55 protein-coding genes and 5 tRNA genes (2 of these 60 cut by a window edge) are annotated in these 56,174 nt (G+C 59.3%); 47 read left to right on the top strand and 13 right to left on the bottom strand.

Going from position 1 to position 56,174, the window contains the following annotated elements; translation table 11 throughout:
• From asd to BVK86_RS07850, 18 genes are all read left to right on the top strand, one after another.
• Positions 1–166 carry the 3' portion of an aspartate-semialdehyde dehydrogenase gene (gene asd, locus BVK86_RS07935; RefSeq protein ID WP_057715575.1) on the top strand. It extends 947 nt beyond the left edge of the window, so the window shows 166 of its 1,113 coding nt (coding positions 948–1,113); its start codon lies off the left edge, out of view; it ends in the stop codon at positions 164–166.
• Positions 167–411: 245 nt separating this feature from the next.
• Positions 412–1,422 (top strand): aspartate-semialdehyde dehydrogenase, encoded by a 1,011-nt coding sequence (locus BVK86_RS07930; protein ID WP_075945896.1) that lies wholly within the window; start codon positions 412–414, stop codon positions 1,420–1,422.
• A 205-nt stretch (positions 1,423–1,627) separates the two neighbouring features.
• The gene (locus BVK86_RS07925) at positions 1,628–4,348 is read left to right on the top strand and encodes a motility hub landmark protein FimV (RefSeq protein ID WP_075945895.1); all 2,721 of its coding nucleotides are present in this window, start codon (positions 1,628–1,630) and stop codon (positions 4,346–4,348) included.
• A 279-nt stretch (positions 4,349–4,627) separates the two neighbouring features.
• The gene (gene truA, locus BVK86_RS07920; protein ID WP_075945894.1) at positions 4,628–5,452 is read left to right on the top strand and encodes a tRNA pseudouridine(38-40) synthase TruA; all 825 of its coding nucleotides are present in this window, start codon (positions 4,628–4,630) and stop codon (positions 5,450–5,452) included.
• Between the two features lie 62 nt (positions 5,453–5,514).
• Complete coding sequence (locus BVK86_RS07915; RefSeq protein ID WP_075945893.1) at positions 5,515–6,129, top strand: phosphoribosylanthranilate isomerase; 615 nt, start codon at positions 5,515–5,517, stop codon at positions 6,127–6,129.
• Between the two features lie 198 nt (positions 6,130–6,327).
• Positions 6,328–7,248, top strand: a complete 921-nt coding sequence (gene accD / locus BVK86_RS07910) for an acetyl-CoA carboxylase, carboxyltransferase subunit beta (RefSeq protein WP_075945892.1) — start codon at positions 6,328–6,330, stop codon at positions 7,246–7,248.
• Positions 7,245–8,552: a bifunctional tetrahydrofolate synthase/dihydrofolate synthase gene (gene folC / locus BVK86_RS07905; RefSeq protein ID WP_075945891.1), complete on the top strand. Its 1,308-nt coding sequence runs from the start codon at positions 7,245–7,247 to the stop codon at positions 8,550–8,552. Before accD ends, folC begins: the two co-directional genes overlap by 4 nt.
• Positions 8,536–9,201, top strand: a complete 666-nt coding sequence (locus BVK86_RS07900) for an SPOR domain-containing protein (protein WP_075945890.1) — start codon at positions 8,536–8,538, stop codon at positions 9,199–9,201. The genes folC and BVK86_RS07900 overlap by 17 nt, the downstream gene beginning before the upstream one ends.
• Before the next feature lie 98 nt (positions 9,202–9,299).
• Positions 9,300–9,860 carry a CvpA family protein gene (locus BVK86_RS07895; protein ID WP_075945889.1) on the top strand — a complete coding sequence of 187 codons (561 nt, stop codon included), beginning with the start codon at positions 9,300–9,302 and terminating at the stop codon, positions 9,858–9,860.
• A 41-nt stretch (positions 9,861–9,901) separates the two neighbouring features.
• A complete protein-coding gene (gene purF, locus BVK86_RS07890) occupies positions 9,902–11,407 on the top strand; it encodes an amidophosphoribosyltransferase (RefSeq protein ID WP_075945888.1) in 1,506 nt (501 codons plus the stop codon).
• Between the two features lie 78 nt (positions 11,408–11,485).
• A complete protein-coding gene (locus BVK86_RS07885) occupies positions 11,486–12,697 on the top strand; it encodes an O-succinylhomoserine sulfhydrylase (RefSeq protein WP_075945887.1) in 1,212 nt (403 codons plus the stop codon).
• Complete coding sequence (locus tag BVK86_RS07880; RefSeq protein WP_075945886.1) at positions 12,694–13,467, top strand: SDR family oxidoreductase; 774 nt, start codon at positions 12,694–12,696, stop codon at positions 13,465–13,467. Before BVK86_RS07885 ends, BVK86_RS07880 begins: the two co-directional genes overlap by 4 nt.
• Positions 13,468–13,699: 232 nt before the next feature.
• Positions 13,700–13,775, top strand: a tRNA-Val gene (locus BVK86_RS07875).
• Positions 13,776–13,828: 53 nt separating this feature from the next.
• Positions 13,829–13,905 (top strand) — tRNA-Asp (locus BVK86_RS07870).
• A 94-nt stretch (positions 13,906–13,999) separates the two neighbouring features.
• Positions 14,000–14,076, top strand: a tRNA-Asp gene (locus tag BVK86_RS07865).
• 246 nt (positions 14,077–14,322) lie between these two features.
• Positions 14,323–14,832: a sigma-70 family RNA polymerase sigma factor gene (locus BVK86_RS07860; RefSeq protein WP_075945885.1), complete on the top strand. Its 510-nt coding sequence runs from the start codon at positions 14,323–14,325 to the stop codon at positions 14,830–14,832.
• Positions 14,829–15,773, top strand: a complete 945-nt coding sequence (locus BVK86_RS07855; RefSeq protein WP_075945884.1) for a FecR domain-containing protein — start codon at positions 14,829–14,831, stop codon at positions 15,771–15,773. The genes BVK86_RS07860 and BVK86_RS07855 overlap by 4 nt, the downstream gene beginning before the upstream one ends.
• A 66-nt stretch (positions 15,774–15,839) precedes the next feature.
• Positions 15,840–18,263, top strand: a complete 2,424-nt coding sequence (locus BVK86_RS07850; RefSeq protein WP_075945883.1) for a TonB-dependent receptor — start codon at positions 15,840–15,842, stop codon at positions 18,261–18,263.
• Positions 18,264–18,377: 114 nt separating this feature from the next.
• On the opposite strand, the gene aldA is transcribed toward BVK86_RS07850, so the two are convergent.
• From aldA to BVK86_RS07830, 4 genes are read right to left on the bottom strand one after another with little or no spacing between them, the layout of a single operon-like run.
• Entirely contained in the window at positions 18,378–19,811 is a 1,434-nt protein-coding gene (gene aldA / locus BVK86_RS07845) for an aldehyde dehydrogenase (protein WP_075945882.1), read from the bottom strand.
• 19 nt (positions 19,812–19,830) lie between these two features.
• Positions 19,831–20,631 carry an aldolase/citrate lyase family protein gene (locus tag BVK86_RS07840; protein ID WP_075945881.1) on the bottom strand — a complete coding sequence of 267 codons (801 nt, stop codon included), beginning with the start codon at positions 20,629–20,631 and terminating at the stop codon, positions 19,831–19,833.
• A 14-nt stretch (positions 20,632–20,645) separates the two neighbouring features.
• Positions 20,646–21,830 (bottom strand): L-rhamnonate dehydratase, encoded by a 1,185-nt coding sequence (gene rhmD / locus BVK86_RS07835; protein WP_075945880.1) that lies wholly within the window; start codon positions 21,828–21,830, stop codon positions 20,646–20,648.
• A 32-nt stretch (positions 21,831–21,862) separates the two neighbouring features.
• Positions 21,863–23,158: an MFS transporter gene (locus BVK86_RS07830; protein ID WP_075945879.1), complete on the bottom strand. Its 1,296-nt coding sequence runs from the start codon at positions 23,156–23,158 to the stop codon at positions 21,863–21,865.
• 125 nt (positions 23,159–23,283) lie between these two features.
• Between BVK86_RS07830 and BVK86_RS07825 the strand changes: the two genes are divergently transcribed.
• The 5 genes from BVK86_RS07825 to BVK86_RS07805 all read left to right on the top strand — a co-directional run bounded on the left by BVK86_RS07825 (position 23,284) and on the right by BVK86_RS07805 (position 29,977).
• Positions 23,284–24,225 (top strand): LysR family transcriptional regulator, encoded by a 942-nt coding sequence (locus BVK86_RS07825; protein WP_075945878.1) that lies wholly within the window; start codon positions 23,284–23,286, stop codon positions 24,223–24,225.
• Between the two features lie 174 nt (positions 24,226–24,399).
• A complete protein-coding gene (locus BVK86_RS07820) occupies positions 24,400–27,231 on the top strand; it encodes a xanthine dehydrogenase family protein molybdopterin-binding subunit (protein WP_075945877.1) in 2,832 nt (943 codons plus the stop codon).
• On the top strand, positions 27,224–27,763 hold the full coding sequence (locus BVK86_RS07815) for a (2Fe-2S)-binding protein (RefSeq protein ID WP_007982256.1): 540 nt from the start codon (positions 27,224–27,226) through the stop codon (positions 27,761–27,763). Before BVK86_RS07820 ends, BVK86_RS07815 begins: the two co-directional genes overlap by 8 nt.
• Before the next feature lie 2 nt (positions 27,764–27,765).
• Positions 27,766–29,004, top strand: coding sequence for a c-type cytochrome (locus BVK86_RS07810; RefSeq protein ID WP_075945876.1), 1,239 nt, complete (start codon positions 27,766–27,768; stop codon positions 29,002–29,004).
• A gap of 1 nt (position 29,005) precedes the next feature.
• On the top strand, positions 29,006–29,977 hold the full coding sequence (locus tag BVK86_RS07805; RefSeq protein ID WP_075945875.1) for an XdhC family protein: 972 nt from the start codon (positions 29,006–29,008) through the stop codon (positions 29,975–29,977).
• Between the two features lie 102 nt (positions 29,978–30,079).
• On the opposite strand, the gene BVK86_RS07800 is transcribed toward BVK86_RS07805, so the two are convergent.
• Positions 30,080–31,363 (bottom strand): NAD(P)/FAD-dependent oxidoreductase, encoded by a 1,284-nt coding sequence (locus BVK86_RS07800; protein WP_075945874.1) that lies wholly within the window; start codon positions 31,361–31,363, stop codon positions 30,080–30,082.
• Positions 31,364–31,546: 183 nt separating this feature from the next.
• On the opposite strand from BVK86_RS07800, the gene BVK86_RS07795 reads away from it, so the two are divergent.
• The 3 genes from BVK86_RS07795 to BVK86_RS07785 all read left to right on the top strand — a co-directional run bounded on the left by BVK86_RS07795 (position 31,547) and on the right by BVK86_RS07785 (position 32,839).
• Positions 31,547–31,623, top strand: a tRNA-Val gene (locus BVK86_RS07795).
• 435 nt (positions 31,624–32,058) lie between these two features.
• A complete protein-coding gene (locus BVK86_RS07790; protein WP_075945873.1) occupies positions 32,059–32,253 on the top strand; it encodes a hypothetical protein in 195 nt (64 codons plus the stop codon).
• 130 nt (positions 32,254–32,383) lie between these two features.
• Positions 32,384–32,839 (top strand): DUF2214 family protein, encoded by a 456-nt coding sequence (locus BVK86_RS07785; RefSeq protein ID WP_075945872.1) that lies wholly within the window; start codon positions 32,384–32,386, stop codon positions 32,837–32,839.
• A gap of 123 nt (positions 32,840–32,962) precedes the next feature.
• Here BVK86_RS07785 and csrA read toward each other — a convergent pair whose 3' ends face one another.
• On the bottom strand, positions 32,963–33,157 hold the full coding sequence (gene csrA / locus BVK86_RS07780) for a carbon storage regulator CsrA (RefSeq protein WP_007938114.1): 195 nt from the start codon (positions 33,155–33,157) through the stop codon (positions 32,963–32,965).
• Between the two features lie 250 nt (positions 33,158–33,407).
• Here csrA and BVK86_RS07775 point away from each other — a divergent pair, with 250 nt between their 5' ends.
• Complete coding sequence (locus BVK86_RS07775) at positions 33,408–33,773, top strand: penicillin-binding protein activator LpoB (protein WP_075945871.1); 366 nt, start codon at positions 33,408–33,410, stop codon at positions 33,771–33,773.
• Positions 33,774–33,855: 82 nt separating this feature from the next.
• Here the strand turns inward: BVK86_RS07775 and BVK86_RS07770 are convergent, their stop codons facing one another.
• The 3 genes from BVK86_RS07770 to BVK86_RS07760 all read right to left on the bottom strand — a co-directional run bounded on the left by BVK86_RS07770 (position 33,856) and on the right by BVK86_RS07760 (position 36,054).
• Positions 33,856–34,545 carry an endonuclease gene (locus BVK86_RS07770; RefSeq protein ID WP_075945870.1) on the bottom strand — a complete coding sequence of 230 codons (690 nt, stop codon included), beginning with the start codon at positions 34,543–34,545 and terminating at the stop codon, positions 33,856–33,858.
• Between the two features lie 4 nt (positions 34,546–34,549).
• Positions 34,550–34,840: a DUF1654 domain-containing protein gene (locus BVK86_RS07765; RefSeq protein WP_075945869.1), complete on the bottom strand. Its 291-nt coding sequence runs from the start codon at positions 34,838–34,840 to the stop codon at positions 34,550–34,552.
• Between the two features lie 125 nt (positions 34,841–34,965).
• On the bottom strand, positions 34,966–36,054 hold the full coding sequence (locus tag BVK86_RS07760; protein ID WP_075945868.1) for an asparaginase: 1,089 nt from the start codon (positions 36,052–36,054) through the stop codon (positions 34,966–34,968).
• Between the two features lie 316 nt (positions 36,055–36,370).
• Here BVK86_RS07760 and BVK86_RS07755 point away from each other — a divergent pair, with 316 nt between their 5' ends.
• The 8 genes from BVK86_RS07755 (at position 36,371) to BVK86_RS07720 (ending at position 43,978) form a co-directional block, all read left to right on the top strand.
• The gene (locus BVK86_RS07755) at positions 36,371–36,808 is read left to right on the top strand and encodes a hypothetical protein (RefSeq protein ID WP_075945867.1); all 438 of its coding nucleotides are present in this window, start codon (positions 36,371–36,373) and stop codon (positions 36,806–36,808) included.
• A gap of 175 nt (positions 36,809–36,983) precedes the next feature.
• Positions 36,984–37,943 (top strand): sugar ABC transporter substrate-binding protein, encoded by a 960-nt coding sequence (locus BVK86_RS07750; RefSeq protein WP_075945866.1) that lies wholly within the window; start codon positions 36,984–36,986, stop codon positions 37,941–37,943.
• Between the two features lie 55 nt (positions 37,944–37,998).
• Complete coding sequence (locus tag BVK86_RS07745) at positions 37,999–39,552, top strand: sugar ABC transporter ATP-binding protein (protein WP_075945865.1); 1,554 nt, start codon at positions 37,999–38,001, stop codon at positions 39,550–39,552.
• On the top strand, positions 39,549–40,526 hold the full coding sequence (locus BVK86_RS07740; RefSeq protein ID WP_075945864.1) for an ABC transporter permease: 978 nt from the start codon (positions 39,549–39,551) through the stop codon (positions 40,524–40,526). The genes BVK86_RS07745 and BVK86_RS07740 overlap by 4 nt, the downstream gene beginning before the upstream one ends.
• A gap of 3 nt (positions 40,527–40,529) precedes the next feature.
• Complete coding sequence (locus BVK86_RS07735; protein ID WP_075945863.1) at positions 40,530–41,540, top strand: LacI family DNA-binding transcriptional regulator; 1,011 nt, start codon at positions 40,530–40,532, stop codon at positions 41,538–41,540.
• A 47-nt stretch (positions 41,541–41,587) separates the two neighbouring features.
• Positions 41,588–42,505, top strand: a complete 918-nt coding sequence (gene rbsK / locus BVK86_RS07730; protein WP_075945862.1) for a ribokinase — start codon at positions 41,588–41,590, stop codon at positions 42,503–42,505.
• Positions 42,502–42,906 carry a D-ribose pyranase gene (gene rbsD, locus BVK86_RS07725; protein ID WP_075945861.1) on the top strand — a complete coding sequence of 135 codons (405 nt, stop codon included), beginning with the start codon at positions 42,502–42,504 and terminating at the stop codon, positions 42,904–42,906. The genes rbsK and rbsD overlap by 4 nt, the downstream gene beginning before the upstream one ends.
• Before the next feature lie 43 nt (positions 42,907–42,949).
• Positions 42,950–43,978, top strand: a complete 1,029-nt coding sequence (locus BVK86_RS07720) for a nucleoside hydrolase (RefSeq protein ID WP_075945860.1) — start codon at positions 42,950–42,952, stop codon at positions 43,976–43,978.
• A 33-nt stretch (positions 43,979–44,011) separates the two neighbouring features.
• On the opposite strand, the gene BVK86_RS07715 is transcribed toward BVK86_RS07720, so the two are convergent.
• The gene (locus BVK86_RS07715; protein ID WP_075945859.1) at positions 44,012–44,209 is read right to left on the bottom strand and encodes a hypothetical protein; all 198 of its coding nucleotides are present in this window, start codon (positions 44,207–44,209) and stop codon (positions 44,012–44,014) included.
• Between the two features lie 132 nt (positions 44,210–44,341).
• On the opposite strand from BVK86_RS07715, the gene BVK86_RS07710 reads away from it, so the two are divergent.
• Entirely contained in the window at positions 44,342–44,647 is a 306-nt protein-coding gene (locus BVK86_RS07710) for a hypothetical protein (protein WP_075945858.1), read from the top strand.
• Positions 44,648–44,813: 166 nt separating this feature from the next.
• On the top strand, positions 44,814–45,134 hold the full coding sequence (locus tag BVK86_RS07705) for an I78 family peptidase inhibitor (RefSeq protein WP_075945857.1): 321 nt from the start codon (positions 44,814–44,816) through the stop codon (positions 45,132–45,134).
• Positions 45,135–45,205: 71 nt separating this feature from the next.
• Here BVK86_RS07705 and BVK86_RS07700 read toward each other — a convergent pair whose 3' ends face one another.
• A complete protein-coding gene (locus BVK86_RS07700; protein WP_003179963.1) occupies positions 45,206–45,418 on the bottom strand; it encodes a cold-shock protein in 213 nt (70 codons plus the stop codon).
• Between the two features lie 293 nt (positions 45,419–45,711).
• Complete coding sequence (locus BVK86_RS07695; RefSeq protein WP_075945856.1) at positions 45,712–46,014, bottom strand: hypothetical protein; 303 nt, start codon at positions 46,012–46,014, stop codon at positions 45,712–45,714.
• Between the two features lie 373 nt (positions 46,015–46,387).
• On the opposite strand from BVK86_RS07695, the gene thrS reads away from it, so the two are divergent.
• The 10 genes from thrS to BVK86_RS29785 all read left to right on the top strand — a co-directional run bounded on the left by thrS (position 46,388) and on the right by BVK86_RS29785 (position 55,013).
• Complete coding sequence (thrS, locus tag BVK86_RS07690) at positions 46,388–48,310, top strand: threonine--tRNA ligase (protein ID WP_075945855.1); 1,923 nt, start codon at positions 46,388–46,390, stop codon at positions 48,308–48,310.
• A complete protein-coding gene (gene infC, locus BVK86_RS07685) occupies positions 48,310–48,861 on the top strand; it encodes a translation initiation factor IF-3 (RefSeq protein ID WP_169843736.1) in 552 nt (183 codons plus the stop codon). Before thrS ends, infC begins: the two co-directional genes overlap by 1 nt.
• A 60-nt stretch (positions 48,862–48,921) precedes the next feature.
• Positions 48,922–49,116, top strand: a complete 195-nt coding sequence (rpmI, locus tag BVK86_RS07680) for a 50S ribosomal protein L35 (RefSeq protein WP_002553160.1) — start codon at positions 48,922–48,924, stop codon at positions 49,114–49,116.
• Between the two features lie 28 nt (positions 49,117–49,144).
• Positions 49,145–49,501 carry a 50S ribosomal protein L20 gene (gene rplT / locus BVK86_RS07675; protein ID WP_007905879.1) on the top strand — a complete coding sequence of 119 codons (357 nt, stop codon included), beginning with the start codon at positions 49,145–49,147 and terminating at the stop codon, positions 49,499–49,501.
• Positions 49,502–49,610: 109 nt separating this feature from the next.
• The gene (gene pheS / locus BVK86_RS07670; protein WP_075945854.1) at positions 49,611–50,627 is read left to right on the top strand and encodes a phenylalanine--tRNA ligase subunit alpha; all 1,017 of its coding nucleotides are present in this window, start codon (positions 49,611–49,613) and stop codon (positions 50,625–50,627) included.
• A 26-nt stretch (positions 50,628–50,653) separates the two neighbouring features.
• Positions 50,654–53,035 carry a phenylalanine--tRNA ligase subunit beta gene (gene pheT / locus BVK86_RS07665; protein WP_075945853.1) on the top strand — a complete coding sequence of 794 codons (2,382 nt, stop codon included), beginning with the start codon at positions 50,654–50,656 and terminating at the stop codon, positions 53,033–53,035.
• A 3-nt stretch (positions 53,036–53,038) separates the two neighbouring features.
• Positions 53,039–53,341, top strand: a complete 303-nt coding sequence (ihfA, locus tag BVK86_RS07660; protein WP_002553164.1) for an integration host factor subunit alpha — start codon at positions 53,039–53,041, stop codon at positions 53,339–53,341.
• The gene (locus BVK86_RS07655; RefSeq protein WP_003179985.1) at positions 53,322–53,678 is read left to right on the top strand and encodes a MerR family transcriptional regulator; all 357 of its coding nucleotides are present in this window, start codon (positions 53,322–53,324) and stop codon (positions 53,676–53,678) included. Before ihfA ends, BVK86_RS07655 begins: the two co-directional genes overlap by 20 nt.
• 90 nt (positions 53,679–53,768) lie before the next feature.
• A tRNA-Pro gene (locus BVK86_RS07650) sits at positions 53,769–53,845 on the top strand.
• A 1,009-nt stretch (positions 53,846–54,854) separates the two neighbouring features.
• Entirely contained in the window at positions 54,855–55,013 is a 159-nt protein-coding gene (locus BVK86_RS29785) for a hypothetical protein (protein ID WP_167371500.1), read from the top strand.
• Positions 55,014–55,406: 393 nt separating this feature from the next.
• Here BVK86_RS29785 and BVK86_RS07645 read toward each other — a convergent pair whose 3' ends face one another.
• Positions 55,407–56,174, bottom strand: partial view of an alpha/beta fold hydrolase gene (locus tag BVK86_RS07645; protein ID WP_075945852.1) — the 3' portion only. 3 nt of this gene lie beyond the right edge of the window; the window shows 768 of its 771 coding nt (coding positions 4–771); its start codon lies off the right edge, out of view — the gene reads right to left on this strand; the stop codon is at positions 55,407–55,409.

The following is a 56,174-nucleotide window of genomic DNA, read 5'->3' as shown; positions in this document are numbered from 1 at the left end:
GCTGAGCCCGAACAAGGTCACCGGCACCCTGAACATTCCGGTTGGCCGTTTGCGCAAGCTGAACATGGGCTCGCAGTTCGTCGGTGCTTTCACCGTCGGCGACCAACTGCTGTGGGGCGCGGCCGAACCGCTGCGTCGCATGCTGCGGATCCTGCTTGAGCGTTGATCGACTGACGCAATGAAACAACCCGCGCCTTGGAAGGGGTGCGGGTTTTTTTATCCTTGAGGTTTCTCGGCTATCGAGTCTGGCCTCATCGCTGACAAACCAGCTCCTACCATTCACGCGTACCCTGTGGAAGCTGGCTTGCCAGCGAAGAGGCCGGTGCAGTCGCTACATATCTCCCTGCCGAATTGCCTGCACCCCAACCACCCGGTAAAGTGCCGCTCCCCCGTTTCGCCAGAGGAAACCCCATGAGCCAGTCCATTGATATTGCCGTGATCGGCGCCACCGGTACTGTCGGCGAAACGCTGGTACAGATCCTTGAAGAACGTGACTTCCCGGTCGGCAATCTGCACCTGCTGGCCAGTAGCGAATCCGCCGGCAGTTCGGTGCCTTTTCGTGGAAAAAACGTGCGTGTGCGCGAAGTCGATGAGTTCGATTTCAGCAAAGCACAGCTGGTGTTCTTCGCCGCAGGCCCGGCAGCCACCTTGAGTTTCGCTTCCCGCGCCACGGCTGCCGGTTGCTCGATTGTGGACCTGTCCGGCGCCTTGCCGGCTGATCAGTCACCGCAAGTGGTGCCGGAAGCCAATGTCCACGTGCTGTCCGGTTTGAAAAAACCATTCCAGGTCAGCAGTCCGAGCCCGTCGGCCACCAGCTTGTCGGTGGTGCTTGCGCCGTTGCTGGGTTTGCTCGACTTGCAGCGCATCAACCTGACCGCCAGCCTCGCAGTGTCTGCCCAAGGCCGTGAAGCGGTGAGCGAGTTGGCGCGGCAGACCGCCGAACTGCTCAACGTGCGTCCGCTGGAACCAAAATTCTTTGATCGGCAGATGGCTTTCAACTTGCTGGCGCAGGTCGGCAAACCCGACGAACAGGGCCATACGCTGCTGGAAAAGCGCCTGGTCCGCGAACTGCGTCAGGTGGTGGCGCTGCCTTCGCTGAAAATATCTGTCACTTGCATTCAAGCCCCGGTGTTTTTTGGCGATAGCTTTAACGTAACCCTGCAGACCGCAGGCGACATCGACCTGGCGAAAGTCAATGCCGCGCTGGAAGACGCACCCGGCATCGAATTGGTCGAGGCGGGCGATTACCCGACACCGGTCGGTGACGCGGTAGGGCAGGATGTGGTCTACGTTGGTCGGGTTCGCCACGGTATTGACGACCTGTCGGAACTTAATTTGTGGCTGACGTCAGATAACGTACGCAAAGGGGCCGCGCTCAATGCTGTGCAGCTGGCCGAATTGTTGATAAAACACCTGCTGTAAAAGATACTTGGCAACAATTTTCGAATGATTCCGGGTGAGCGCTATGCTTGCCGGAATGCTGAAGGTCAGCCACCCTGCGGGGCTTTCCGGGGCATGCACGAAACAATCGCGCGCGACGACCCTTCGCCGCCGCGCGCAATGCCTTACGGCAGCGACTATCAACACCTTCTCGCTGGCCGAGGAATGTTCAAACTAAGGATGAGCTATGGTTCAAGTTCGCAAACTGGTGTTAGCAATAGCGGCCGCCTCGGCGCTGTCCTCCGGTATGGCGCATGCCCTCGGTCTCGGGGAGCTGACCCTGAAATCGACGCTGAACCAGCCGTTGGTGGCGGAAATCGAGTTGCTGGACGTCAAGGAGCTCACCGCTGCCGAAGTGGTGCCGAGCCTGGCTTCACCTGAAGATTTCGCCAAGGCCGGTGTCGACCGCCAGGCGTTCCTCAACGACCTGACGTTTACTCCGGTGCTGAACGCCAGCGGCAAAAGCATCCTGCGTGTGACTTCCAGCAAGCCACTCTCCGAACCGATGGTGAAATTCCTGGTTCAGGTCATGTGGCCCAACGGTCGCCTTCTACGTGATTACAGCGTGCTGCTCGATCCGTCCAAGTTCTCACCGCAAACCGCTGAAGCGGCTGCGCAACCGGCGCCGACGGGCACCACGCCGGTCACTGCGGCGACCAAACCGTCCCAATACACCACCACCTCGCGCGATACCCTGTGGGAAATCGCTGCGAAGGCGCGTAATGGCGGTTCGATTCAACAAACCATGCTGGCCATCCAGGCGTTGAACCCGGACGCCTTTATCGACGGCAACATCAACCGCCTCAAAACCGGCCAGGTGTTGCGTCTGCCGGATCAGGCGCAGAGCACCAGCGTGGCGCAACCCAAGGCCATTGCCGAAGTGGCTGCGCAGAACGCCGCCTGGCGCCAGGGTCGGCGCTATGTCGCGAAGCCGGCAACCGGGCAGCAGCAACTCGATGCCACCAATCGCGGTCGCGGTGACGCGCCTGCCACGCAAAGCGCTCAAGACAAGTTGAGCCTGGTTTCGGCGGAGTCCGGCAAAGCCGGTGGCAAAGGTCCGGCAGGTGATGCCAAGGCCTTGGGCAACAAATTGGCCGTTACCCAGGAAAGCCTCGACACGACCCGCCGTGACAACGCCGAACTGAAAAGCCGCGTGGCCGATCTGCAAAGCCAGATGGACAAGCTGCAACGTCTGATCGAATTGAAGAACAACCAACTGGCCAAGTTGCAAGCCGAGGGCGCCGCGGGTGCGCCGGCTGTAGCAGCGGCACCTGCCATTTCGGCTGAACTGGCGGCAGATCCGGCAGCCATGCCTGCCGAGACAGCTCCAGCACCAGCCCCTGCGGCGGCTGCCCCCGAGGTTGTACCGGCTCCGACCGAGCAACCGGTTGAGCCGGCACCTGTGGCGTCCGATGAGCAGAAATTCAACGAGTTGCTGACCAATCCATGGTTGCTGGGCCTGGCCGGCGGCGGGGCAGTGATTGTCTTGCTCCTGTTGCTGTTGCTGGCCCGTCGCCGCAAGGCTCAGCAGGAAGCCGAGAAGCATCTGCGCATGGCTCGCGCCTTGTCTGAGGAGCAGGAGTTCTCCGCTGATCTCGACCTGCCGGAAAGCAGCTTCGAAGGTCTGGAGGTTCCACCGCCAAGCGTGAAGCTGGCGAATGCCCCGGCACCCGCGCCAACCCCGGCTCCGGTTATTGCTCCAGTGGTGGTCACGCCGCCGATTGCTGCGCCTCTGGTCGCACCGGCCGCCGAGCGCTCCGATGATGTGTTGGGTCAGGCCCGGTCGCATATCGCTGCGGGTCGTCTCAATCAGGCTGCTGCGTTGCTCGAAGACGGCGTCAAGCAAGAGCCTCAGCGCAGTGATCTGCGCCTCAAACTGATGGAAGTCTACGGTCTGCAGGGCGATCGCGACGCGTTCGTGGTTCAGGAGCGTCAATTGGTGGCCAACGGGGACAACTTCGCCCAGGTCGAAAACCTGAAAAGCCGTTTCCCGGCCATGGCGCTGGTTGCCGCAGGCGGTATCGCCGCAGCCGCGGCCGCTGCCGAGCTGGACGCCCAGTACGTCAAGGACCTGCTGCTGGACGAGCCGCAAGCACCTGAACCAACGCCAGTTGACGACGACTTCGACAGCGCATTCGATCTCAGTCTCGACGATCTGGAAAACGTGACGCCGGTCGCCGAAGCACCTGCTCCAGCGCCGGTCGACGACAGTCTCGACAGTGCGTTCGACCTGAGTCTCGATGACTTCGATAACGTTACCCCGCCAGCCGCTGCTCCAACGCCTGTGGCAGAGCCGGAGCCGATCGCGACCCTGGACGAGCTGGAAGACTTCCCGCCGGACGAGGACTTGAGCTTCGAGTCGGTACTGCAGCAGCAGACGGCAATGAAAGAGAACCTTGATGACCTGTCGGATTTCGACCTGGACATGGATCTCGGAGGCGATCCGTCCCCGGCCCTTCTGGCGGAAGACGATTTCCTGCTGGATCTGGACGACGCCGTGAAGGACCTGCCGGCGACCGAAGCGCCGACAGTGGCCGAAGCGCCGCTGGACGACCTGGAGCTGCCGGCCGATTTCGACCTGTCGCTGGCCGATGAGATGGACGCTCCGACCGCTCCGGATGCATTCGCCGCCGAACTGGACGACGTCAACGCCGAACTGGATCGCCTGTCCCAGAGTATCAGCGAGCCGACGTTCACCGTGGACGATGCGCTGGCCACCGTGGATGACGAGCCGGACTTCGATTTCCTGTCCGGTACCGATGAAGTCGCGACCAAGCTCGACCTGGCCCAGGCCTACATCGACATGGGCGACAACGACGGCGCCCGGGACATCCTCAATGAGGTGGTGACCGAAGGTGATGACGGTCAGAAGAGCGAAGCCAAGGAGATGCTGTCGCGGCTGGCATGAATCAAGCGTTGTAAATGAAACGGCAGCCCGATGAGGCTGCCGTTTTTGTTTGTGGCTGCAGTCGAGGATGACTGAAGGGGTGGGACATTGCTGGCAGCCGGCTCTCATAATGATTTATGTCGCCAGGTGAGCCTGTGGGAGCTGGCTTGCCAGCGATGGGGTCGTAACAGTCATTGGATATCTCACTGGCATCCCCGCCCGAGCGCCTTATAATGCCTGCTTTTGCGTACTTCAGCAGGCTGTCCCTCCTTGGCAAATATAGATAACCCGGCTGCTGAAATGGCGGCCGACGGCTTTTTCCGGATCGCACTGGGCGTTGAATACAAAGGCTCGCGTTATCGCGGCTGGCAGCGCCAGGCCTCCGGTGTGCTCACCGTGCAGGAAACCCTCGAAAACGCCTTGTCCAAAGTCGCCGACTCGCCGGTTTCACTGCTGTGCGCCGGACGTACCGATGCCGGTGTGCATGCCTGCGGGCAGGTGGTGCACTTTGATACCCAGGTCGAGCGTTCGATGAAGGCCTGGGTCATGGGCGCCAACATCAACTTGCCGCATGACGTCAGCGTCAGTTGGGCCAAGGTCATGCCGGCGCACTTTCATGCACGGTTCAAAGCCATCGCCCGTCGTTATCGCTACGTGATCTACAACGACCAGATCCGTCCGGCGCACCTCAATGAGGAGATCACCTGGAACCACCGTCCGCTGGACGTCGAGCGCATGGCCGAGGCGGCTCAGTATCTGGTGGGCACTCACGATTTCAGCGCCTTCCGCGCCGGTCAGTGTCAGGCCAAGTCGCCGATCAAGGAGCTGCATCACCTGCGCGTGACGCGCCACGGCAAGATGATCGTGCTGGATATCCGCGCCAGCGCCTTCCTGCACCACATGGTGCGCAACATTGCCGGTGTGCTGATGACCATCGGTGCCGGCGAACGTCCGGTGGAATGGATGAAGGAAGTACTGGAGAGCCGCATTCGTCGTACGGGTGGGGTGACGGCGCATCCATTTGGCCTGTATCTGGTGCAAGTCGAGTACCGTGATGAGTTCGAATTGCCCGAGCGTTACATTGGGCCGCATTTCCTTACCGGGTTCGCCGAACTTGACGGCTGACGCCTTCGAACGCTTTTGTTACCATCCGGGACTTTCCCGATTTGCCGTGGGGTTTTAACGACATGTCAGCCGTTCGCAGCAAGATTTGCGGGATTACCCGCATAGAAGATGCGTTGGCGGCGGTCGATGCCGGGGCCGACGCCATAGGGTTTGTGTTTTACGCGAAGAGTCCGCGGGCTGTGACATTTCAGCAGGCGCGCTCGATCATCAAAGCGTTGCCGCCGTTTGTTACAACAGTTGGCTTGTTCGTCAACGCCAGTCGTACCGAACTGACTGAAATCCTCGATGCGGTGCCATTGGACCTGTTGCAGTTTCATGGTGATGAATCAGCGGCGGAATGCGAAACCTGGCAGCGTCCGTACATCAAGGCGTTGCGGGTCAAGGCTGGCGACGACATTGCGGCGGCGTGCGACGCCTATCCAGGTGCAAGCGGCATTTTGCTTGACGCCTATGTCGAAGGCATTCCCGGGGGAACCGGCGAAGCCTTTGACTGGTCATTGATACCGCAAGGCTTGAGCAAACCGATTGTTTTGGCGGGTGGGCTGACCCCGGAAAACGTCGCCGAAGCCGTGGCACGGGTCCGGCCCTATGCCGTGGACGTCAGCGGCGGGGTAGAGGCGAGCAAGGGCATCAAGGATCACGCAAAGATTCACGCGTTCATCCAGGCATTACGTTGATGTGACGGGTGGCAGTCTGCCGCCGTCCACTGGACTGCGCTGTACAAAACGGCTGAGGGTCATGGGGTGGTACGCAGGTCACGTTTCGCTGATCCGGCCATTCACTGAATCATCGCTGCACAACATGAATTTAGCTCAAGGGCATACGCGGGGCTGCGAACCAGAGCGTTCGGGCCGCCGGTACTGGAGAAAGAAAGCATGAGCAACTGGTTAGTAGACAAACTGATCCCTTCGATCATGCGTTCCGAGGTCAAGAAGAGCTCGGTGCCTGAAGGTCTTTGGCACAAGTGCCCGTCTTGCGAGGCTGTGCTATATCGTCCGGAGCTGGAAAAGACCCTGGACGTTTGCCCCAAGTGCAACCATCACATGCGTATCGGCGCTCGCGCCCGTATCGACATCTTCCTCGACGTTGAAGGTCGTACCGAACTGGGGGCAGACCTGGAGCCGGTTGACCGTCTGAAATTCCGCGACGGCAAGAAGTACAAGGATCGCCTGACCGCTGCGCAAAAGCAGACCGGCGAAAAAGACGCACTGATCTCCATGAGCGGTACGCTGCTGGGCATGCCGGTTGTTGTATCAGCCTTTGAATTCTCCTTCATGGGTGGTTCGATGGGCGCCATCGTTGGTGAACGCTTCGTGCGCGCCGCCAACTACGCGCTGGAAAAACGCTGCCCGATGATCTGCTTCTCCGCCTCCGGTGGTGCGCGGATGCAGGAAGCGCTGATTTCCCTGATGCAGATGGCCAAAACCTCCGCGGTGCTGGCGCGTCTGCGTGAAGAAGGCATTCCGTTTATCTCCGTACTGACCGACCCGGTCTACGGTGGTGTTTCCGCCAGTCTGGCGATGCTCGGCGACGTGATTGTCGGTGAACCGAAAGCCCTGATCGGCTTTGCCGGTCCGCGTGTCATCGAACAGACCGTGCGCGAAAAACTGCCGGAAGGCTTCCAGCGCAGCGAGTTCCTGCTGGAGCACGGTGCGATCGACATGATCATTCACCGTCAGGAGCTGCGTCCGCGTCTGGGCAACCTGCTGGCGCAAATGATGGGCCTGCCGACGCCGAAATTCGTCGCTGCGCCAATCGAGCCGATCGTTGTTCCACCGGTACCTGCCAACCTATGACCGAACGTACCCTTGGCGAGTGGCTCGCCTACCTTGAGCAGTTGCATCCTTCGGCCATCGACATGGGCCTTGAGCGCTCGCAACAGGTAGCGTCCCGCATGGGGCTGGGCAAGCCGGCGCCTCGGGTGATTACGGTCACCGGCACCAACGGCAAAGGCTCCACCTGTGCGTTCGTGGCTTCATTGCTGCGCGCCCAGGGCCTGAAAGTCGGTGTCTACAATTCACCGCACCTGCTGCGTTATAACGAGCGGGTGCAGGTCAATGGCGTCGAAGCCACTGACGCCGAGCTGTGCCAGGCCTTCGCGGCAGTGGAGGCGGGGCGGGGTGACACTTCCCTGACCTACTTCGAAATGGGCACCCTGGCGGCGTTCTGGCTGTTTCAACAGTCCGGGCTCGATGCCGTGGTGCTGGAAGTCGGTCTGGGCGGGCGCCTGGACACGGTCAACGTGGTCGACGCCGACATTGCGCTGGTCACCAGTATCGGCGTCGATCATGCGGATTACCTGGGTGATACCCGCGAATCCGTGGCCTTCGAGAAGGCCGGCATTTTTCGCCAGGGTGCGCCTGCGCTCTGTGGCGATCTCAATCCCCCGCAACCCCTGCTGGATAAAGCGCGCGAGCTGAACTGTCCGTTTTTCCTGCGTGGGCGCGATTTCGACCTGGGGGTCACCGATCACAACTGGCAATGGCGCGGCGTTGACGCCCAGGGACGTGTGATCGAGCTGCGCGACTTGCCACTGCTCGATCTGCCCATGGAAAACGCCGCTCTGGCCTTGCAGGCTTATCTGCTGCTTGGTTTGCCTTGGGTCGATGCGCAGATTAGCCAGGCGCTGCAGGCGACGCGGGTGGTCGGTCGTCTCGATCGCCGGCAGTTCGACTGGCAGGGCAAGCGTCTTAATCTGTTGCTGGATGTGGGGCATAACCCCCATGCGGCGGAGTATCTGGCCCGGCGTCTGGCCAGTCGTCCACCGCTCGGCAAGCGTCTGGCGGTATTCGGATTGCTGGCCGACAAGGATCTGGATGGTGTTATTGGCGAATTGAATGCTAGTGTCGAGCACTGGGCTGTCGCTCCGCTGGATTCGCCACGGACGCGGCCGGTGGCCGATCTGCAAGAGGCGTTGCACAAGCGTGGCGCTTCGGTAGCATCCTATGACAGCGTGGCCGCCGCCCTGGAAGGGCAGTGCGCGCTGGCAACGAGCGACGATGAAATACTGTTGTTCGGATCATTTTATTGTGTCGCCGAGGCCCTTGAATGGCTGGCTCGGCGCTCCACGGAGGAAGCGGCAAATGGCATTGCTGGATAAGGCCTACAAACAGCGCATGGTTGGTGCGCTCGTACTCGTCGCGCTGGCCGTGATTTTCCTGCCGATGCTGTTCTCGCGTCAGGACGAGCAACGCCAGGTAACGGTCGAAGCCCCGGCTGCCCCTCAAGCGCCGGCGTTGCCACAAGTTCAGGTGGAGCCGGTGGTGGTGCCTGAGCCGCAAGCCTTGCCGCAAGAGCCTGTGCCGAGCGACGACGAAATTGCCCAGCAGGAAGCCCCGGCTGCTCCGGCTGCATCGGTCGCTCCCGCGCCAACGGCGAAACCGGTCACACCGCCTGCTCCGGCACCGGTTCCGGCATTGGCAGCAAAACCGGCGACTGCGCCGTCCCAGCCGATCAGTGCCGCACCGGGCAAGCCAGACACCACTCAAAGCCGCGTCGATGCCAATGGCCTCTCGGTGAGCTGGTCGGTGCAACTGGCCAGCCTGGCCAACCGTGAAAGTGCGGAAAAACTGCAGAAAACCCTGCGCAGCCAGGGTTACAACGCCTACATCCGCACCGCCGATGGCAAGAATCGCGTGTTTGTCGGGCCGCTGATCGAGCGTGCCGAAGCCGATCGTCTGCGCGACTTGCTCAATCGCCAGCAGAATCTCAAGGGGTTCGTGGTGCGCTTTCAGCCGGAACGCGGCTAAATCTATCGCACCGATTTGAAATGCACTGACAATCGCAGCTTACCGATAAGCATGGGCTCTGCTAAAATGCGCCGCCTTATCCGTCTGTAGGCTGCACTGTGCCATTTACCTGGGTTGACTGGGCGATCGTTGCAATCGTCGCCATCTCTGCATTGATCAGTCTGAGCCGCGGCTTCGTCAAAGAAGCACTGTCGCTGGTGACCTGGATCATCGCAGGAGCTGTTGCCTGGATGTTTGGTGGCTCACTGTCCGAGTACCTCGCCGGATATATCCAGACTCCATCGGCCCGCGTGATCGCGGGCTGCACCATCATGTTTGTCGCCACGTTGATCGTAGGCGCAATGATCAATTATCTGATCGGCGAGTTGGTACGCGTCACCGGGTTGTCCGGGACCGATCGATTCCTCGGCATGGCCTTCGGCGCCGCGCGTGGCGTGTTGCTGGTGGTCGTGGCGGTCGGGCTGTTGAGCCTGGGGCCGGTACAGCAGGACGAGTGGTGGCAGCAGTCGCAACTCGTGCCAAAGTTTCTATTGGTCGCCGACTGGTCCAAAAACCTGATCCTCGGGTGGAGCAGTCAGTGGCTTGCCAGCGGAATCAGCGTACCCGCTGATATTCCGTTCAAGGAGCACCTCTTGCCGACGGCCAAAACGCCTCAGTGAGTTGTGTTCAGTTCAGATCCATTAAGTAGGGGTTGCGTCGCATGTGTGGCATCGTCGGTATCGTCGGTAAGTCGAACGTCAATCAGGCGCTGTATGACGCGCTAACCGTCCTCCAGCACCGCGGCCAGGACGCTGCCGGTATCGTGACCAGCCATGATGGCCGGTTATTCCTGCGCAAGGACAATGGCCTGGTACGTGACGTGTTCCATCAGCGTCACATGCAGCGTCTGGTCGGCCACATGGGCATCGGCCATGTGCGCTATCCAACCGCGGGCAGTTCGACTTCGGCCGAAGCTCAACCGTTTTACGTCAACTCGCCTTACGGCATCACCCTGGCGCACAACGGTAACCTGACCAACGTTGAACAGCTGGCCAAGGAGATTTACGAATCTGACCTGCGCCACGTCAACACCAGCTCCGACTCGGAAGTGCTGCTCAACGTGTTCGCTCACGAACTGGCCCAGCGCGGCAAGTTGCAGCCAACCGAAGAAGACGTGTTCGCCGCTGTGACCGACGTGCACAACCGTTGCGTGGGTGGTTACGCGGTCGTGGCGATGGTCACCGGTTACGGCATCGTCGGTTTCCGCGACCCGCACGGCATCCGCCCGATCGTGTTCGGCCAGCGTCACACCGACGAAGGCGTCGAGTACATGATTGCTTCCGAAAGCGTTTCCCTGGACGTGCTCGGCTTCACCCTGATTCGCGACCTGGCACCGGGCGAAGCGGTCTACATCACTGAAGACGGCAAGCTGCACACCCGTCAGTGCGCGACCAATCCGTCCCTGACTCCGTGCATTTTCGAACACGTCTACCTGGCGCGTCCCGACTCGATCATCGACGGTGTTTCGGTGTACAAGGCCCGCCTGCGCATGGGCGAGAAGCTCGCCGAGAAGATTCTGCGCGAGCGTCCCGAGCACGACATCGACGTCGTTATCCCGATCCCGGACACCAGCCGCACCGCGGCCCTGGAACTGGCGAACCACCTGGGCGTGAAATTTCGCGAAGGCTTCGTGAAGAACCGCTACATCGGCCGCACCTTCATTATGCCGGGCCAGGCCGCGCGGAAAAAATCCGTACGCCAGAAGCTCAACGCCATCGAACTGGAATTCCGCGGCAAGAACGTGATGCTGGTGGACGATTCCATCGTTCGCGGCACCACGTGCAAGCAGATCATCCAGATGGCCCGTGAAGCGGGCGCCAAGAACGTCTACTTCTGCTCCGCTGCGCCGGCCGTGCGTTTCCCGAACGTCTACGGCATCGACATGCCGAGCGCCCACGAACTGATCGCCCACAACCGTTCGACCCAGGACGTGGCCGACCTGATCGGCGCTGACTGGTTGATCTATCAGGATTTGCCTGACTTGATCGAAGCGGTCGGTGGCGGCAAGATCAAGATCGAAAAGTTCGATTGCGCGGTGTTCGACGGCCAGTACGTGACCGGCGACGTCGACGAGGCGTACCTGAACAAGATCGAGCAGGCACGTAACGATGCCTCCAAGGTCAAGACGCAGGCAGTCAGCGCGATCATCGATCTGTACAACAACTGAGTTTCTACCGGCCCCTAGGGGCCGGTTTTGTATCTATCAAAAGACTTTTTATCCAAGAGCAAGGCAAGGAGTGACAGCATGAGTCAGGATTGGAATGCCGGTCGGCTGGACAGCGACCTCGAAGGCGTAGCGTTCGATACCCTGGCCGTACGTGCCGGTCAACACCGTACGCCGGAAGGCGAACACGGTGATCCGATGTTCTTCACTTCCAGCTATGTGTTCCGCACCGCTGCCGATGCCGCTGCGCGTTTTGCCGGGGAAGTGCCGGGCAACGTTTACTCGCGCTACACCAACCCGACCGTGCGTGCCTTCGAAGAGCGCATCGCCGCCCTCGAAAGCGCCGAGCAAGCCGTGGCGACTGCCACCGGCATGGCCGCGATCATGGCGGTGGTGATGAGCCTGTGCAGCGCCGGCGATCATGTGCTGGTGTCGCGCAGTGTATTCGGTTCGACCATCAGCCTGTTCGAGAAGTACTTCAAGCGTTTCGGTATTGAAGTCGATTACGTGCCCCTGGCGGACTTGTCCGGTTGGGATGCGGCGATCAAGGCCAACACCAAATTGCTGTTCGTCGAATCGCCGTCCAACCCGCTGGCCGAGCTGGTCGATATTGCCGAGCTGGCGAAAATCGCTCATGCCAAAGGCGCGATGCTGGTGGTCGATAACTGCTTCTGCACCCCGGCATTGCAACAGCCGCTGAAAATGGGCGCAGACATAGTCGTGCACTCGGCGACCAAGTTTATCGATGGGCAGGGTCGTTGCATGGGCGGTGTTGTGGCCGGTCGCAGCGAACAGATGAAAGAAGTGGTGGGTTTCCTGCGCACTGCCGGGCCGACCCTCAGCCCGTTCAACGCCTGGATCTTCCTCAAGGGCCTGGAGACCCTGAACCTGCGGATGAAGGCGCATTGTGCCAACGCCCAGCAACTGGCCGAGTGGCTGGAGCAGCAGGAGGGCATCGAGAAGGTTCATTACGCCGGTCTGAAGAGCCATCCGCAGCACGAACTGGCCCAGCGTCAGCAGAAAGGTTTCGGGGCGGTGGTGAGCTTCGAGGTCAAGGGCGGCAAAGAGGGCGCCTGGCGCTTCATCGATGCGACGCGCCTGATTTCGATCACTGCCAACCTGGGTGACAGCAAGACCACCATTACTCACCCGAGCACCACCTCCCACGGCCGTCTGGCGCCGCAAGAGCGTGAAGCAGCGGGTATTCGTGACAGCCTGATCCGCATCGCAGTCGGCCTGGAAGATGTAGCAGACCTGCAAGCCGACCTGGCGCGCGGGTTGGCTGCCTTGTGATCGAGCTGTCCACGCCAACCGGCTCCAATGGCCGCGTAGCGCTGGTCACCGGCGCTGCACGGGGCATTGGCCTGGGGATTGCGGCATGGCTGATCAGCGAAGGCTGGCAGGTCGTGCTGACGGATCTGGATCGTGAACGCGGGTCGAAAGTGGCGAAGGTGCTCGGCGACAACGCCTGGTTCATTGCCATGGACGTTTCCAACGAAGGGCAGGTGGCGCTGGGTGTTGCCGAAGTGCTGGGGCAGTTCGGGCGACTGGACGCGTTGGTGTGCAACGCGGCGGTCGCCGATCCGCACAACATCACCCTGGAAAGCCTCGATCTGGCTTACTGGAATCGGGTGTTGGCGGTCAATCTCAGTGGGCCGATGTTGCTGGCCAAACACTGTGCGCCGTATTTGCGTGCTCACAACGGGTCGATCGTCAATCTGGCCTCGACTCGCGCCGGACAATCCGAGCCCGATACCGAGGCTTACGCGGCGAGCAAGGGCGGTTTGCTGGCCCTGACTCACGCGCTCGCCATCAGCCTTGGCCCGGAGATTCGGGTCAATGCCGTCAGCCCTGGCTGGATCGACGCGCGTGACCCCTCCGTGCGCCGTGCCGAACCGTTGACCGACGCCGATCATGCGCAACATCCGGCGGGCAGGGTAGGGACGGTCGAGGACGTCGCGGCGATGGTGGCCTGGCTGTTGTCGAGGAACGCCGGGTTTGTCACGGGGCAGGAGTTCGTGGTTGATGGTGGCATGACCAAGAAGATGATCTACAGCGATTAGATGGTTTTTTACTCCGGCATTGAAGTTGGATGTGTCGCCGTCTTCGCGGGCAGGCTCGCTCCCACAGGAGAACAGCGATCCACCGCGGGAGCGAGCCTGCTCGCGAAAGCGATCTTGGGGTTGCCTGTCTCATGCGGAATGACTCGATTTTGTCTTTTTCAGAAAAACTTCAATCCTGCTATTGACTTAGGTTCGGTACCTGCGTAAATTTCGCGGCCTCGGAGATGCAAACGGGTGATTAGCTCAGCTGGGAGAGCGTCTGCCTTACAAGCAGAATGTCGGCGGTTCGATCCCGTCATCACCCACCACTCCCGAGATACTTGCGAAAGCAAGAGGTAGGCTGAAATGCCTCCACCGACGCGCAGCGGTAGTTCAGTCGGTTAGAATACCGGCCTGTCACGCCGGGGGTCGCGGGTTCGAGTCCCGTCCGCTGCGCCATTATTTACGAAGCAGATTTCGGTCTGGTTCGCGATTGAAAAGCACCGAAGCTTTCGATCAAACGAGTTACCTGGACGCAAGTCCAAAGCGATACGCAGCGGTAGTTCAGTCGGTTAGAATACCGGCCTGTCACGCCGGGGGTCGCGGGTTCGAGTCCCGTCCGCTGCGCCATATCTGCACCAAGGCCCACTGAACGCCTTGGCGCTACGAAGAAAAACCGCTGGTTTACTTCGAGTCGATAGCAAAGACCCTGGTCGAAAGACCGGGGTTTTTTGTGTCTGAAATTTGGCTTTTTCTCTTTTCTCTACCAGGCTGCCCACCTTTCTGCGCGTTTGCTGCATAAAGGACTTGGTCAGTCGTCGCGACATTAATTAGAATCACTCTCATTTACGATTCCTTGGCACAGGGCTTCTTGAGATGAGTGATGCAGCGATGCCGCAGGCGCAAACCTTTCACGACCTGTACCGCGATCACCGTGGCTGGCTTGAGGGCTGGTTGAGGCGGCGCATGGGCAGCGCGTGCGATGCGGCGGACCTCAGCCAGGATACGTTCTTGCGTTTGCTCGCCAGTTCTCAACGGATTGCCGACCTGCAAGAGCCCCGTGCCTATTTGCTGACCGTGGGCAAACGCCTGCTCAGCAATTTCTACCAGCGTCGCAGTCTCGAGCAGGCCTACCTCAACGCGCTGGCATCGTTGCCCGAAGACTGCGTGCCGTCCCCGGAACAGCGCTGGCTGTTGCTGGAAACCCTGCAAGCGCTGGACGAATTGCTCAATGGTTTGCCGCAGGCAGTTCGACGGGCATTTCTCTGGAGCCAGCTCGAAGGCCTGACGTACCAGCAAATCGCCGAGCGCTTGAACGTGTCGGAGCGCACGATCAAGCGCTACATGGCGCAAGCCTACGAGCATTGCCTCATGGTGGAACTGTGAGCAGCGCCGCGCCCGATGCCCGTCAGGTGGTGCGAGCGGCCGCGCAATGGCTGGCGTTGCTGGAGTCCGGCGGCGCCACCGAGCAGGATCGCGCCAACCTGCAACGCTGGCGCGACACGTCGGCCAGTCACGAGCTGGCCTGGCAGAAGGCGCAAGCCCTGCGTCAGCGCTTTGCCGACCTGCCCTCAGTGCTGGCCCTGAGCAGTCTCGACCGCCCTGATCCCGGGCGACGCGTGGTGCTCAAGCGTGCCTTGGGTGCGGTGGCGTTGGTGCCGGCGGCCTGGCTGATCAGCCGGCAATTGCCGCTGGAGGTCTGGCGTGCCGACTTGCACACCGCCACGGGCGAGCGCAAGCAGGTGCAATTGGCCGATGGCAGCGCGTTGCAACTCAATACCGCCAGCGCCGTTGACGTAAATATGACGAGTCGCCACGTGAAGCTGGTGGAGGGCGAGATGTCGTTGAAAGTGTCGGGTGTCTCGCCGCTGACGATCCAGACCCGGTTCGGTCAAGTGATCGTCAGTCAAAGTGAAGTCTGTGTCCGTCAGGATGTTCGTGGCTGCCGGGTTTCGGTGTTCAACGGCGCCGCGCAGCTGCGACCGTTGCAGGGCGCCGAGCTGACGCTTCGCGCAGGCCAGCAGATCAACCTGCAAGCGTCAGGCGCTGGTGCGGTCCAGGCTTTTGACGTGCTGCAACCCGGTTGGCGCGAAGGCGTGCTGATGGCGAACAACCAGCCGCTGGGGGATTTCCTGCGTGAGCTCGACACCTATCGCCCCGGCGTTTTGCGTTGGGAACCGGAACTCGAAACGCTGCGCGTGACCGGCAGTTTCCGGCTGGACGATACCGATCGCATCCTCGCGCTGCTTAGCGCCAGCCTGCCGTTGGAGGTGCAAATGCGCACCCGTTACTGGGTGACGTTGTTGCCGCGCAAAAAAGTTGTTTGAAGCCTGTCCCCTTTTTTCAACTCGCTTGTCATTCAAGGCAACTGAACGCACAAGAGAGCTTCTTCAATGCCCGCAGTAAAGCCTTGCAGTCCGCGCCCGGCGTCGTCCGGCCTGCGCCCGTTGTTGCGCCTGAGCCTGATGCTGAGCCTCAGCGCCAGTCCGTTTTTAATCAACAGCGGTTGGGCCGAGGACGTTGGCCGTCGCAGTTACCAGGTGCCGGCCGGTAGTCTGAGTGATGCGCTGACGCGGTTTGCCGGTTTGGCCGGGGTCAACCTGTCGGTCGATCCGGCGCTGGTCAGCGGTCGCAGCAGTGCCGGCCTGGACGGTGACTACGGGGTGGAAGAGGGCTTTGCCCGCTTGTTGTTGGACTCCGGCCTGCAACTGCAACCGGTGGGCGAGCAGGCTTACGTCCTGATTCCAGCGCCGGCCAGCAGCAGCCTGCAACTGGGGGCGACCTCCATTCTCGGTGCCGGGGATTCCGAACACGGTGATCCGTATGCCGGCGGCCAGGTTGCGCGCCGAGGCTCGCAAGGCCTGCTGGGCTCGCAGGATTTCATGGAAACGCCGTTCAGCATGACCACCTACACCAGCGAAACGGTAAAAAACCAACAGGCTCGCACCTTGGGCGACCTGATCGCCAGCGATCCTTCAGTCCGCGCCACCAACCCGGCGGGTGGGCGCTACGAGCAATTCACCATTCGCGGGCTCAGCCTGTTCAACAGCGATGTTTCCTACAACGGTCTGTACGGCGTGTTGCCGACTTACACGATCGATATGGAGATGGCCGACCGCGTCGACATCATCAAAGGCCCGAGCCAGCTGATCAATGGCATCTCGCCGCGAGGCAGCGTGGGCGGCGGGATCAACGTGGTGCCCAAGCGCGCGACCGACCAGCCGATCACATCGTTCACCGGTAGCTACGCGTCCGACAGCCAGGTTGGCGGCGCCGTGGATGTCGGCCGGCGCTTTGGCGAAGCTGACATGTTCGGGATTCGTTTCAACGGCGTGAAGCAGTCTGGCGACACCGATTGGGATCACCAGAGCGTCGACCGCGAGATGGCCGTGTTAGGTCTGGATTTTCGCGGCGAACGCCTGCGCCTCTCGACCGATATCGGCCACACCGAACGCGATACCGATGCTCCGCAAGAGCGTGTGCAGGTGGGGGCCAACGCGAAGGTGCCGAATGCCAACGATGTCCGCGACAACTATGCGCAGCCCTGGAGCCAGGCGCGCACCACCGACACTTTCGGCACGCTGAACGGCGAGTTCGATGTCAGCGATTCAGTCATGCTGTACGGCGGTGTGGGCGCGCGCAAAAGCAATCATGACTTTCTCCGGCATGCGGTTGCGGTCACCAATGACGCGGGCAATTTCAGCGTGCAGCCGCGTGACTTCACCCGTGACGAGAATCTCCGCACAGCCACGACGGGTGTGCGCAACTGGTTCCATACCGGCCCGGTGAGCCATCAGGTCAACCTGGCGGCCAGCTATTTCTACATGGACTTCGAAAATGGCGGTGCCCGTTATGCGGCAGCCCCCAGCAACCTCTACAGCCCCGTGGAAACGCCGACGCCCGTACGGCCCACGCGGCAGGATCCCGAGGTTTACACCGAGAACCGCTTCAGCAGCGTGGCGTTGTCCGACACCCTCGGTTTTTTTGATGACCGCTTGCTGCTGACCCTCGGTGGTCGCTGGCAGCGGGTCCAGGTCGACGACTGGTCCGATGACGTCAAAGGTGACACCGCCTACGACGAGGAAAAATTTTCGCCCTCGGGTGGCATTCTGTTCAAGGCGACCGACAAGTTGTCCCTGTACGCCAACTACATGGAAGGTCTGAGCCAGGGCAAGATCGCACCGTCGACCTCGGTGAATGAAGACGAAATTTTCCCGCCGTTTATCAGCCGCCAGGTCGAAGTCGGTGCCAAGTATGACGCCGGTGCATTCGCCGTAACCGCTGCCGTTTTCCGCATCAAGCAGCCGGCCTACGAGACCAACGCCACGACGCGAGTTTTTGGCCCGAACGGTAAACGCAAGAACGAGGGGGTCGAGTTGAGCGTGTTCGGCGAACCGCTTAACGGGTTTCGACTGCTCGGCGGTGTGATGTACATCGACAGCGAGTTGACCGACACCACCAACGGCACCTTCGACGGCAACCGCGCACCTGCCACGCCGAAATACAACGTCAACCTTGGCGCCGAGTGGGACGTGCCAAACGTGCAGGGCCTGACCCTGACCGGTCGCGGCATCCATTCCAGCTCGCAGTATCTGGATCAGTCCAACAACAAGGAAATTGATGCCTGGGAGCGTTTCGACGTGGGGGCGCGGTATGCGTTCCGGGTCGACGACAAGACCATCACCGTGCGCGCCAATGTCGAGAACGTGGCGGACAAGCGCTACTGGAGTTCGGCCGGGGCTTCGGATGACAGTGAGCCGGGGTTGACGCTGGCGACGCCACGGACCTATTTGCTTTCGGCGACTGTGGATTTCTGAGCTGTGAGTGGATGTGGCGAGGGAGCTTGCTCCCGCTGGACTGCGCAGCAGTCCCCCTGGGGTGATTAGCCCCACGACGGGAGCAAGCTCCCTCGCCACAGGTTTAAAGCAAGTTCAGCCCTGCAAATACACCGCATGGGTATGGGTGTACTCATACAACCCATGCTTGCCATCCGCGCCGCCAATCCCCGATTTACGCACGCCGGCATGGAAGCCCTGCATCGCCTCGAAATTCTCGCGATTGACGTAGGTTTCACCAAAATCCAGCTCGCGCATGGCATGCAGGGTTTTGTTCAGGTCGCGGGTGTAGATCGACGAGGTCAGTCCGTAGTCACAGTCATTGGCCAGGGTGATGGCTTCGTCCAGGTCATCGATGATCTGGATCGGCAGCACCGGACCAAAAATCTCCTCGCGCATGATGTCCATGTCGGCGCGGCACCCGGCCAAGACGGTGGGTTGGAAGTGGAAGCCATTGGGTCGATCAGCGATCTGTCCACCGCTGATGAGGTTCGCCCCCTGACTCAACGCCGTGCGGACTTTGCGGTTGACGCTGTCGAGTCCCTGCCGGTTGATCAGTGGGCCCATTTCCACATCGGGCTGCGCAATCGGGTCGCCATAACGGGTCGCACTCATCGCCGCTGCGATGCGTTCGATAAATTGATCCGCCACCTTGCGCTCGACGTACACCCGCTCGGCGCAATTGCACACCTGGCCGCTGTTGATGATGCGTGAGTCGCGGATGGCCTTGACGGCGAGACCGAGGTCGGCGTCGGCCAGCACAATGGCCGGTGCCTTGCCACCCAACTCCAGATTGAGCTTGGTGATGTTCGGTGCGGCAGCCGCCATAATCCGCGAGCCGGTGACGACGCTGCCGGTGAAGCTGATCATGTCCACGCCCTTGTGCGCGCTCAGTGCCGCACCCACCTGGCCGTCACCGCAAACCACGTTGAACACACCGGGCGGCAGATCGGTTTCAGCCACCAGCCGGGCGAATTCGAAGCAGTTGTTTGGCGTTTCTTCGCTGGGCTTGATAACGATGCTGTTGCCGGTCAACAAGGCCGGGGCCATTTTCCGGGCGATCAGGAAGAACGGGAAATTCCACGGCAGAATCCCGGCCACCACGCCCAGCGGTTTGCGGAACAGGAAGATGTTTTCGTTCTGGCGGTCGCTGGTGATGATCTCGCCTTCGATGCGCCGCGCCCATTCGGCCATGTAGTCGAGGTAGTCAGCGGTGAAGTTGACTTCGACTTCGGCCAGGCCGCTGATCTTGCCTTGCTCCAGGGTGATGGTGCGCGCCAGGTGCGAAACGTTTTCCCGCAGCTTGGCGGCGATGCGGCGCAGGTAGCCGGCGCGGTCATTCGCCGGTTTGCGCGACCAGTCCTTTTGCGCGGCACGGGCAGAGGCGAGGGCGCGGTCGACATCTTCGGCGGTCGAGGCCGGGACTTTAGACAAAACGGCCCCGGTGGCCGGGTTGATCACATCGAGGTGGGCAGCGCTGGCCACGAACTGGCCGTTGATGAAGTTTTCGTAAACAGGCACGGACGGCATGGGACGACTCCTTGGCAGATCAGTAAGTGCGTGACGGTGCTTGGGTGCTGAGGGGTTCGCGGTAGCGGGCGAGGGTGGCCATGGCGCTTTGGCGCAGCAGGCTGATGTCGATGGCCACGGCGATGAACTGGCAGCCCCAGCTCTGGTAGCGACGGGCATCCTCTTCGTTGGGGGCGAGAATTCCGCAGGCCTTGCCGGCCGCCAGTGTGGCGTTGACGGCGTGTTGAATGCGTTGCTGAACCTCCGGATGACCGGGATTGCCGGCATGGCCCAGGCCAATCGACAAATCCGCTGGCCCGATAAACACCGCATCCACGCCTTCGACGGCGCCAATCGCTTCGACGTTTTCCACGCCGATGCGAGACTCCACCTGCACGATCAAACACAGTTGTTCATGGGCGGTATTGAGATAATCGGGCACGCCGTCCCAACGGGTGGCACGGGTCAAGCCGCCGCCCACACCGCGAATGCCGTGGGGCGGGTAGCGCATGGCACGGACCAGCGCCTGGGCCTGCTCGGCGGTTTCGACCATCGGGATCATCAGCGTCTGCGCGCCGATATCCAGCAGCTGCTTGATCAGATTGGCGTCGCCATTTACCGCGCGCACGATTGGCGCAGTGGAATAGGGCGCCACGGCCTGCAACTGCGCCAGCACGCCGGGCACGGTGTTCGGTGCATGTTCACCGTCGATCAGCATCCAGTCGTAACCGGTGGTGGCGACGATTTCGGCGGCGTAGCCGGTGGCGAACCCGGCCCAAATGCCATATTGGGTCGCCGGCTGTTTCAGCGCGGCTTTGAAAGCGTTGTGCGGCATGTTCATGTCGAGCTCCTGTCTCAGCGGTTGTACGGCCGATGCAGTTGGCATTCCGGGTTGATCGTCACGCCGAAACCTGGCTGATCGAGCTCGGACAGGCGCATGCGGCCATTGACCGGCACCGGTTCGCCAAGCAGTTGCGGATGGAACATCGGTACCACTTCGTCAGCCTTGGGCGCCATCATCAGGAATTCGGCAAACGGGCTGTTATGCCGGGTAGCGACGAAGTGATAGCTGTACACCGATGAGCCGTGGGGGATGACCAGGGCGTTGTGGGCATCGGCCAGGGCCGAGATCTTTACCAGTTCGGTCAGGCCGCCGCACCAGCCGACATCCGGCTGAATGATGTCGCAGCAACCCATCTCCAACAGCATGCGGAAGCCCCAGCGCGTGGCTTCGTGTTCGCCAGTGGTTACCAGCATGCCTTTGGGTACGTTGTTGCGCAGCGCTGCGTAGCCCCAGTAATCGTCCGGCGGCAGGGCTTCCTCGATCCACTTCAAGCCGTGTTCGTGGGCGCCGACGGCCAGTCTGGTAGCGTAGTTGAGGTCCAGGCTCATCCAGCAATCGAGCATCAGCCAGAAGTCCGGGCCAACGCGCTCGCGCATGGTCGCCAGTTCTTCGAGGTTCTTGCGCAGGCCTTCTTCACCTTCGGCGGGGCCGTGGTGCAGCGGCATCTTGCCGCCGATGAAACCCATTTTCTGCGCCAGGTCCGGGCGGGCGCCAGTGGCGTAGAACTGCAATTCGTCACGCACCGCACCGCCGAGCAGTTGGTGCACCGGTTCCTGGCGGATCTTGCCGAGCAAGTCCCACAGCGCCAGGTCGACGCCGGAGATTGTGTTGATCACGATGCCCTTGCGCCCGTAATACAGGGTCGATTGGTACATCTGGTCCCAGATCTTCTCGATGTCGGTGACGCGAGCGCCTTCGAGGAAGCGCGCCAGGTGTTTCTCGACGATGTACGCAGCAGGTTCACCGCCGGTGGTCACGGCAAAACCGATGGTGCCGTCGCTGGCTTCTATCTCTACCACCAGGGTGCCGAGCACGTTGATGCCGAAGGTGCGGCGGCTCTGGCGGTACTCGGGGTATTTGCTCATTGGCGTGGCGATGTGATCGTCGATCCAGTGGCCGTCCGCCTGATCGTGATAATCCGCGCCGCCGCCACGCAGGGTGAAAGCGCGCACGTGTTTGATGGTTGGAATGCCCATGGTGTGACTCCTTTTTTTAACGGCGGTCAGGTTTAAACGGTGGCCGGTTTGTTCGAGGCTTTGTGCCCGGGCGCACGGACGCCCAGCACCAGCAACGCGGCGATGACGGTGGTAGCGGCAAGCACGTACAAGCCTGCTGCCGGGGAATGGAAGGCGCCTTCGGCCCAGTTCTTCAGCACCGGGGCGATGAAGCCGCCGAGGGCACCGAACGAGTTGATCAGGGCGATCCCGGCCGCAGCGGCGCTGCCGGCGAGGTAGCTGGAGGGGAAGGTCCAGAACACCGGTTGCACGGCGATGAAGCCGGAGGCGGCGAAGCACAGGGCAATGATCCCCAGCAGCGGGTTACTGAAGGTCACCGAGCAGGCGATCCCGGCGGCGGCCATGAGCAACGTCAGGCATGCGGTGCGACGGCGTTCGCCGGTTCGGTCGCTGTAACCGGGAATCAGGTAGGCGGCGACCAAGGCGCAGATCCATGGGATCGCCGTGACCAATCCGACCATCAAGCCGACCTTGGTGCCGAGCAGCCCACCGACTTGGGTCGGCAGGTAAAACACCACGCCGTAGACACTGGCCTGGATCAGCAGGTAGATCAGGCACAGGTACAGCACCGAAGGCTGGCAAATGACATTGAGCAGGCTGCGGCCGTGGTTCTGTTTATGGCTGTCTTCCTGATCGAGCAGGCTTTGCACTTGCTGGCGTTCCTCGACGGTCAGCCACTTGGCATCGGCCGGGCGATTGTCCAGATACCAATAGGCCCAGATGCCTACCGCCGTCGCCATCAAGCCTTCGACGGCGAACAGCCATTGCCAGCCGTGGAACCCGGCAAAGCCGTCCAGTTCAAGCAGCAGGCCGGACAACGGACTGCCGAAGATGAAGGCCAGCGGTGCACCGAAGTAGAAGAAACCCATAGCCTTGCCGCGCACGGCGCTGGGGAACCAGTAGGTGAGGTAAAGGATGACGCCGGGGAAAAATCCGGCTTCCGCCACGCCAAGCAAGAAGCGCAGGACGTAGAAGGTGGTTTCGTTGTGGGCGAAGACCATGGCTGCCGAGACGAGGCCCCAGGTGACCATGATCCGGCACATCCACAGGCGAGCGCCGACGCGGTGCAGGATCAGGTTGCTCGGCACTTCGAGCAGGGCGTAGCCGATGAAAAACACCCCGGCGCCAAAGGCGAACGCGGCATCACTGATATTGGTATCTGCCTGGAAGGCTTGCTTGGCGAACCCGACGTTGGCGCGGTCGAGGAAGGCCATGATGTACATCAACAGGAGAAATGGCAGCAGCCGCCAGGAAATTTTGGCGAGCAGAGGCGCAGGTAGAGTCGTCATCGCAGTTTTCCTTTGGTAGGGCATTTGTTCTTATGGGGAAGACTGTACGGCTGCTGATCGATGCGTTACAAATCGAATCTAGCTCACAACTGATACCCTCAGGGTATCGATAAAAAAGGCCCGTCATGACCACGCCGACCCTCTCTCGCAGCCTGCTCAATCGCTTGCGCTACAAGCATCTGCACATGCTGGTGACGCTCAGCACCAGCCAGAACCTGCACCGCGCCTCGCAAAGCCTGAACATGTCGCAACCGGCGGCAACCCGCATGCTGCATGAAATTGAAGACATGTTTGGTTGCGACCTGTTCGAGCGTTTGCCTCGTGGCATGCGACCGACGGCCCTGGGCCAGGAGTTGATCCGTTTTGCCGAGTCGGCCCTCAGCGGCCTCGACCGTTGCGCCGAGGACCTGATGGCGCGGCAGCAGGGCGGTTATGGCTATCTGTCGATTGGTACCATCATGGGCGCAGCGCCGGATCTGGTCATGGATTCGATTGCCGAAATCAAGTCACTCAACCCCCAGCTGCGGATTCGCATCATGGGCGACACCAGCGACCAGGTGATCCAGTTGCTGGAGCAGGGCCGCATCGACCTCGCCATCGCCCGGCGCAATGCCGCCACCGACAGCGAGCATTACGTCTTTGAGCAACTGGGCAACGAACGGTTGCTGGTGGTGGTGCACGCCGGCCACCCGCTGGCCCGGCGCAAGAAGCTGGAAATGGCAGAACTGGTCAACGGTTGGCCGTGGATCCTGCAACCGGAAACCAGCCCGGCGCGTATCGGCCTGGATCAAGCCTTGCAGCGCCGGGCACTGCCGTTGCCGGCAGACATCATCGAATGCAGCTCGGTGTATTCGATGCAGCAACTGATCCAGTTGACGGACGCCATCATGGTGCTGTCGGAAACCGCGTTGCGCGACTACCTCAAAATGGGGCTGGTGGTGGCGCTGCCGGTGGAGCTGGATGTGCAACTGGCGCCGTTCGGGCTGCTGTTGCGCAAGGGTGAGCACATCAGTCGGGAGTTGGGTTTGTTCATTGATCTGCTGCGTCGAAAAGCCGCGGTTTTTTGATTCCTTGGTCAGTTTTTTGTTTTCCGCGAGCGCATAAACCTTTAAAGTTAACCTTTCGGTCAGCTTTGCACGGTCAACACCGCCCTTTGCATCGTCAAAAAGGGCTTCTGCAAGACTCGAGATTCCCAGTACATAACCAGAAGGGCGGACCCATAACCGCCCAGAGGATGATCCATGTCCAACCGTGATATATCCCGGCGCTCGTTCCTTCAGGGCGGGCTGGTAGCGGGTGTGAGCGTGACGCTCACACCCTTGAGCAGCCAGGCGCTGGCAGCCTTGATGGAAAACAGCGTGACCGTGCCGTCCGAGCAATGGCTCGGCAACAACGGCAAGGCCCGCGCCCGTAACGATGCCTTGTCCAAGGTCTGCGGCAGCAAGGTGTTTGCCCGCGACATCCGCGCCAAGGACATGCCGGGCTGGCCGCAGCAGCAAGGCCACGCCATGCTGCTGAAAACCATCAAGGCCGACCGCATTTATGACGGCTACGACCTGTCGTGGCTCGGTGCCGAACTGCAACCGGACCGCATCGTCACCGCCGAAGATTTGGTCAAGGACGGTATCGTCTTCCCTGAAGAGCACGCGCCTGATCCGCTGCTGCCGGCCGGCAAGGTGCCGATGTTCATCGGCCACCCGGTGGCGATCCTGATCTGGAACGACTTCGAGCGTTTCCGCCAGGCCAAGGCCAAACTCAAGTTCAATGACAAAGCAATCCGCTACGGCGAGAAAGCGCCGTTCTACGAAGGCGAGCCGTACGGCAGCTTCCGCTATGTACGCGTCGGCGGCGCGACCTCGGCTGACGAGGATGAATTCGCCAGCCTCAAGGATTCGATCCTGTTCCCGATGCTGAAAAACCGTCGCCCGGTGTGGAATTCCCAGCCGAACCTGCACGGCAACCTGACCGAGCGTGGGCTGTTCTACGCCGAGCGCATGAAGCAGCAAATCGACACGCCGCCGGACAACTGGCTGGTATTTGACGAGCGCTACAAGACACCGTCGATCGAACCGGCCGCGATGGAACCGGACAACGGCAACGGCTGGTACGACCCGGCCACCAAGACCCTGCATTTTGTCGTTGCGACACAGTGCCCGCTGGAAACCGCAACCGAGACCGCGAAGATGATCGCGCCGTCGCGTTTCGGCCTGGCCAACCTGAACATGCACCCGGGCTACACCGTCGGCTACGGCTCAAAGGACCACAACATTTTCGTCTACTACGCCGCCCTCGCGGCGTTGTATGGCGCCGGTGTGCCCGTGCGTCTGGCCAACGACCGCTACGAACAATTCCAGAGCGGCATCAAGCGTCACCCGTTCGATATCCGCTACCAACTGGCCGTGGACAAGACCGATCACAGTTTCAAGATTTTCCGCGCCGAAATGAGCGTCGACGGCGGTGGACGGGTCAACTACAGCCCGTCCGTGGCAGCGGTTGGCGCCACGGCGGCGCAGTCGATCTACTACATGCCGCAGAACGATTTGCAGGTCACGGCCTATCACTCGCGTGCGGTGGAAGCCGGGTCGATGCGTGGCTACGGCACCCTGCAGAGCATGGCGTCCACCGAAATGATGGTCGACGAAATCGCCGATCGCCTCGGTGTCGATGCCATCGAACTGCGCCGCAAAAATGCCCTGCGCTCGGGCATGAAAAATACCCAGGGTGCGGTGCCTGCCGGTGCCTTGCGCCTGCACGAAATTCTCGACAAAGCCGCCGTCCACGAAGTCTGGAAAAACCGCGCCGCGATCAAGCAACAACGCGAAGCCGCCGACCCGGATAACTGGTACGGCGTCGGTTTCGCCATCTGTCAGAAAGATTTCGGCACCGGCTCCGAAGCGCCAATGGCTAGCATCGAATACACCGTTGACGGGCGCATCACCCTGCGCCACATCGGCATCGAAATTGGCACCGGCATGTCCACTTCCCAGGCGATGGTGGTGGCCGACTTCCTCGGCAACCCGGCGCACGAAGTGAAAACCGGCGAGACCGAATGGCAAGAGTTGCAGCTGATCAGCGGCGGCAACCCGTACATCATGAGCCAGGCCGAGCAGGACAACTTCCTGCGTAACCCGCGTTGGGTCGGCAAGGTTGCTTCGGCCTCGTCCGCGACCAACTCGGCGTATTACTTCAGCCACGCCACCCGCGAAGCGGCACGCGTGCTGTTCAACCACGGCTTGTGGCCGGCGGCGCTGGAGATCTGGCGACAAGGCCCTTTTGGCGGCCAGGCCAACCCTTACGTGGTGCGCCGCGAAGACGCCCATTGGGTGGACGGCAAGCTCACCGCCAACGGCATGGAGCCTTTGCCATTTGCAGTGCTGGCCAAGCGAGCCCACGAGCGCGGTCTGGTGACGGGCGCCACGGTTCACGGCTTCAACCGCTGGAGCTGGGCCGAGGCCGAGTACAGCATCGATGGCGTGCGTGAGCGTCTGCCGCTCGATGGCCTGGCAGTGAAGTACGGCGACGGTGCACCGAAGGCGAAGAAGGCGCAGATGAACAGCGCCGGTTTCCACCTGCTCGATCGACAGAACATCGCCTACCCGGCGACCCAGTTGAATAACGCGGCGGTGACTTACTACAGCCCGGTGGCGACGCTGGTGGAAGTGAAGGTCAACAAGGGTTCGAACGAAGTGTCGGTACTCAACCATCACTCGTGGGTCGAGTGCGGTCGGGTGCTGGTGCCGGAACTGGTCAAGGGGCAACTCGAAGGCGGTATCGCCATGGGCATCGGCCACGCGTTGATGGAAGAAATGCCGCTGTACGAAGGCGGGCCGGGGGAGGGTGACTGGAACTTCAACCGTTACCGCTTGCCGATGGCGCGCCACGTTGCGGTATGGAAACAGACTGCGGAGATCTTGCCGCCACTGTCGCCAAGCGATCCGTCCAAAGGCATCGCCGAAGTGGTGATGATCCCGGTGGTCGGTGCCATCGGTAACGCCGTGGCCCATGCCATCGGCAAACGTGTCCGCGACCTGCCTATCACTTCTGCACGCATCAAGGAGGCCCTCAATGGCTAACCGTCCGCTTCAACTGACCCTCAACGGTCAATCCGTCGGCCCGGTGGACATCCCTGATGACCTGCCGATGATCGACTACCTGCACGAATACAAGAACCTCACCGGTTCGCGCCTGGGCTGCGGCCAGGGCATCTGCCACGCCTGCGTGGTGATCGTCGACAACCCGGACGGCACCAGCGAAGAAGTGCGCACCTGCATCACCGGCGCGCACTATTTCGAAGGCAAAAAGGTGCGGACCATCGAAGGCCACGCGACCCGCGATGAGCAGGGCAAGGTCACCGAACTGAACCCGATCCAGCAGCGCTTCGTCGACGAGTTCGCGTTCCAGTGCAGCTACTGCGCACCCGGTTTCGTCAATGCCGCGACAGTGCTGGTGGAGAAGCTGCAGCGTCAGCCCATCGTCAAAAGCCAACTGGAAAAAGTCATCGAGGACAGCCTCGGCCATCACATCTGCCGCTGCACCGGCTACGTGCGCTATTACAGCGCCACGCGCAACGTGCTGACCGATCTCGGCCTGGTCAAGGAGGGTTAAGCATGAAGCATCTACTTTCCCGCCTGACTCTGGCGGTCGGTCTGGCTGCGCCTGTGTTGCTGGCCCACGCTGACGAGGCGCTGGTCAGGCAAGGCGAATACCTCGCCCGCGCCGCCGACTGCATGGCGTGCCACACCGCACCGGGTGGCGCGCCGTATGCGGGCGGCCTGCCGATCGTCTCGCCGTTCGGCACGATCTATGGCACCAACATCACCCCGAGCAAAGAACACGGCATCGGTTTGTATAACGATGACGAGTTCTTCGTCGCGTTAACTGAAGGCAAACGTCGTGATGGCGCGAACCTGTATCCGGCGATGCCCTACACCTCGTATCACCTGATTCCGCGTGCGGACTCCGATGCGATTCATGCCTACCTGAAAACTGTCGCGCCGATCGAGCGCGCCGCACCGGTCACCAGCCTGACTTTTCCGTTCAACGTGCGTCCGGGCCTGATCGGCTGGAACATGATGTACGGCAAGGACGTGAAGCTGGAATCCGCCGAAGGCAAAAGCGAAGCCTGGAAGCGCGGCCAATACATGGTCGACGTGCTCGGCCACTGCGGCGAGTGCCACACGCCACGCGGCTTGCCCGGTGCGATGCAGATGGACAAGCGCATGACCGGTGGCATCCTCAACGGCTATCTGGCGCCAAGCCTGCTGGCCACTGACCTGGCAGCCCGTGGCTGGAATCATCAGGACCTGAGCTCGTTCCTCAAGCACGGCATGAGCGCCCAGGGCACGATGTTCAACGAGATGTTCCCGGTGTTCCACAACAGCACTCAGGGACTCACCGATCCGGATCTGGCCGCCATGGCCACCTTCCTGCTCGGCGATCAACCGCCAGCGGCGAAAGTGCTGACCGACGTGCCGCTGGAAAAACTCAGCGCCAGCGCCCAGCGCGGTCGTCAGGGTTATCTGAACGTCTGCGCCGGTTGCCACGCGGTCGATGGCGAAGGCAAACCGCACATCGCCGTGGCCATGCGTGGCAACACGACGCTGCGTCTGGAAGACCCGCGCAACCTGGTGCGGGTGATTGACGACGGTATCGGCGAGCAGAAGTTTTCCGGGTTCGAGCACATGCAACCGATGCCGGGGTTCGTCGAGAAACTCAGTGATGCGCAACTCACGGATCTGCTGAACTACCTGCGTCAGGGTTGGGGTGGTCAGCCGACGGATCTGGCCGTGAGCGACGTGCAGAAGCTGCGGGCCGATGCGCCGCCGCTCGAGCACAAGGCCCACTGACATGCAGCATCTCGATCTGCAAGTGGTGCGGCGGGCGCTGGAGTGGTCTACGGCCGGGCAGCGCGTCTGGCTGTGCACGGTGCTCGCCACCTACGGCTCGGCGCCTCGTGCGCCGGGCTCCCTGTTGGCGGTGAACGCTGATGGCCAGTGGATCGGGTCGCTGTCCGGCGGCTGCGTCGAAGAAGATTTTCTAGAGCGCGTCGCCGAAGGCGCGTTTGAGGAATCCGTCAACGTTGTGCGCTACGGCGAAGGCGACGATCCGCGCTCGCGGGTGAGCCTGCCCTGTGGCGGCGTACTCGACGTGCTGGTGGAAAAGCTGGAGTCTGATTACGACGTCCAGGCGCACTTGCGGGAGCTGGAGTCGGCGCTGTTGGGCCGACGTCGGTTGATCCGTGAAGTGGACCTGTCCAGCGGTGCGCGCAGTCTGGTCGATGATCGCGAGCAGGGTGTGCGGGTTGAGCGAGAGATTGACCGGGTCCGACTGCGCATCGGTGCGGCCCAGCGTTTGTTGCTGGCCGGATATTCCAGCGTGGCGCAGGCCTGTGCGGAGTTTGCCGTGGGCCTGGGGTTCGAAGTGATTCTCTGCGATCCGCGTGACGAGGTGCTGGAAGGCGTCCAGTTGGAAAACGTAGAGATTCGTCGTCAGTTGCCCTCAGTGTTCATCGCAGAGGGTGGTTGCCACAGCGACACCGCAGTGGTGGCGCTGACCCACGATCCGCGCATCGACGATTTGGCAATGATGGAAGCGGTACGCACCGAGGCGTTCTACATCGGTGTGATGGGCTCGCTGCAGACTTCGCAAAAACGCTTCGAGCGGTTGCGACGCATTGGTGGCTTGGGCGATGCCGAACTGGCGCGGATTCATGCGCCGATCGGCTTGAACCTGGGCAGCAGGACGCCGCCGGAGATTGCGCTTGCGGTACTGGCTGACATCTTGCGCATTCGAAGCGGTATCGCGCGGGATCGTCTTTAGCTGCAAACCCTGCTCGCGATGAGGCCGGAACATCCAACATAGTCGTTGGCTGCTAGGCCGATATCGCGAGCAGGCTCGCTCCTGCAATGTATTGCGTGCGGCTTAGTACCCGAACTTGTCCCGCAACCCGTAATACCACGCACCCAACGCCGCAAATGGCGTGCGCAGCAACTGCCCACCCGGGAACGGGTAGTGGGGCAGGTCGGCAAACGCGTCGAATCGCTCCGCCTGGCCACGTAACGCTTCGGCCAGGACCTTGCCCGCCAGGTGCGTGTACGTCACGCCATGGCCGCTGCAGCCCTGGGAGTAGTAGATGTTGTCGCCCAGACGCCCGACTTGCGGCAGACGCGACAAGGTCAGCAGGAAATTTCCGGTCCAGGCGTAATCGATCTTCACATCCTTGAGCTGCGGGAAAGCCTTGAGCATTTTCGGGCGGATAATCGCCTCGATGTTCGCCGGATCGCGCGCGCCGTACACCACGCCACCGCCGAAAATCAGGCGCTTGTCGCCGCTCAGGCGGTAGTAGTCGAGCAAATAGTTGCAGTCCTCGACGCAGTAGTCCTGAGGCAACAGGCTTTTCGCCAACGCGTCACCCAAGGGCTCGGTGGTGATGACCTGTGTGCCACAAGGCATCGACTTGGCTGCCAGCTCCGGCACCAGATTACCCAGATACGCGTTGCCCGCCACGATGATGAATTTTGCCCGGACCTTGCCCTGTGGCGTGTGCACCACCGGATTCGCGCCACGCTCAATGCGTACCGCCGGTGATTGCTCATAAATGACGCCACCCAGCAACTCCACAGCCGCTGCTTCACCCAGCGCCAGGTTCAGCGGGTGTATGTGACCGCCGCTCATGTCGAGCATGCCACCGACATACTGATCACAGGCCACCACATCACGAATGCGTCGCTGATCCATCAATTCCAGCTGTGTGTGACCAAAACGTTCCCACAGATGCTTTTGAGACTCCAGATGGCCCATCTGCTTGGCGGTGATGGCGGCGAACACACCGCCGTCCTTCAGATCGCACTGGATATTATATTTGGCAACCCTTTCACGAATAATCCGCCCACCCTCAAATGCCATCTGCCCGAGCAACTGCGCCTGCCTGGGGCCGACACTGCGCTCGATCACGTCGATATCGCGGCTGTAACTGTTAACGATCTGGCCGCCGTTGCGCCCGGACGCGCCGAAACCCACCTTGGCGGCTTCCAGCACCGTGACCTTGAAACCGTTCTCCAGCAAAAACAGGGCAGAGGACAGCCCGGTATAACCGGCGCCGATTACGCAGACATCAGTCTCAACGTCATCCTCCAACGCCGGGCGCGGCGGTACCGCATTGGCCGATGCGGCGTAGTAGGACTCTGGGTAGGGGGTGTTCGCCATCCTGTAGCCTCTGTTTAATATATTTTACGAGTGCAACGATCCTACCCGAGTTAAAAAACCACCGCCAGCCACCGGAAAATCTTCTTTGTCGTAGCGAAATTAAATATTTTGCATATTCATAGGGTTAGCGCGAAAAAAGGTGTTGACACCCCTCCGGAATTCCGTAGAATGCCGCCTCACAGCAGGCACGTAGCTCAGTTGGTTAGAGCACCACCTTGACATGGTGGGGGTCGTTGGTTCGAGTCCAATCGCGCCTACCAAACAAAATCCGCTCTGCTGGGCGGTCTGAAATGGCTCACCGAAAGGTGGGCCATTTTTTGTTGCCTGCGATTTATTCGGCGATCAATCGAAGTATCGGCAGTGTCTTTGATTCCCAGCGCTGAAGTGACTTCCAGGCAACAACTTCAAGCTAACCTGCCACCAAAATGAAACTCATTTCTACCCGGCATTGAACTGTGGGCATCGAACAGCATCCAACCAGAACAGGCGACCAAGCGTTTGACTGGGTCATAAGGCAGGAGAGGGACAAATGGGGAGGCGGGCGATGATGCGGTTCTCTGCGGCTTACTTGTTTGTTTGCCTTCTGCTCCAATTGACTGTCGTCGAAGCGTCCCCTTGGATCGCCTCTCATGTACTTCTGAGATGGATCCTGTAGCGCAGTGATTCATGTGTGATCTGATCCAGAGGAGTCGCAAATGACCTCCGATCAAATGATTCAGCAGTCATCCGAGAACAAGGCTGTCTGGGATCAATATTTTTGCGCAGCGTTGATTGCCGAAAGCAATCTGACGGCACCTGTTGTCGGTGGGGTGACTCACGAAGACAGGCAGAATCTGTTGATCGAAAGGGCAAAGGCCCTCGCCGACAAGATGATGGAAAACAGACAGTAATCAAAGCCCAGCCATTGCGCTGGGCTTTTTTGCGTCTGGCGGTGACGTTCGTTTTCGCGCCGGTGCAATCCATTGATTGATGGGCTACTACTGACAGGTTGATTCAACGCGTCCTGAAAGGAGTTTCCCGATGCTGATTCACTGGTTTCTTGCAGCCGTACATCTTTTGGCGGTGGTGCTGGGATTTTGGGCGGTTTTGGTTCGTGGCACGAACTTTCGACGTTTAGCGGCTGGCGCGGGTGAAGTTCGTAATGTGTTGATGGCGGATAACATTTGGGGGATTTCAGCGGTCATTCTGTTGGTAACCGGTGGGATGCGGGCGTTTGGCGGATACGAAAAGGGCGCTGACTATTACCTGCAGCAGCCGTTGTTTCATCTGAAGATGACGTTATTCGTGTTGATTCTGCTGCTGGAAGTCGCGCCCATGGTGACGCTGATCAAGTGGCGAATAGCGCTCGCGCGTGGCGCGGTTATCGAGGCGGGACGGGCGAAATTGTTTGCGCGCATCAGTCATGTTGAAGCGTTGTTGCTATTGCTGATGGTAATCACGGCCACTGGCATGGCGCGTGGTGTGACGTTTGGTTAGGCGCGGGGTGGTTCAAGAAGTGCACGAGTGACAAGGAGGGCGAGCGAAAGGCGTTGCAGTCCGTGAATCTTTAGCCAGCCGTCGTTCCGGGGTGAACGGGCTGGCTACTGACTGCATCAGGATTCAGGGCGTTTGCGGTTTGTCCGGGGCGGTCAGGCCAGCCTGGATGCGCTGATAGATCTCTTCGCGATGCACCGCAACGTCTTTCGGGGCGTTGATGCCAATTCTGACTTGCTGGCCGCTAACGCCGAGGATGGTGATCGTAATGTCATCACCAATGTTTATGCTTTCACCGACTTTGCGGGTGAGTATCAGCATGGTCTTCTCCTTGATTGCTTTCTGGGGCACCTGATTCGGACAGTGCAGAGGTCGGTGGTATGTATAGATTAGTGCGAAGTCTCACAATTTGGGTGCCTCTTTCTGACGCGCAGATGCAGCATTAATTCCCAAGACGTAACTATACAGAGGCCGCAACCATCATTCTCGTTGTTTTGAGCCCATTTTGCGGCACTCGAGAACTATTCATGAGTGTTAAAATCCGCGCTTTAAGCATTCAGAGGGAAGCACAGTGCGCAAAATGGTCTTGGTGATTGCAGTATTGGCGCTGGCGGGATGCGGTGAAGGCAAGCGTGTCGATGCGCCAAAGCCGCAGGCTACAGCGGCGGCGGCCCCAGCGCAGGTCTCGGGGCCACAGTGGGATCTTGAGGTGCGAGGCGAAACACCGCAAGCGGTCAGCGATCTCAGCGGCTGGCTGATCGAGCACAGTTTCATGTCCAACGTGATTCGCGAAAATGGCAAGACCCGGATTCTGATGGGGCCTTACAACTCGAAGGCTGAAGCCGACGCCAAGCAGGCGCAAGTGAACGCTGCGTTGGTCAAGGCAAAGAAACAGAACATTGAAGTGCTGGTGCTCGAGCGTCCGGCAGTGCAGTAAAACCCCGATTCAGTCGAATCGGCGGTTTAATAAAAGGCCCCGGGGGGTTGAACCCGGGGCCTTTTTTGTTTTCAACGCGAGCTTAACCGCAGGCTTTCATGTCTACCGGGCCGACAAATTCATTGCCGCGCCCCATGACGCACGCCACGCTCTGGTTGCGCTGACGTTCCCAGGCCTGGACCGGATAGGTTTTGTTCCAGGCTTCGTACAGTTGCCGATCCTGTTTCGACAGGCGCAAGCCGTACTGTTTGCTCATGTAGAAGTAAGTCCGCGCGATCATCCCGCGAATGGATGGGCGCGGCATGACCTTCTTTGCCTTGAAATCAACCTGGGTCAAGCAAGAACCATATTGGCCGGGTTGCTCCGGCAGCCAGCCGAAACTGAAATTGCTGCGATCGCCATTCACCTCTCCAATGCTCGGCACGAGGTTGTGCAGGTCGGCCTCGGCTTTTTGATAAGTGGGGTCGTAGCGTGTGCAGTTCTTGCGTCCGCCTTCCTGCCAGCATTGGCGCTGATGACCAATTTGCCAGGCCGGCACAATGTGCTCCCACTCGATGCGCGAGGCGCGTTTGGCGTTTTTGCGCGGTACATAGCCGCAGGCAGCGAGGTTCACTCGGTTACCGGTGTATTTGCAGCCGCAATAAAACTCGGTGGATTGCGGGGCATACAGCTTCCAGGCGACTTTCTTGGCTTCGCTGAAGGTGCGTGGCGCATCAGCCTGGGCGCCCATGGCGAACAACAGAAACAGCAAAGCAACACAACGGACACTCATTGACTCAGTCTTCCTTCGGCACAACCCAGAAAATCTGCACGCCGCCGTCATCGCGATAGGCGAGGGTGACGTTGTCGTTTTCATCGATTTCTTCGAGCAATTGCTCCCACTCATCCACGGGCTCATCCGGAAGACGGAAGATCAGCGCAGCCTTGGCTTTTTGAGCGGTGGGGGAATTGATGATTTTCTGAACGCGTGTGCCCATGCGTACATAGGAGTCAGGTGAAGAAGAGGTGGTGTCCACAGGATTATCCTTATTAAGCTGTACGTGCGTACAGTATTTAACTGTAGGCATTTTCGCAACTGCTTAAAATTCAAGAAAATCCTCTGACAGCGGTTTGTGCCATTTGGTGTAGGACGAAGGGATATTTTTTGTCTTGCGAGAGGGTGCCCGACCGAATCCGGTCGGGCGAGGGCGAATCAATATTCCCAGAACATCCGTTGCAGCTCTTTGCTGTCGTTGGTCTTGGTCAGCGCGACCATCGCCAGGATGCGGGCCTTTTGTGGGTTCAGGTCATGCGCCACCACCCAGTCGTACTTGTCGTCAGGCTGTTCAGCGTTGCGCAGAACGAAGCCACCGGCGTTGACGTGGGAAGAACGGATGATCTGTACGCCATCCTTGCGCAAGGCTTGCAGGCTTGGAACGACTCGCGAAGAGACGGAGCCGTTGCCGGTGCCGGCGTGAATGATGGCTTTGGCGCCGGACTGTGCCAGCGCCTTGTAGGCGGTATCGCTGACGTTGCCGTAGGAGTAGGCGATTTCGACGTCAGGCAGGCTCTTGATGGTTTTGATGTCGAATTCTGAATCCATGGTGTGGCGCTTGGCCGGCAGGCGGAACCAGTAGGATTTGCCTTCTACAACCATGCCCAGTGGACCCCAGGCACTTTTAAACGCTTCGGTCTTGATGTTGATCATTTTGCTGACGTCGCGACCCGACTGGATTTCATCGTTCATGGTCACCAGTACGCCTTTGCCGCGTGCTTCTTTGCTGCTGGCCACCGCCACCGCGTTGTACAGGTTCAACATGCCGTCGGCCGACATTGCAGTGCCCGGACGCATGGAGCCGACGACGATGATCGGCTTCTCGGTCTTTTCCACCAGGTTCAGGAAGTAGGCGGTTTCTTCCAGGGTGTCAGTGCCGTGAGTGATTACGATGCCATCGACATCATCGCTGTCGGCCAGTTCGGCGACGCGGCGACCCAGTTGCAGCAGGTTTTCGTTGGTGATGCTCTCGGATGCGATCTGCATCACCTGTTCGCCGCGAACGTTGGCCACCTGGCTCAGTTCCGGCACCCCGGCGATCAGTTTGTCGATGCCGACTTTCGCCGCTTGATAGGTCGCGCTGTTGGCCGCACTGGCACCGGCGCCGGCAATCGTGCCGCCAGTGGCCAGAATCACCACGTTGGCGAGTTTCTGTTCGGATTGAGCTTCTTTTGCCTGAAGGGCAGTCGGCAGGAGCAGCAGGAGGGCCAAAGCGCCCGGAACGAAAGTCTTGAAAGCAGATGTCATTATTTTTCTCTCTAGTAGTGACGGTGCTGATGCAGGTTCATCTAGATGCGCCCTCGGCGGATCTGAACGCAGGGGGTGCTTGAGAACGAGCAGAATCTGTACCAACTACACTTCGTATTCAGAGAGTCGTTCAAGTCACTGATTTGTTTAGGTATTTAAACGACGTTTCAACGAGTTCGACTGTGCTGCTGTCCGGGATTCCGACTGAATACGGGTTTTGCGTTCGGCTCTCCGAAAGGGAGTTCAGCCCGTGAGCGCTAAAGAAACCAACACGCTGGCCGATCTTTCCCTCAGGAATCTTTTTCAAGGAGTTCACATGTCGTTGACCATCGGTTTTCCAAATGCGTCCGTGATCAACATCGGCGGGAAAGCAGCGTCGTCTGCCGAAACCTTGAGTGACACGACAGCGGAGTCATCGACCCAGCGCCTCGGTCTGGAAGGGGAAGATAAAAAGTCTGTCAGCCTCGGCGGCGTGCGGGGTAGCGAACAAGCCGACAGCGCCGGCAGCCAGCAAAGCATCGCGGTGCAGATGCTGCTCAAGCGCATGCAGGAATTGCAGGAACAACTGCGCGAGCAGCAACAGCAACTGGCGGCAACCCAGGCTGCGTCGTTTCAGTCGGCGGAGGCCAAGGCCACTGCCGTCATGTCGATTCAGGCGCAGATTGCCGATACGTCTGCGGCGTTGATGCAAGTGGCGGCCGCGCTAGCGAAAGAGCTGACAGGATCCGGCAACGTGGTCAGTACAAGGGCTTGAACGGGCGCTTAAACATCGCTTTCCCAGCATTGACAAATCTCGACAAGATTCGCATAGTCCGATCTACGCAAACGTTTGCGCACCTCTTCTGACGGGTTAAATCCATCGACGCAGGGCACGCAGCTTACGCCAGCGCAAGCGTTGTTCACAATAATCATAAGATCGGAGTAAACCCATGAAGCTGCCATTCGCTGGACGTCTTCTCGCTGTCGCAATGCTGGCTGCCGTTTCCGCCGCGCTGCCTGTCTCTTCGGCTTTCGCCGAAACGCCTGAAAAACCTAAAGTCGCCCTGGTCATGAAATCCCTGGCCAACGAATTCTTCCTGACCATGGAAGACGGCGCCAAGGCTTACCAGAAAGAACACGCCAGTGAATTCGACCTGATTTCCAACGGGATCAAGGACGAAACGGATACCGCCGGCCAGACGCGTATCGTCGAGCAAATGATCCTCGCCAAGGTCAACGCGCTGGTGATTGCTCCGGCAGACTCCAAGGCCATGGTTCCGGTGATCAAGAAAGCCATTGATGCCGGTATCACCGTGATCAACATCGACAATCAGCTTGATCCCGCCGTGGTCAAAAGCAAGAACATCAATGTTCCATTCGTAGGCCCGGACAATCGCAAAGGCGCGCGACTGGTGGGTGAGTACCTGGCCAAGCAGCTCAAGGCAGGTGACGAAGTCGGCATCATTGAAGGTGTGTCCACGACCACCAATGCCCAAGCTCGCACTGCAGGCTTCAAGGATGCGATGGAAGCGGCGCAGATCAAGGTGGTGTCGGTTCAGTCCGGTGACTGGGAAATCGACAAGGGCAACAAAGTCGCTGCCTCCATCCTCAGCGAATACCCGAACACCAAAGCCCTGCTGGCCGGTAACGACAGCATGGCGGTCGGCGTTGTGTCTGCCGTGCGCGCAGCCGGTAAGGCTGGCAAGGTGCAAGTGGTCGGCTACGACAACATTAATGCCATCAAGCCGATGCTCGCTGACGGTCGCGTGCTGGCCACAGCCGATCAGTTTGCTGCCAAGCAAGCCGTGTTCGGCATCGAGACCGCACTGAAGATCATCAAGGGCGAGAAAGTCGAGAGCAGCGCCAATGGCGTGATCGAGACGCCGGTAGAGCTGGTTACCAAAAAGTAGTCCTCTGGCGACACAACGGCGCTCGCCTGTCCGGGCGAGCGCATGGAGAGTTTTTATGTCCGTTCGCGACCCGAACGCTGTCCTTTCGGTCAGCGGCATCGGCAAGACCTACGCCCAACCGGTTCTGTCCGGCATCGACCTGACGCTCATGCGCGGTGAAGTGCTGGCGCTGACCGGTGAAAATGGCGCAGGCAAAAGTACGCTGTCGAAGATCATCGGCGGGCTGGTCACGCCGACCACCGGCCAGATGCAGTTTCAGGGACAGGATTACCGCCCCGGGAGCCGCACCCAGGCCGAAGACCTGGGCATCCGCATGGTCATGCAGGAACTCAATCTGTTGCCGACCTTGTCGGTGGCGGAAAACCTGTTTCTCGATAACCTGCCGAGCAATGGCGGCTGGATCAGCCGCAAGCAACTGCGCAAGGCGGCGATTGAAGCCATGGCCCAGGTCGGGCTCGATGCCATCGACCCGGACACACTGGTCGGCGAGCTCGGCATCGGTCACCAGCAAATGGTCGAGATCGCCCGCAACCTGATCGGCGATTGCCATGTGCTGATCCTCGACGAACCGACCGCGATGCTGACGGCTCGTGAAGTCGAGATGCTGTTCGAACAGATCACCCGCCTGCAAGCACGTGGCGTTGCGATCATCTACATCTCCCATCGCCTCGAAGAACTTGCCCGGGTCGCCCAGCGTATTGCGGTACTGCGCGATGGCAATCTGGTGTGCGTCGAGCCAATGGCCAATTACAACAGTGAGCAACTCGTTACCTTGATGGTGGGGCGTGAACTGAGCGAACACATCGACATGGGCCAGCGCAACATTGGTGCTCCGGCATTGACGGTCAAAGGCCTGTCCCGCGCCGACAAGGTACGTGACGTGTCCTTCGAAGTGCGCGCCGGTGAGATTTTTGGCATTTCCGGTTTGATCGGGGCAGGGCGCACCGAGTTGCTGCGGCTGATCTTCGGTGCCGACACCGCGGACAGCGGCACTGTAGCGTTGGGCTCTCCCGCCAAGGTCGTCAGCATCCGGTCGCCGGTGGACGCGGTCGGTCACGGCATCGCCCTGATCACCGAAGACCGCAAAGGCGAAGGCCTGCTGCTGACTCAGTCAATCGGCGCCAACATTGCCTTAGGCAACATGTCGGGTATTTCCAGTGGCGGGTTCGTCAATCAAGTCGACGAAGCGTCTCTGGCTCAGCGTCAGATCGACGCCATGCGCATCCGTAGTTCCGGCCCGACGCAACTGGTATCCGAACTGTCCGGAGGCAATCAGCAGAAAGTGGTGATTGGCCGCTGGCTGGAGCGCGATTGTTCGGTATTGCTGTTCGACGAGCCGACCCGGGGCATCGATGTCGGTGCCAAGTTCGACATCTATGCACTGCTCGGTGAATTGACCCGACAGGGTAAAGCGCTGGTGGTGGTGTCCAGCGACCTGCGTGAATTGATGCTGATCTGCGACCGGATCGGCGTGCTCTCGGCGGGGCGTCTGATCGATACCTTCGAACGCGACAGCTGGACTCAGGATGACTTGCTTGCCGCCGCTTTTGCCGGCTATCAAAAACGTGATGCGCTGCTCAACGAAGCAGCGCCAAGGGACCTTCCATGAAAACCGTAACTTCCGCCGGCAAACGCAGTGGCAATTTTTACGGCCTGGGCACTTATTTGGGCCTGGCCGGTGCCTTGCTGGCGATGGTCGTGCTGTTCTCGCTCCTGAGCAGCCATTTCCTGTCCTACGACACGTTCAGCACCCTGGCCAACCAGATTCCGGACCTGATGGTCCTGGCGGTCGGCATGACCTTCGTGCTGATCATCGGTGGCATCGATCTGTCGGTGGGGTCGGTGTTGGCGCTGGCCGCGTCGACGGTCAGCGTGGCGATTCTCGGCTGGGGCTGGAGCGTGCTGCCCGCAGCATTGCTCGGCATGGCGGCCGCCGCGCTCGCGGGGACCATCACCGGCTCGATCACCGTGGCGTGGCGCATTCCATCGTTCATTGTTTCCCTCGGCGTGCTGGAAATGGCGCGCGGTGTTGCGTATCAGATGACCGGCTCGCGCACCGCGTACATCGGCGATGCCTTCGCCTGGTTGTCCAACCCGATCGCTTTCGGGATTTCGCCATCGTTCATCATCGCCTTGCTGATCATCTTCATCGCTCAGGCGGTGTTGACCCGTACCGTGTTCGGTCGCTACCTGATTGGCATCGGCACCAATGAGGAAGCGGTTCGGCTGGCCGGTATCAATCCAAAGCCTTACAAGATCCTGGTGTTCAGCCTGATGGGATTGCTGGCCGGCATCGCCGCACTGTTCCAGATTTCGCGGCTGGAAGCGGCGGACCCGAATGCCGGCTCTGGCCTCGAGCTGCAGGTGATCGCCGCCGTCGTCATCGGCGGTACCAGCCTGATGGGCGGGCGTGGCTCGGTCATCAGCACCTTCTTCGGTGTGTTGATCATTTCCGTACTGGCAGCCGGCCTGGCGCAGATCGGTGCAACCGAGCCGACCAAGCGCATCATCACCGGCGCGGTCATCGTGGTCGCGGTGGTGCTCGATACTTACCGCAGTCAGCGCGCAAGTCGGCGGGCCTGAGTCATGGCAACGATCAAAGATGTGGCAGCGCTGGCGGGCATCTCCTACACCACGGTTTCCCATGTGGTGAACAAAACCCGGCCGGTCAGCAAGGAAGTGCGGATCAAGGTGGAGGAGGCGATCAAGACCCTCGACTACGTCCCCAGTGCCGTGGCGCGCTCCCTGAAGGCAAAAACAACGGCCACCATCGGTTTGCTGGTGCCCAACAGCCTCAACCCGTACTTCGCCGAGCTGGCCCGGGGCATTGAGGATTACTGCGAGCGTAACGGCTACTGCGTGATTCTCTGCAACTCCGACGACAACCCGGACAAACAGCGCAGCTACCTGCGTGTGTTGCTGGAAAAACGAGTCGACGGGCTGATCGTCGCCTCGGCGGGTGGCGACAGCGGCTTGGCAGAAGGCCTGGCCGGCGTGCGCACCCCCATGGTGATCGTCGACCGTAGTCTCGAAGGCGTCGACGCGGACCTGGTTCGTATCGACCACGAGTATGGCGCCTACCTGGCGACCCGGCATCTGCTGGAGTTAGGGCATCGGGATATCGCCACCATCAGCGGCCCGGCCACCACCAGCGTGGCGCAACTGCGTTTGGCCGGTTTTTGCCGAGCCTTTACAGACGCGGGCCTCAAGGTACCGGCAGAGCGCATGCTGGAAAGCGACTTCACCAGCACCGGTGGCTACAACGCCGCCGCTATCCTGCTTGAACGCAATCCGCCCAGCGCCATTTTCGCTGCCAACGACATGATAGGTATCGGCGTGCTGCGAGCGGCGGCCGAACGCAACATACGAGTGCCGACGCAGTTGTCGGTCATCGGCTTCGACGATATCCAGATGAGCCGCTACGTCTATCCGGCGTTGACCACCGTGGGCCAGTCAATCCTGCAGCTCGGCGAGATGGCGGCTGAAGTGCTGCTGCGTCGGATCGCTACGCCGGATCTGGCCACCCGGCAGCGGATCGTTACACCGAGCATTGTCATGCGCGAATCGACTGCGCCGCTGACCGGTCTGTTCGCGTAGTTCCGATAACCAGCGAACGCTGAAACAGAATTTATGAGTAGTGATGTATGCCAGCAAAAGTAGTGGTAATAGGCAGCCTTAACATGGACCTGGTCACCCGGGCGCCGAGGTTGCCGCGTGGCGGCGAAACGCTGATCGGTCAATCGTTTGCCACGGTTCCCGGTGGCAAGGGCGCCAATCAGGCAGTGGCCGCCGCGCGACTGGGTGCTCAGGTATCAATGGTTGGCTGCGTGGGCAGCGATGCCTATGGCAAAGAACTGCGCGATGCCCTGTTGGCCGAGCAGATCGATTGTCAGGCGGTCAGCAGCGTTGAAGGCTCCAGTGGTGTGGCGTTGATTGTGGTCGATGACAACAGTCAGAACGCGATTGTGATTGTCGCTGGCGCCAACGGGGCGCTGACGCCATCGCTGATCGGTTGTTTTGATGCGGTGCTGCAAGCTGCCGATGTCATGATCTGCCAGCTTGAAGTGCCGGACGCCACGGTTGGCCATGCGCTCAAGCGTGCTCGAGAATTGGGCAAAGTCGTGATTCTCAATCCGGCCCCCGCCAGTCGGCCGTTGCCGGCGGATTGGTACGCGAACATCGATTACCTGATTCCCAACGAAAGTGAGGCATCGGCATTGAGTGGCTTGCCGGTGGACTCTCGACAAAGTGCAGAAGCCGCTGCGACCCGTTTGATCGAAATGGGTGCCGGCAAGGTGATCATCACGCTCGGTGCCGAAGGATCGCTGTTTGCCGATGGAAAAAGCTTCGCGCATTTTCCGGCGCCTGCCGTGAAAGCGGTCGATACCACTGCAGCTGGCGATACGTTCGTCGGTGGTTTTGCCGCCGCACTCGCTGTTGGCCGAAGCGAAGCCGAAGCGATTGGTTTTGGCCAGATTGCCGCAGCGTTGTCGGTGACCCGTGCCGGCGCGCAACCCTCTATTCCTTCCTTGTCCGACGTTCAGGCATTCAAGACACCATGAAAAAAACACCGTTGCTCAACGTCGCACTGTCGCGCCTGATCGCATCACTGGGCCATGGCGACAGGGTGGTCATCGGTGACGCCGGTCTGCCAGTGCCTCCTGGTGTTGAGCTGATCGATCTGGCCCTGACCCATGGCATTCCGGATTTCATCTCTACGCTTAGAGTTGTGCTCAGCGAAATGCAGGTTGAAAGCCATGTGCTGGCGCAGGAAATTCTCGAGAAGAAACCCTCGGCACTGGTCACTCTGGATCAGCTCAACGCCGACGGGGCGCTGGGGCGTCGCGAGTTGCTCAGTCATGAGCAGTTCAAAATCCTCACCCGACAAGCTCGAGCGGTCGTGCGTACCGGCGAGTGCCAGCCGTACTGCAACGTCGTGCTGATCGCCGGGGTAACATTCTGATTGGCAATTGTCTCCCTGATCCACCTTGCACAAGGAGTGCACCATGTACCGCTATATTCTTGAACTGCGCCACTTGCTTCGGAGCTTGCTGCTTTTGTCCGTGATGACCGCCACCGGCGCCCAGGCGGCGGAAAAGATTGATCTGATCATCGACACCGATCCCGGTGCCGACGATGTCGTAGCCCTGTTGTTGGCCCTGGCATCGCCGGATGAATTGAGCGTTCGGGCGTTGACGACTGTCGCCGGCAACGTACGACTGGACAAAACCTCCCGTAATGCGCGGTTGGCCCGCGAGTGGGCAGGGCGTGAAGAGGTGCCGGTGTATGCCGGGGCGCCGAAACCGATGATGCGCACGCCGATTTATGCCGAGAATATCCACGGCAAGGAAGGGCTGTCGGGTGTCACCGTGTACGAACCGAAGAAAGGTTTGGAGCAGGGCAATGCCATCGACTACCTGATCGATACGCTGATGTCGGCCAGGCCCCACAGCATCACCATCGCCATTCTCGGACCGCAGACCAATCTGGCCCTGGCGTTGATTCAGGAGCCGGGAATCGTTCAGGGCATCAATGAAGTGGTGATCATGGGCGGTGCACACTTCAACGGTGGCAACATTACCCCGGTGGCGGAATTCAACCTGTTTGCCGATCCACACGCTGCCGAAGTGGTGGTCAAAAGCGGCGTGAAGTTGACTTACCTGCCTCTGGATGTCACTCACAAGATTCTCACCAGCGAGGCGCGCCTGAAGCAGATTGCTGCGTTGAACAACAATGCCAGCAAACGGGTAGGCGAAATCCTGAATGAGTACGTCAAGGGTGATATGGAGCATTACGGCATACCGGGTGGCCCGGTGCACGATGCCTCGGTGATCGCCTACCTGCTCAAGCCCGAGCTGTTCAGCGGACGCCCGGTGAATGTGGTGATCGACAGTCGCGAAGGCCCGACCTTTGGACAAACCATTGTCGATTGGTACGACACGTTGAAAGCGCCGAAGAACGCTTTCTGGGTTGAAAGCGGCGATGCCCAAGGCTTTTTTGATCTGTTGACCGAGCGCTTGGCCCGATTGAAGTGACGCTTGCCCCACAGGTGTTCACTTGTGGGGTTGTTACGCGCGCTCAGGCGCGGTGCAGTGGTATTTCTCGAAAATCTGCTCGATAAAGGACTGGGCGGCCTCGGTGCCCAGTTCCTTGACCAATAAGTCAATGCTGATGATTGCAAGCTCTTCCGGGCTGCCTGGGCTGTAGGAGCTGTGACCTTCTGACCACTTGGCATTAATGGCGGCGTCGATGGCGATGGTGGTCATGGTTGTGCTCGTGCGGTCGAGGAAGTCTGAACCTCGAGTTAACCATTTTGCGGCGCGTTTGGCACTCCGACTTAGGCATGAGTGGAGGGCTATGCGACACTTGGTCTTTGATCTCTTTTCAAGGACCGCTCTGTGCAGATCGATTTGAACACAACCGACGGCTTGACCCTTGAAGCTGTTCGCCAATTGTTGGCGTCGGCCAGCGACGATGAGCACACGCAGCTGCGTGTGACCAAGGGCGGCATCGCCTTTATTTCATCGGGCGTGGTGGGCGGTAGCGACATCGACGGGTTGCTGTTTCGCCTGGAAACCTGGGCCAAGGGTTCGGGTTATGTCGGCCGCGTGGCTGCGAGCGATGAAGTCTGGGTCATGCAGGTCTACAATGCGCTGAAACAGAACTGGCCGAAGCCGGCGTTCGATTACATCGACGTCTATTGAGCGCTGTTTCATATTCAGTCACGATTGAACAGAGAAGGTGAGGGTGTTGCTCAGGCAAACTTGCCGTTTTGCGCGGCGAGGGCGGTTTGACAGCATGCCCTGTGAAACCAAACGCCGGATTGGCGGTCGCACGATCTCAGCTTAACTACCGAAAAAAGGAGGCTTCATGCCTTGGAAGCTCGCGTCATTGGGTACTTTGTTGGCCGTTGCAACGTTGGCCGGTTGCAGCACTGCCACCACCGAGTCGGCAATGGACCCTGTAACGACGACTGACACAGGTCACAGCCGTTGCGAGGCCAAAGCGGCCGAGTTCACCATCGGCAAACAAGCTTCGCCAGAGTTGCTGGAGCAGGCGCGTACCCGTGCTGGCGCGCAGAATGCGCGGTTCCTGCAGCCGGCGGACATGGTTACGCTGGAATACCGCTCCGATCGCCTGAACCTGAATACTGATGCCAATCGCGTAGTCACTCGCGTCAACTGCGGCTGATTGCTCAGGCTTTTGTGTCACCCATAAAAAACCCCGTCACATGGACGGGGTTTTTTTAGTGCGCCTGGAAATTACTCTGGGCGAACTTGAGCAGCTTGCATACCCTTTTGGCCTTTCTCAGCCACGAAGGAAACGGTTTGGCCTTCTTTCAGGCTTTTGAAACCGTCGCTTTCGATAGCTTTGAAGTGTACGAACAGGTCGTCACCGCCACCTTGAGGAGTGATGAAGCCGAAGCCTTTTTCATCGTTGAACCATTTAACGGTGCCGGTTTGGCGATTAGACATGGTGTATCTCCAAGAAACATATATTTTCAGTAGTACTGTGCTGCTCAGGCCAACTGGGCACACCGGGGTATCATAGTCGAAATGTGCGCTTTGGGAGCCCCCCGCAGGTGTTGTTTGCCCTGCAGTCACGCTTTCTTTGCGGCCTGATATGGCTGAAAGCCCCGATTTAAAAGGCTTTCAGCGGAAAGTAAAGGCGATAAAAAAAAGCTGTAAAACCTGCATAAACTGTAGGAAAAAGCGATTTTCAGAGGCTTTTTAACCGCTGAAATCGCTTTTACAGGGCCTTTTCAAGCTTACTTTTTCGCCGGAACGTTGGCCTTGCACTTGGCAATCTGAGTCAGGGCTTGCTGTTTCAGCCCGTCGCTGGCCGTGTTGTCCATCAAGGACTGAAGGTCCTTGGCCGGGTACGATTTGATCGCATCGGCACCACAAGCGCAGTGAGATTTAGCAGCCGCAGCACCGATTTGCGGAGTGGCCGCTTGAGTGCACTGAGCCATGTATTTTTCGCGCTCGCCCTTGGGCCATTCGGCGTGCGCGGCCAGCGGCAACAGCAGAACGATAGGTGCGACTACAGCGAACAAACGATTCAGACGCATGCCGGGATGCTCCTTGTGGGTCAATGTCTTTTATCTGAGGGGTAAAGCACGGATCTAGTTCAGCACTCTGGCACAAAAACAGCGGATTTGCCTTGGCAGAAAACCCGCGCGCAGCCACGACCGTTCATCTGTGCTAGCATGCCCCGCTCAGGCTTTGCAGGCTTTCGGTCGATCTAAGGTCCCGCATGCGGCAACTGCCTGAATAACCCTGATTTGAATCCCAGTCACTCTGGTTCGATTTTCCGGTTGGCCGCAAGGCTCCTGCCGCTGTAAGGCAGGCGTTCGTCATTGAATGGCCTGGATCGGATCTTGTACTGGCTCATCCCAACCCACGTGACCTTTGGTAGGGGTCACCACTAGGAGAGGAGGCGCCATGCCAACTATTACTCTTCCCGACGGCAGTCAACGTTCATTCGATCACCCGGTTTCCATCGCCGAGGTCGCCGCATCCATTGGTGCCGGCCTGGCCAAGGCCACCGTGGCCGGCAAGGTCAATGGCAAGCTGGCGGATGCCAGCGACATCATCGACAGCGACGCGACGCTGCAAATCATCACGCCAAAGGATGAAGAGGGGCTGGAGATCATTCGCCACTCTTGCGCTCACCTGGTTGGCCACGCGGTCAAACAGCTGTATCCGACTGCCAAAATGGTGATCGGGCCGGTCATCGATGAAGGCTTCTATTACGACATCGCCTTCGAGCGTCCTTTCACTCCGGACGACCTGGCCGCTATCGAACAGCGTATGCAGCAGCTGATCGAAAAAGATTACGACGTGATCAAGAAAGTCACTCCGCGCGCCGAAGTGATCGAAGTGTTCAAGGCCCGCGGCGAAGACTACAAGTTGCGCCTGGTCGAGGACATGCCGAACGAACAGGCCATGGGCCTGTACTATCACGAAGAATACGTGGACATGTGCCGTGGCCCGCATGTGCCGAACACCCGTTTCCTGAAATCCTTCAAACTGACCAAGTTGTCCGGCGCCTACTGGCGCGGCGACGCCAAGAACGAGCAACTGCAGCGCGTTTACGGCACCGCTTGGGCCGACAAGAAGCAACTCGCCGCTTACATCCAGCGCATTGAAGAAGCCGAGAAGCGCGATCACCGCAAGATCGGCAAGCGCCTGGGCCTGTTTCACACCCAGGAAGAGTCGCCGGGCATGGTGTTCTGGCACCCTAACGGCTGGACGCTGTACCAGGTGCTCGAGCAATACATGCGCAAGGTTCAGCGCGACAACGGCTATCTGGAGATCAAGACGCCACAAGTCGTTGACCGCAGCCTGTGGGAGAAATCCGGGCACTGGGCCAACTACGCCGACAACATGTTCACCACGCAGTCGGAAAACCGCGACTACGCCATCAAGCCAATGAACTGCCCTTGCCACGTGCAGGTGTTCAATCAGGGCCTGAAGAGCTACCGCGAGTTGCCGATGCGTCTGGCCGAATTCGGTGCCTGCCACCGTAACGAGCCATCAGGTGCGTTGCACGGCATCATGCGCGTGCGTGCGTTCACTCAGGATGACGCCCATATCTTCTGCACCGAAGAGCAGATGCAGGCCGAGTCCGCTGCGTTCATCAAGCTGACCATGGACGTCTACGCCGATTTCGGCTTCAAAGACGTCGAGATGAAGCTGTCCACTCGTCCGGAAAAACGCGTTGGTTCCGACGAGTTGTGGGATCGCGCCGAAGCAGCATTGGCTGCAGCCCTTGATAGCGCTGGCCTGCCGTACGATCTGCAGCCGGGCGAGGGGGCGTTCTATGGTCCGAAAATCGAGTTCTCGCTGAAAGATTGCCTCGGCCGAGTCTGGCAGTGTGGTACCCTGCAGCTCGATTTTAACCTGCCTGTCCGTTTGGGCGCCGAATATGTCTCCGAAGACAACAGCCGCAAGCATCCGGTTATGTTGCATCGGGCGATCCTGGGCTCCTTCGAACGATTCGTCGGAATTCTGATCGAGCACTACGAGGGTGCATTCCCTGCGTGGCTGGCTCCGACCCAGGCAGTGATCATGAATATCACTGATAAACAGGCAGATTTTGTTGCCGAAGTAGAAAAAACTCTCAACGAAAGCGGGTTTCGTGCCAAGTCTGACTTGAGAAATGAAAAGATCGGCTTTAAAATCCGCGAGCATACCTTGCTCAAGGTTCCCTATCTCTTGGTTATTGGGGATAAGGAAGTCGAGATGCAGACTGTCGCTGTGCGTACTCGTGAAGGTGCTGACCTGGGCTCGATGCCCGTCGCCCAGTTCGCCGAGTTCCTCGCGCAAGCGATTTCCCGGCGTGGTCGCCAAGATTCGGAGTAATTATTATTAAGCGTGAAATGAGACAAGATAAACGAGCTGCACCGAAAGCCCCGATCAACGAGAATATCTCGGCACGCGAGGTTCGGTTAATTGGCGCTGACGGCGAGCAGATTGGCATCGTCTCGATTGATGAAGCGCTTCGTATTGCTGAAGAAGCCAAGCTTGATCTGGTAGAAATCTCCGCCGACGCAGTCCCGCCAGTTTGCCGGGTGATGGACTACGGCAAATCGATCTTCGAAAAGAAGAAGCAGATTGCGGCAGCGAAGAAAAACCAGAAGCAGATTCAGGTAAAAGAAATCAAGTTTCGTCCAGGGACGGAGGAAGGGGATTACCAGGTAAAACTGCGCAACCTGGTACGTTTCCTGAGTGACGGGGACAGGGCCAAGGTATCCTTGCGATTCCGCGGCCGTGAGATGGCCCACCAGGAGCTGGGGATGGAACTCCTCAAGCGAGTTGAAGGTGACTTGCTCGAGTACGGTTCGGTCGAACAGCATCCTAAGATGGAAGGACGCCAGCTGATTATGGTCATCGCCCCGAAAAAGAAGAAGTAATCAACAGGGCACGGCAGGCCTTCTGATTATGTTTATCAACTGAATGCGGAGTATCCGAACATGCCAAAAATGAAGACCAAAAGTGGTGCTGCTAAGCGGTTTCTGAAAACTGCTAACGGTATCAAGCACAAGCACGCTTTCAAGAGCCACATCCTGACCAAAATGTCGACCAAGCGTAAGCGTCAACTGCGCGGTAGCAGCTTGCTGCATCCGTCTGACGTGGCAAAAGTCGAGCGCATGCTGCGCCTTCGTTAATTTTAGTCAAGAATAGAGGAAGTAACTCATGGCTCGTGTAAAGCGTGGCGTCATTGCCCGTAAGCGTCACAAAAAAATTCTGAAACTTGCTAAAGGCTACTACGGCGCACGCTCCCGCGTATTCCGTGTTGCCAAGCAAGCGGTAATCAAGGCAGGCCAATACGCCTACCGTGACCGTCGTCAGAAAAAACGTCAGTTCCGCGCTCTGTGGATCGCTCGTATCAACGCTGGTGCTCGTATCAACGGTCTGTCCTACAGCCGTTTCATCGCCGGCCTGAAAAAAGCGTCCATCGAGATCGACCGTAAGGTTCTGGCTGATCTGGCAGTGAACGAAAAAGCGGCGTTTGCTGCGATTGTCGAGAAAGCTAAAGCCACCTTGGCTTAAGTACCCCCGACAGTCACCCGGCCTCACCTCTGTGGGGCCAGGTGTTAAACGTCATAAATAGGGGAAGAGCCTTCAAGCTCTTCCCCTATTTTGTATCTGGAGTCTGTACATGGAAAACCTGGATGCGCTCGTCTCTCAAGCACTAGAGGCTGTGCAAAGCGCTGAAGATATCAATGCCCTGGAGCAAATCCGGGTTCACTACCTTGGCAAAAAAGGTGAATTGACTCAGGTGATGAAGACCCTGGGGAATTTGCCGGCAGAAGAGCGTCCGCAAGTCGGTGCGCTGATCAACGTTGCCAAGGAGCGTGTCACAGACGTTCTCAATGCGCGCAAGGTGTTGTTTGAAGAGGCCGATCTGGCTGCCAAACTGTCCGCCGAGTCCATTGACGTGACCCTGCCGGGCCGCGGTCAGACCTCCGGTGGTCTGCATCCGGTTACCCGCACTCTGGAACGCATCGAACAATTCTTCACCCACATTGGCTACGGCATTGCCGAAGGTCCTGAGGTCGAAGACGATTATCACAACTTCGAAGCGCTCAACATCCCAGGCCATCACCCGGCCCGGTCGATGCACGATACCTTCTATTTCAATGCCAACATGTTGCTGCGCACCCATACCTCGCCGGTACAGGTCCGCACCATGGAATCCAAACAGCCGCCGATCCGCATCGTCTGTCCAGGCCGTGTGTACCGTAGCGACTCGGATATCACCCACTCGCCGATGTTCCACCAGGTCGAAGGCCTGCTGGTAGATCGCGACATCAATTTTGCCGATCTTAAAGGCACCATCGAAGAATTCCTGCGGGTGTTCTTCGAGAAAGAACTGGCTGTACGTTTCCGGCCTTCGTACTTCCCGTTCACCGAGCCATCCGCCGAAGTCGATATGGAATGCGTGATGTGCAGCGGCAAAGGCTGCCGTGTCTGCAAGCAGACTGGCTGGCTGGAAGTCATGGGCTGCGGCATGGTTCACCCGAACGTGCTGCGTATGTCCGGGATCGACCCGGAAGAGTTTTCGGGCTTCGCCTTCGGCATGGGCGTTGAGCGTCTGGCCATGCTGCGTTACGGCGTGAACGACTTGCGTCTGTTCTTCGACAACGACTTGCGGTTCCTCGCGCAATTTCGCTAGTCGTAACGAATTCTTAGGAGAGCAGGATGAAATTCAGTGAACAATGGCTGCGTGGCTGGGTTAGCCCGCAGGTAAGTCGCGATGAGCTGGTTGCTCGTCTGTCGATGGCCGGTCTTGAGGTCGATAGCGTTACGCCGGCCGCCGGTGTATTCAGCGGTGTGATCGTGGGCGAGGTGCTCACCACCGAACAGCACCCGGACGCCGACAAGTTGCGTGTTTGCCAGGTCAGCAATGGTTCGGAAACCTTTCAGGTCGTGTGCGGTGCGCCAAACGTGCGCCCGGGCCTGAAGATTCCGTTCGCCACCATCGGTGCCGAACTGCCGGGCGACTTCAAGATCAAGAAAGCCAAGCTGCGTGGCGTTGAGTCCAACGGCATGCTGTGCTCGCAAGCCGAGCTGCAAGTCGGCGAGGGCAACGATGGCCTGATGGAACTGCCGGCTGATGCGCCAGTGGGCCAGGACATTCGTGAATACCTGAACCTGGAAGACGCCAGCATCGAAGTCGATCTGACCCCGAACCGCGGTGACTGCCTGTCCCTGGCCGGTCTGGCCCGTGAAGTCGGTGCGCTGTATGCGGCCAAGGTCACGCGTCCAGTGGTTGCCAGCGTTCCGGCTGTCCACGACGAAGTGCGTTCGGTTGAAGTGCTGGCGCCGGCGGCCTGCCCACGTTACCTGGGGCGGGTGATCCGCAACGTCGACCTGTCCAAGCCTACGCCGCTGTGGATGGTAGAGCGCCTGCGTCGTGCTGACGTGCGTAGCATCGATGCTGCCGTCGACATCACCAACTACGTGATGCTTGAACTGGGTCAACCGCTGCACGCTTTCGATCTTGCCGAGATCAACGGCGGCATCCGCGTGCGCATGGCCGAAGAAGGCGAGAAGCTCGTGCTGCTCGACGGTCAGGAAGTCAGCCTGCATAGCGATACGCTGGTGATCGCTGACCACACCCGCGCGCTGGCAATCGCTGGCGTCATGGGTGGCGAGCACAGCGGTGTCAACACCGCGACCACTCGCGATATTTTCCTGGAAAGCGCGTTCTTCGATCAGATCGCTGTCGCTGGCAAGGCTCGCTCCTACGGCCTGCACACCGATGCATCGCATCGCTACGAGCGCGGCGTGGACTGGCAGCTCGCCCGTGAAGCCATGGAGCGCGCCACTGGCCTGCTGCTGGAAATCACCGGTGGCGAAGCCGGCCCGATCATCGAAACCGTGAGCGAACAGCACCTGCCGTCGATTGCGCCGGTGACCCTGCGCGCTCAACGCATCACCCAGATGCTGGGCATGGAAATGGACTCGGCTGAAGTTGAGCGTCTGCTCAGCGGTCTGGGTCTGACCATTACGGCTGACGGGGCAGGGCAGTGGCGTGTAGAAGTGCCAAGCCATCGCTTCGACATCAGCCTGGAAGTCGATCTGATCGAAGAGCTGGCGCGTCTGTACGGCTACAACCGTCTGCCGGTTCGTTACCCGCAAGCGCGTCTGGCGCCGCAAGCGAAGGCAGAAGCGCGTAGCGACCTGCCGGAACTGCGTCGTCTGTTGGTCGCCCGTGGTTATCAGGAGGCGATCACCTACAGCTTCATCGATCCGAAACAGTTCGAGCTGTTTAATCCGGGTGTAGAGCCGTTGTTGCTGGCCAATCCGATTTCCAACGACATGGCTGCCATGCGTTCGTCGCTGTGGCCCGGTCTGGTCAAGGCGCTTCAGCACAACCTGAATCGTCAGCAGGACCGCGTGCGTCTGTTCGAAAGCGGTCTGCGTTTCGTCGGCCAGCTTGACGGCCTGAAACAAGAGCCGATGCTGGCCGGTGTGGTTTGCGGTAGCCGTCTTCCGGAAGGCTGGGCGCAGGGGCGCGATACTGTGGACTTCTTCGACGTCAAGGCTGACGTTGAAGCGGTGCTGGGCTTCGCCGGTGCTCTGGATGCATTCACGTTCGTGCCTGGCAAACACCCGGCGTTGCATCCGGGTCAAACCGCGCGCATCGAGCGCGAAGGGCGTCTGGTGGGCTTCGTCGGCGCTATCCACCCTGAATTGTCGAAAACCCTGGGGCTGGATCGTCCGGTGTTTGTTTTCGAGCTGGTTCTGGCGGAAGTGGCGTCGGGCAAAATGCCTAAATTCCACGAGTTGTCGCGCTTTCCTGAAGTGCGTCGTGACCTCGCACTGATTGCGCACAAAGATGTTGCAGCCTCGGCCGTATTGGATGTAATCCGTGAAAATGCAGGCGAATGGCTGACAGACCTCAGGCTATTTGACGTATATCAGGGTAAAGGTATTGATCCTGATAGAAAAAGCCTCGCAGTTGGCTTGACCTGGCAGCATCCATCGCGCACTCTTAATGACGATGAGGTGAATAACACGACGCAAAACATCCTCACCTCGCTCGAACAAAGGTTGGACGCCACGTTAAGGAAGTGACGTATGGGGGCTTTGACGAAAGCTGAGATGGCGGAACGTCTGTATGAAGAGCTGGGCCTGAACAAGCGGGAAGCCAAGGAATTGGTTGAACTGTTTTTCGAGGAAATCAGGCACGCGCTCGAAGACAACGAACAAGTCAAATTGTCCGGTTTCGGCAATTTCGACCTTCGGGACAAACGCCAGCGGCCTGGCCGCAATCCGAAAACGGGAGAAGAAATCCCGATCACGGCTCGCCGTGTGGTCACCTTTCGTCCAGGGCAGAAGTTGAAGGCCCGAGTTGAGGCTTATGCTGGAACCAAGTCATAACGACGAGCTACCCGTCATCCCAGGCAAACGCTACTTCACCATTGGTGAAGTTAGCGAGCTGTGTGCGGTAAAACCGCACGTACTGCGCTACTGGGAGCAGGAGTTTCCTCAACTCAACCCCGTCAAACGCCGCGGAAACCGCCGGTATTATCAGCGCCAGGACGTGCTGATGATCCGGCAGATCCGCGCGCTTCTTTACGATCAAGGGTTCACCATCGGTGGCGCACGCTTGCGCTTGTCCGGCGATGAAGCCAAAGATGACACCACCCAATACAAGCAAATGATCCGCCAGATGATCGCCGAGCTCGAAGATGTTCTGGTGGTGCTCAAGAAATAAATTCCTGCTTTTAAATACTTCCAGTTTTCAAAAGCTTGCGATATATTCTCGAGCGTTCCTCGAGGTTGAGGAACGAGTTTCACGCCTAGTCGGGGCGTAGCGCAGTCCGGTAGCGCACTAGCATGGGGTGCTAGGGGTCGAGTGTTCGAATCACTCCGTCCCGACCATATAATTCAAAGGGTTGCGAGATTTTATCTCGCGACCCTTTTTTATTTGTCCGCGTTTTTACCCCCACAAAATGGCTGGCTCTGAGTGGATTTTTCGGATGTGTTACCAATATCGGATTTTGTCCTAGGGGCTTTTGGCAGGCGGATTGCTCTGGTCTACCTAGCGGCCATTCGATGATGGGATGAGAAATCAGTAACGACCAAAGGCACATTACGGCTCTCACTAGAAGAGCTATCATCCCGCCATCAGCTCAAGAGGGGCTCCCTGGCCGGCCAATTCCGGCACTCCCTTGGGCATAACGACACGGATGGTTGCGCATGGACGACATCGTTCAGCCCCTCACGCCCCAAGAAGAAGTCCAGCTGTTGGCGCCTACGCCGAATTGCCCCAGTTGCTGAGATTTCACTGACCCTGTCTGACTCCTCGCGAATCCTTGTCTGTGCTGGATTTTTGAAGGTTTGGAGATGGGGCAGTCTTGCCTCGGCACGTGGGTCAATTCAGCGTCGGCGTGAACAGTTGGTGGAATGGCTGTCCGGATGGTCATGGAATCCCCACTGCCTATACAGCTTGGGTAACTGCCGCGAAGGGCGTCCAAGTAGACCCGATGCCAGCTCTTGATGGTCGACCGATTGACGTGTCGCTTTCTTCGGAAAAGTGAGCATTCATCGGTAGCTTTTGTTGATGCGCTTGGCGATTGGTTAGCCAGGCTTTCTAAGGCCAAATCGCGCATGCAGGTGGAGCGGGCTGCAAGGGGCTGGCGGTCTTGGAAGGAGTATTAGGCATATCGGTTTCCTTTCGGTTTTTGGTACCCCGAGACTACTGCCGGACGATTTGATGTCCAGCCAAAAGGCCCCCTGGAATTTCCATTTGCATGCAGGGCCTGCATCCGCGTCCCAGACGAGACAATTGCAAGCTGACCCGTGGGCACGCCATTGTTTTCTGATCGTTGACGGAGGACACGGATCTGCATATACAGTCCATTCTTTCAATTTTTTGTTTCGGTAAGTCATGAGCGAAGAACGAGATCTCCCGGAGCCAGAGCACGACCACCTACTTGACCATGAATTCCATGAGGACGAGGCATGGATCGAAGACGACGCTCAAGCAGCTTTTGATGAAGAAGAAGATGATGTTGATTTTCTTGATCAGATCGATCAGGAGGAATGACCCGAAGGGTCTACATGTTTCGAATCAAGCCCTGGCATCCGCCGGGGATCTTTTTATGCACGCGATTCACTCAGGCCCCTTCAATGACGGGGCTTTTTCATCTCGGCGGGCAGGGCTTGCAAATCGTCTCTGGACCATAGCGGGATTTCGCGCTGAGCGAGGCATTTCCCTAAACGATTGACCCTGTCGTTACTAGGGTTGCCGGGCAGCGAGATGGTTGTAGACAACAGTATTGTTCAAGGCTTGTCCTTCGCGTTGAGGAGACAGGAATGTAAAAGCCCGCGTGGAGAGCGCGGGCTAAAGCATCTATAAGGAGCGGGGATCAACTTGATCTGTCATTTTCCAATAACAGGCCGCTGCCAGTCGGTAAACTTCATGGCAGACAGTTCCAGTTTATTTTGCCGCCTTCTCAATCAGCTCAGCTACGGCCTTTGGATTGGACACCATCACAACGTGTGAGCCACCCTTGACCACGACAGTTTGCTTGGAGTGCGCACGCTCAGCCATGAACGCCAGGGCCTGAGGTGGAATGTTCTTGTCTTTATCGCCGTAAACAAACCACGATGGAACGGTTTTCCAGGCCGGCGTGGTGGCTGCTTCATTCAACGCAGCGACGGTGACGGGGCGCTGACCAGCAGCCATCAGGCGAGCATCGGCTTCAGATACATCGGCAGCAAATTGTTCATGGAATTTATCTTGCTGGATGTAGAGATCTTTCCCACCGTCCGCAAGATCAACGGGTGCAGCTAGAGCAGATGCAAGCGTTCCGCCTGGGAAGCGGCCAGACAATTCCGCTGCCGTTTCGCCAGCCTCTGGCGCAAACGCTGCGACGAATACCAAGCTCTTCACGTTTGAGTTGCCATAAGCGGCTTCAGAAATCACAGGTCCGCCATACGAGTGACCGACCAGGACAACCGGCGTCTTGATGTTTTTGACGATGCTTGCAACAGACTGGGCGTCACTGGTAACACCACGCAGTGGATTCGCCGCTGCGATGACGGGGTAACCGTCCTTTTCCAGAATTTTCACAACGCCATTCCAACTTGACGAATCAGCGAAAGCGCCGTGCACAAGGATCACGGTTGGCTTTACGTCAGCGGCGTGTGCCAGGGTTGCGGCAGTGATGGCAGTTGCGAAGGCCAAGCCCGAGAGAATCTTTTT

It is taken from the genome of Pseudomonas reinekei (assembly GCF_001945365.1).
GTDB lineage: Bacteria > Pseudomonadota > Gammaproteobacteria > Pseudomonadales > Pseudomonadaceae > Aquipseudomonas > Aquipseudomonas reinekei.
This window is presented reverse-complemented; position numbering and strand designations above follow the sequence as displayed.

What these genes read in the sequence shown, in the direction of transcription:
- BVK86_RS07745 (WP_075945865.1), top strand. Translation starts at nt 37,999, where the DNA reads ATGTCCGTTCGCGACCCGAACGCTGTCCTTTCGGTCAGCGGCATCGGC.
- ihfA (WP_002553164.1), top strand. Translation starts at nt 53,039, where the DNA reads ATGGGGGCTTTGACGAAAGCTGAGATGGCGGAACGTCTGTATGAAGAG.
- rbsK (WP_075945862.1), top strand. Translation starts at nt 41,588, where the DNA reads ATGCCAGCAAAAGTAGTGGTAATAGGCAGCCTTAACATGGACCTGGTC.
- BVK86_RS07800 (WP_075945874.1), bottom strand. Translation starts at nt 31,363, where the DNA reads ATGGCGAACACCCCCTACCCAGAGTCCTACTACGCCGCATCGGCCAAT.
- purF (WP_075945888.1), top strand. Translation starts at nt 9,902, where the DNA reads ATGTGTGGCATCGTCGGTATCGTCGGTAAGTCGAACGTCAATCAGGCG.
- BVK86_RS07755 (WP_075945867.1), top strand. Translation starts at nt 36,371, where the DNA reads ATGTCGTTGACCATCGGTTTTCCAAATGCGTCCGTGATCAACATCGGC.
- BVK86_RS07700 (WP_003179963.1), bottom strand. Translation starts at nt 45,418, where the DNA reads ATGTCTAATCGCCAAACCGGCACCGTTAAATGGTTCAACGATGAAAAA.
- BVK86_RS07900 (WP_075945890.1), top strand. Translation starts at nt 8,536, where the DNA reads ATGGCATTGCTGGATAAGGCCTACAAACAGCGCATGGTTGGTGCGCTC.
- BVK86_RS07695 (WP_075945856.1), bottom strand. Translation starts at nt 46,014, where the DNA reads ATGCGTCTGAATCGTTTGTTCGCTGTAGTCGCACCTATCGTTCTGCTG.
- csrA (WP_007938114.1), bottom strand. Translation starts at nt 33,157, where the DNA reads ATGCTGATACTCACCCGCAAAGTCGGTGAAAGCATAAACATTGGTGAT.
- BVK86_RS07825 (WP_075945878.1), top strand. Translation starts at nt 23,284, where the DNA reads ATGACCACGCCGACCCTCTCTCGCAGCCTGCTCAATCGCTTGCGCTAC.
- aldA (WP_075945882.1), bottom strand. Translation starts at nt 19,811, where the DNA reads ATGCCGTCCGTGCCTGTTTACGAAAACTTCATCAACGGCCAGTTCGTG.
- rpmI (WP_002553160.1), top strand. Translation starts at nt 48,922, where the DNA reads ATGCCAAAAATGAAGACCAAAAGTGGTGCTGCTAAGCGGTTTCTGAAA.
- BVK86_RS07740 (WP_075945864.1), top strand. Translation starts at nt 39,549, where the DNA reads ATGAAAACCGTAACTTCCGCCGGCAAACGCAGTGGCAATTTTTACGGC.
- BVK86_RS07735 (WP_075945863.1), top strand. Translation starts at nt 40,530, where the DNA reads ATGGCAACGATCAAAGATGTGGCAGCGCTGGCGGGCATCTCCTACACC.
- BVK86_RS07815 (WP_007982256.1), top strand. Translation starts at nt 27,224, where the DNA reads ATGGCTAACCGTCCGCTTCAACTGACCCTCAACGGTCAATCCGTCGGC.
- BVK86_RS07785 (WP_075945872.1), top strand. Translation starts at nt 32,384, where the DNA reads ATGCTGATTCACTGGTTTCTTGCAGCCGTACATCTTTTGGCGGTGGTG.
- BVK86_RS07790 (WP_075945873.1), top strand. Translation starts at nt 32,059, where the DNA reads ATGACCTCCGATCAAATGATTCAGCAGTCATCCGAGAACAAGGCTGTC.
- BVK86_RS07840 (WP_075945881.1), bottom strand. Translation starts at nt 20,631, where the DNA reads ATGAACATGCCGCACAACGCTTTCAAAGCCGCGCTGAAACAGCCGGCG.
- rhmD (WP_075945880.1), bottom strand. Translation starts at nt 21,830, where the DNA reads ATGGGCATTCCAACCATCAAACACGTGCGCGCTTTCACCCTGCGTGGC.
- BVK86_RS07810 (WP_075945876.1), top strand. Translation starts at nt 27,766, where the DNA reads ATGAAGCATCTACTTTCCCGCCTGACTCTGGCGGTCGGTCTGGCTGCG.
- BVK86_RS07850 (WP_075945883.1), top strand. Translation starts at nt 15,840, where the DNA reads ATGCCCGCAGTAAAGCCTTGCAGTCCGCGCCCGGCGTCGTCCGGCCTG.
- BVK86_RS07930 (WP_075945896.1), top strand. Translation starts at nt 412, where the DNA reads ATGAGCCAGTCCATTGATATTGCCGTGATCGGCGCCACCGGTACTGTC.
- thrS (WP_075945855.1), top strand. Translation starts at nt 46,388, where the DNA reads ATGCCAACTATTACTCTTCCCGACGGCAGTCAACGTTCATTCGATCAC.
- BVK86_RS07760 (WP_075945868.1), bottom strand. Translation starts at nt 36,054, where the DNA reads ATGACATCTGCTTTCAAGACTTTCGTTCCGGGCGCTTTGGCCCTCCTG.
- BVK86_RS07830 (WP_075945879.1), bottom strand. Translation starts at nt 23,158, where the DNA reads ATGACGACTCTACCTGCGCCTCTGCTCGCCAAAATTTCCTGGCGGCTG.
- pheT (WP_075945853.1), top strand. Translation starts at nt 50,654, where the DNA reads ATGAAATTCAGTGAACAATGGCTGCGTGGCTGGGTTAGCCCGCAGGTA.
- rplT (WP_007905879.1), top strand. Translation starts at nt 49,145, where the DNA reads ATGGCTCGTGTAAAGCGTGGCGTCATTGCCCGTAAGCGTCACAAAAAA.
- BVK86_RS07715 (WP_075945859.1), bottom strand. Translation starts at nt 44,209, where the DNA reads ATGACCACCATCGCCATCGACGCCGCCATTAATGCCAAGTGGTCAGAA.
- BVK86_RS07720 (WP_075945860.1), top strand. Translation starts at nt 42,950, where the DNA reads ATGTACCGCTATATTCTTGAACTGCGCCACTTGCTTCGGAGCTTGCTG.
- truA (WP_075945894.1), top strand. Translation starts at nt 4,628, where the DNA reads ATGGCGGCCGACGGCTTTTTCCGGATCGCACTGGGCGTTGAATACAAA.
- folC (WP_075945891.1), top strand. Translation starts at nt 7,245, where the DNA reads ATGACCGAACGTACCCTTGGCGAGTGGCTCGCCTACCTTGAGCAGTTG.
- BVK86_RS07860 (WP_075945885.1), top strand. Translation starts at nt 14,323, where the DNA reads ATGAGTGATGCAGCGATGCCGCAGGCGCAAACCTTTCACGACCTGTAC.
- BVK86_RS07820 (WP_075945877.1), top strand. Translation starts at nt 24,400, where the DNA reads ATGTCCAACCGTGATATATCCCGGCGCTCGTTCCTTCAGGGCGGGCTG.
- BVK86_RS07655 (WP_003179985.1), top strand. Translation starts at nt 53,322, where the DNA reads ATGCTGGAACCAAGTCATAACGACGAGCTACCCGTCATCCCAGGCAAA.
- BVK86_RS07925 (WP_075945895.1), top strand. Translation starts at nt 1,628, where the DNA reads ATGGTTCAAGTTCGCAAACTGGTGTTAGCAATAGCGGCCGCCTCGGCG.
- BVK86_RS07885 (WP_075945887.1), top strand. Translation starts at nt 11,486, where the DNA reads ATGAGTCAGGATTGGAATGCCGGTCGGCTGGACAGCGACCTCGAAGGC.
- pheS (WP_075945854.1), top strand. Translation starts at nt 49,611, where the DNA reads ATGGAAAACCTGGATGCGCTCGTCTCTCAAGCACTAGAGGCTGTGCAA.
- BVK86_RS07770 (WP_075945870.1), bottom strand. Translation starts at nt 34,545, where the DNA reads ATGAGTGTCCGTTGTGTTGCTTTGCTGTTTCTGTTGTTCGCCATGGGC.
- BVK86_RS07805 (WP_075945875.1), top strand. Translation starts at nt 29,006, where the DNA reads ATGCAGCATCTCGATCTGCAAGTGGTGCGGCGGGCGCTGGAGTGGTCT.
- BVK86_RS07750 (WP_075945866.1), top strand. Translation starts at nt 36,984, where the DNA reads ATGAAGCTGCCATTCGCTGGACGTCTTCTCGCTGTCGCAATGCTGGCT.
- BVK86_RS29785 (WP_167371500.1), top strand. Translation starts at nt 54,855, where the DNA reads ATGAGCGAAGAACGAGATCTCCCGGAGCCAGAGCACGACCACCTACTT.
- BVK86_RS07765 (WP_075945869.1), bottom strand. Translation starts at nt 34,840, where the DNA reads ATGCCTACAGTTAAATACTGTACGCACGTACAGCTTAATAAGGATAAT.
- BVK86_RS07915 (WP_075945893.1), top strand. Translation starts at nt 5,515, where the DNA reads ATGTCAGCCGTTCGCAGCAAGATTTGCGGGATTACCCGCATAGAAGAT.
- rbsD (WP_075945861.1), top strand. Translation starts at nt 42,502, where the DNA reads ATGAAAAAAACACCGTTGCTCAACGTCGCACTGTCGCGCCTGATCGCA.
- accD (WP_075945892.1), top strand. Translation starts at nt 6,328, where the DNA reads ATGAGCAACTGGTTAGTAGACAAACTGATCCCTTCGATCATGCGTTCC.
- BVK86_RS07705 (WP_075945857.1), top strand. Translation starts at nt 44,814, where the DNA reads ATGCCTTGGAAGCTCGCGTCATTGGGTACTTTGTTGGCCGTTGCAACG.